Origin of the sequence: Antarctobacter albus, assembly GCF_900101505.1 — a bacterium.
Lineage (GTDB): Bacteria > Pseudomonadota > Alphaproteobacteria > Rhodobacterales > Rhodobacteraceae > Antarctobacter > Antarctobacter albus.
On record NZ_FMZI01000005.1, the window covers coordinates 1 to 55,932 of the forward strand.

Annotated in this window: 55 protein-coding genes (1 of these 55 only partly in view); 21 read left to right on the plus strand and 34 right to left on the minus strand. The window is 65.8% G+C overall.

Annotated elements, in window-relative coordinates; translation table 11 throughout:
• The first annotated feature begins 127 nt into the window (after window positions 1-127).
• Both BLQ71_RS09575 and BLQ71_RS09580 read left to right on the plus strand, forming a co-directional pair.
• Entirely contained in the window at window positions 128-538 is a 411-nt protein-coding gene (locus tag BLQ71_RS09575) for a hypothetical protein (protein WP_074621554.1), read from the plus strand.
• A gap of 88 nt (window positions 539-626) precedes the next feature.
• Window positions 627-1,022, plus strand: coding sequence for a hypothetical protein (locus BLQ71_RS09580; RefSeq protein WP_074621555.1), 396 nt, complete (start codon window positions 627-629; stop codon window positions 1,020-1,022).
• 6 nt (window positions 1,023-1,028) lie between these two features.
• Here BLQ71_RS09580 and BLQ71_RS09585 read toward each other — a convergent pair whose 3' ends face one another.
• Window positions 1,029-2,060 (minus strand): hypothetical protein, encoded by a 1,032-nt coding sequence (locus tag BLQ71_RS09585; RefSeq protein ID WP_074621556.1) that lies wholly within the window; start codon window positions 2,058-2,060, stop codon window positions 1,029-1,031.
• A gap of 121 nt (window positions 2,061-2,181) precedes the next feature.
• Here BLQ71_RS09585 and cobT point away from each other — a divergent pair, with 121 nt between their 5' ends.
• Window positions 2,182-4,059 (plus strand): cobaltochelatase subunit CobT, encoded by a 1,878-nt coding sequence (gene cobT / locus BLQ71_RS09590; RefSeq protein ID WP_074621557.1) that lies wholly within the window; start codon window positions 2,182-2,184, stop codon window positions 4,057-4,059.
• Here cobT and BLQ71_RS09595 read toward each other — a convergent pair.
• A complete protein-coding gene (locus tag BLQ71_RS09595; RefSeq protein ID WP_074621558.1) occupies window positions 4,043-4,513 on the minus strand; it encodes a hypothetical protein in 471 nt (156 codons plus the stop codon). The genes cobT and BLQ71_RS09595 overlap by 17 nt on opposite strands.
• A 140-nt stretch (window positions 4,514-4,653) precedes the next feature.
• On the opposite strand from BLQ71_RS09595, the gene BLQ71_RS09600 reads away from it, so the two are divergent.
• Both BLQ71_RS09600 and BLQ71_RS09605 read left to right on the plus strand, forming a co-directional pair.
• Complete coding sequence (locus BLQ71_RS09600; protein ID WP_074621559.1) at window positions 4,654-6,420, plus strand: aminopeptidase P family protein; 1,767 nt, start codon at window positions 4,654-4,656, stop codon at window positions 6,418-6,420.
• A 59-nt stretch (window positions 6,421-6,479) separates the two neighbouring features.
• Window positions 6,480-6,821 carry a DUF427 domain-containing protein gene (locus BLQ71_RS09605; protein ID WP_043137881.1) on the plus strand — a complete coding sequence of 114 codons (342 nt, stop codon included), beginning with the start codon at window positions 6,480-6,482 and terminating at the stop codon, window positions 6,819-6,821.
• A gap of 63 nt (window positions 6,822-6,884) precedes the next feature.
• On the opposite strand, the gene BLQ71_RS09610 is transcribed toward BLQ71_RS09605, so the two are convergent.
• Window positions 6,885-7,697, minus strand: coding sequence for a sulfotransferase (locus BLQ71_RS09610; protein ID WP_074621560.1), 813 nt, complete (start codon window positions 7,695-7,697; stop codon window positions 6,885-6,887).
• Between the two features lie 246 nt (window positions 7,698-7,943).
• On the opposite strand from BLQ71_RS09610, the gene BLQ71_RS09615 reads away from it, so the two are divergent.
• Complete coding sequence (locus BLQ71_RS09615; RefSeq protein ID WP_074621561.1) at window positions 7,944-8,927, plus strand: SH3 domain-containing protein; 984 nt, start codon at window positions 7,944-7,946, stop codon at window positions 8,925-8,927.
• Between the two features lie 145 nt (window positions 8,928-9,072).
• Window positions 9,073-10,446 carry a DUF2610 domain-containing protein gene (locus BLQ71_RS09620; protein ID WP_074621562.1) on the plus strand — a complete coding sequence of 458 codons (1,374 nt, stop codon included), beginning with the start codon at window positions 9,073-9,075 and terminating at the stop codon, window positions 10,444-10,446.
• A gap of 10 nt (window positions 10,447-10,456) precedes the next feature.
• On the opposite strand, the gene BLQ71_RS09625 is transcribed toward BLQ71_RS09620, so the two are convergent.
• Window positions 10,457-12,064 carry a chloride channel protein gene (locus BLQ71_RS09625; RefSeq protein WP_172430418.1) on the minus strand — a complete coding sequence of 536 codons (1,608 nt, stop codon included), beginning with the start codon at window positions 12,062-12,064 and terminating at the stop codon, window positions 10,457-10,459.
• Window positions 12,065-12,207: 143 nt separating this feature from the next.
• Here BLQ71_RS09625 and BLQ71_RS09630 point away from each other — a divergent pair, with 143 nt between their 5' ends.
• Both BLQ71_RS09630 and BLQ71_RS09635 read left to right on the plus strand, forming a co-directional pair.
• Entirely contained in the window at window positions 12,208-13,581 is a 1,374-nt protein-coding gene (locus BLQ71_RS09630) for an FAD-binding oxidoreductase (protein WP_074621563.1), read from the plus strand.
• A gap of 188 nt (window positions 13,582-13,769) precedes the next feature.
• The gene (locus BLQ71_RS09635) at window positions 13,770-14,243 is read left to right on the plus strand and encodes a GNAT family N-acetyltransferase (RefSeq protein WP_074621564.1); all 474 of its coding nucleotides are present in this window, start codon (window positions 13,770-13,772) and stop codon (window positions 14,241-14,243) included.
• Between the two features lie 3 nt (window positions 14,244-14,246).
• Here BLQ71_RS09635 and BLQ71_RS09640 read toward each other — a convergent pair whose 3' ends face one another.
• The gene (locus BLQ71_RS09640) at window positions 14,247-14,828 is read right to left on the minus strand and encodes a TetR/AcrR family transcriptional regulator (RefSeq protein ID WP_074621565.1); all 582 of its coding nucleotides are present in this window, start codon (window positions 14,826-14,828) and stop codon (window positions 14,247-14,249) included.
• Window positions 14,829-14,918: 90 nt separating this feature from the next.
• Between BLQ71_RS09640 and BLQ71_RS26375 the strand changes: the two genes are divergently transcribed.
• Both BLQ71_RS26375 and BLQ71_RS09645 read left to right on the plus strand, forming a co-directional pair.
• Window positions 14,919-15,077 carry a hypothetical protein gene (locus BLQ71_RS26375; protein WP_157923296.1) on the plus strand — a complete coding sequence of 53 codons (159 nt, stop codon included), beginning with the start codon at window positions 14,919-14,921 and terminating at the stop codon, window positions 15,075-15,077.
• 4 nt (window positions 15,078-15,081) lie between these two features.
• Window positions 15,082-15,450, plus strand: coding sequence for a hypothetical protein (locus BLQ71_RS09645; RefSeq protein WP_074621566.1), 369 nt, complete (start codon window positions 15,082-15,084; stop codon window positions 15,448-15,450).
• A 3-nt stretch (window positions 15,451-15,453) separates the two neighbouring features.
• Here the strand turns inward: BLQ71_RS09645 and recN are convergent, their stop codons facing one another.
• The 15 genes from recN to BLQ71_RS09720 all read right to left on the minus strand — a co-directional run bounded on the left by recN (window position 15,454) and on the right by BLQ71_RS09720 (window position 32,767).
• On the minus strand, window positions 15,454-17,106 hold the full coding sequence (recN, locus tag BLQ71_RS09650; protein ID WP_074621567.1) for a DNA repair protein RecN: 1,653 nt from the start codon (window positions 17,104-17,106) through the stop codon (window positions 15,454-15,456).
• A 36-nt stretch (window positions 17,107-17,142) separates the two neighbouring features.
• Complete coding sequence (locus BLQ71_RS09655; RefSeq protein ID WP_043137898.1) at window positions 17,143-17,997, minus strand: outer membrane protein assembly factor BamD; 855 nt, start codon at window positions 17,995-17,997, stop codon at window positions 17,143-17,145.
• 132 nt (window positions 17,998-18,129) lie between these two features.
• Window positions 18,130-19,059 carry a UDP-3-O-acyl-N-acetylglucosamine deacetylase gene (gene lpxC / locus BLQ71_RS09660; protein ID WP_043137900.1) on the minus strand — a complete coding sequence of 310 codons (930 nt, stop codon included), beginning with the start codon at window positions 19,057-19,059 and terminating at the stop codon, window positions 18,130-18,132.
• Window positions 19,060-19,444: 385 nt separating this feature from the next.
• On the minus strand, window positions 19,445-21,043 hold the full coding sequence (gene ftsZ, locus BLQ71_RS09665) for a cell division protein FtsZ (RefSeq protein WP_074621568.1): 1,599 nt from the start codon (window positions 21,041-21,043) through the stop codon (window positions 19,445-19,447).
• A 495-nt stretch (window positions 21,044-21,538) separates the two neighbouring features.
• Window positions 21,539-22,867 carry a cell division protein FtsA gene (gene ftsA / locus BLQ71_RS09670; RefSeq protein ID WP_043137904.1) on the minus strand — a complete coding sequence of 443 codons (1,329 nt, stop codon included), beginning with the start codon at window positions 22,865-22,867 and terminating at the stop codon, window positions 21,539-21,541.
• Window positions 22,864-23,865 carry a cell division protein FtsQ/DivIB gene (locus BLQ71_RS09675; protein WP_074621569.1) on the minus strand — a complete coding sequence of 334 codons (1,002 nt, stop codon included), beginning with the start codon at window positions 23,863-23,865 and terminating at the stop codon, window positions 22,864-22,866. Before BLQ71_RS09675 ends, ftsA begins: the two co-directional genes overlap by 4 nt.
• The gene (locus tag BLQ71_RS09680) at window positions 23,853-24,773 is read right to left on the minus strand and encodes a D-alanine--D-alanine ligase (protein ID WP_088702322.1); all 921 of its coding nucleotides are present in this window, start codon (window positions 24,771-24,773) and stop codon (window positions 23,853-23,855) included. The genes BLQ71_RS09675 and BLQ71_RS09680 overlap by 13 nt, the downstream gene beginning before the upstream one ends.
• 184 nt (window positions 24,774-24,957) lie before the next feature.
• On the minus strand, window positions 24,958-25,881 hold the full coding sequence (murB, locus tag BLQ71_RS09685) for a UDP-N-acetylmuramate dehydrogenase (protein WP_043137910.1): 924 nt from the start codon (window positions 25,879-25,881) through the stop codon (window positions 24,958-24,960).
• Between the two features lie 40 nt (window positions 25,882-25,921).
• Entirely contained in the window at window positions 25,922-26,209 is a 288-nt protein-coding gene (locus BLQ71_RS09690; protein WP_074621571.1) for a hypothetical protein, read from the minus strand.
• Window positions 26,210-26,275: 66 nt separating this feature from the next.
• Window positions 26,276-26,521 carry a DUF2484 family protein gene (locus BLQ71_RS09695; RefSeq protein WP_074621572.1) on the minus strand — a complete coding sequence of 82 codons (246 nt, stop codon included), beginning with the start codon at window positions 26,519-26,521 and terminating at the stop codon, window positions 26,276-26,278.
• Between the two features lie 121 nt (window positions 26,522-26,642).
• A complete protein-coding gene (locus BLQ71_RS09700) occupies window positions 26,643-28,199 on the minus strand; it encodes a hypothetical protein (RefSeq protein WP_133066135.1) in 1,557 nt (518 codons plus the stop codon).
• Between the two features lie 200 nt (window positions 28,200-28,399).
• Window positions 28,400-29,800 (minus strand): UDP-N-acetylmuramate--L-alanine ligase, encoded by a 1,401-nt coding sequence (gene murC, locus BLQ71_RS09705; RefSeq protein ID WP_069209489.1) that lies wholly within the window; start codon window positions 29,798-29,800, stop codon window positions 28,400-28,402.
• Between the two features lie 126 nt (window positions 29,801-29,926).
• On the minus strand, window positions 29,927-31,036 hold the full coding sequence (gene murG / locus BLQ71_RS09710; RefSeq protein WP_069209470.1) for an undecaprenyldiphospho-muramoylpentapeptide beta-N-acetylglucosaminyltransferase: 1,110 nt from the start codon (window positions 31,034-31,036) through the stop codon (window positions 29,927-29,929).
• Window positions 31,037-31,133: 97 nt separating this feature from the next.
• Window positions 31,134-32,303 (minus strand): peptidoglycan glycosyltransferase FtsW, encoded by a 1,170-nt coding sequence (locus BLQ71_RS09715; protein WP_043137917.1) that lies wholly within the window; start codon window positions 32,301-32,303, stop codon window positions 31,134-31,136.
• 155 nt (window positions 32,304-32,458) lie between these two features.
• Window positions 32,459-32,767 carry a hypothetical protein gene (locus BLQ71_RS09720; protein ID WP_074621574.1) on the minus strand — a complete coding sequence of 103 codons (309 nt, stop codon included), beginning with the start codon at window positions 32,765-32,767 and terminating at the stop codon, window positions 32,459-32,461.
• Window positions 32,768-32,904: 137 nt separating this feature from the next.
• Here BLQ71_RS09720 and BLQ71_RS09725 point away from each other — a divergent pair, with 137 nt between their 5' ends.
• The gene (locus BLQ71_RS09725; RefSeq protein ID WP_074621575.1) at window positions 32,905-34,077 is read left to right on the plus strand and encodes a BaiN/RdsA family NAD(P)/FAD-dependent oxidoreductase; all 1,173 of its coding nucleotides are present in this window, start codon (window positions 32,905-32,907) and stop codon (window positions 34,075-34,077) included.
• Between the two features lie 6 nt (window positions 34,078-34,083).
• On the opposite strand, the gene murD is transcribed toward BLQ71_RS09725, so the two are convergent.
• The 12 genes from murD to BLQ71_RS09785 form a co-directional block, all read right to left on the minus strand.
• Entirely contained in the window at window positions 34,084-35,487 is a 1,404-nt protein-coding gene (gene murD / locus BLQ71_RS09730) for a UDP-N-acetylmuramoyl-L-alanine--D-glutamate ligase (protein ID WP_043137924.1), read from the minus strand.
• A gap of 49 nt (window positions 35,488-35,536) precedes the next feature.
• Entirely contained in the window at window positions 35,537-36,619 is a 1,083-nt protein-coding gene (gene mraY / locus BLQ71_RS09735) for a phospho-N-acetylmuramoyl-pentapeptide-transferase (protein ID WP_043137927.1), read from the minus strand.
• An 11-nt stretch (window positions 36,620-36,630) separates the two neighbouring features.
• Window positions 36,631-38,073 (minus strand): UDP-N-acetylmuramoyl-tripeptide--D-alanyl-D-alanine ligase, encoded by a 1,443-nt coding sequence (locus BLQ71_RS09740; RefSeq protein WP_074621576.1) that lies wholly within the window; start codon window positions 38,071-38,073, stop codon window positions 36,631-36,633.
• Complete coding sequence (locus BLQ71_RS09745; protein WP_074621577.1) at window positions 38,070-39,563, minus strand: UDP-N-acetylmuramoyl-L-alanyl-D-glutamate--2,6-diaminopimelate ligase; 1,494 nt, start codon at window positions 39,561-39,563, stop codon at window positions 38,070-38,072. Before BLQ71_RS09745 ends, BLQ71_RS09740 begins: the two co-directional genes overlap by 4 nt.
• 68 nt (window positions 39,564-39,631) lie before the next feature.
• The gene (locus tag BLQ71_RS09750) at window positions 39,632-41,425 is read right to left on the minus strand and encodes a peptidoglycan D,D-transpeptidase FtsI family protein (RefSeq protein ID WP_043137933.1); all 1,794 of its coding nucleotides are present in this window, start codon (window positions 41,423-41,425) and stop codon (window positions 39,632-39,634) included.
• Complete coding sequence (ftsL, locus tag BLQ71_RS09755; RefSeq protein ID WP_043137935.1) at window positions 41,422-41,769, minus strand: cell division protein FtsL; 348 nt, start codon at window positions 41,767-41,769, stop codon at window positions 41,422-41,424. The genes BLQ71_RS09750 and ftsL overlap by 4 nt, the downstream gene beginning before the upstream one ends.
• Window position 41,770: 1 nt before the next feature.
• Window positions 41,771-42,766, minus strand: coding sequence for a 16S rRNA (cytosine(1402)-N(4))-methyltransferase RsmH (rsmH, locus tag BLQ71_RS09760; RefSeq protein ID WP_074621578.1), 996 nt, complete (start codon window positions 42,764-42,766; stop codon window positions 41,771-41,773).
• On the minus strand, window positions 42,767-43,279 hold the full coding sequence (locus BLQ71_RS09765) for a division/cell wall cluster transcriptional repressor MraZ (protein ID WP_074621579.1): 513 nt from the start codon (window positions 43,277-43,279) through the stop codon (window positions 42,767-42,769).
• 831 nt (window positions 43,280-44,110) lie between these two features.
• Window positions 44,111-44,659 carry a hypothetical protein gene (locus tag BLQ71_RS09770; RefSeq protein ID WP_074621580.1) on the minus strand — a complete coding sequence of 183 codons (549 nt, stop codon included), beginning with the start codon at window positions 44,657-44,659 and terminating at the stop codon, window positions 44,111-44,113.
• Window positions 44,656-45,609 (minus strand): hypothetical protein, encoded by a 954-nt coding sequence (locus BLQ71_RS09775; RefSeq protein ID WP_074621581.1) that lies wholly within the window; start codon window positions 45,607-45,609, stop codon window positions 44,656-44,658. Before BLQ71_RS09775 ends, BLQ71_RS09770 begins: the two co-directional genes overlap by 4 nt.
• A gap of 131 nt (window positions 45,610-45,740) precedes the next feature.
• Window positions 45,741-46,463, minus strand: coding sequence for a hypothetical protein (locus BLQ71_RS09780; RefSeq protein WP_074621582.1), 723 nt, complete (start codon window positions 46,461-46,463; stop codon window positions 45,741-45,743).
• 1 nt (window position 46,464) lies between these two features.
• On the minus strand, window positions 46,465-47,067 hold the full coding sequence (locus BLQ71_RS09785; RefSeq protein WP_074621583.1) for a hypothetical protein: 603 nt from the start codon (window positions 47,065-47,067) through the stop codon (window positions 46,465-46,467).
• Window positions 47,068-47,143: 76 nt separating this feature from the next.
• On the opposite strand from BLQ71_RS09785, the gene BLQ71_RS09790 reads away from it, so the two are divergent.
• From BLQ71_RS09790 to BLQ71_RS09825, 8 genes are all read left to right on the plus strand, one after another.
• Window positions 47,144-47,806, plus strand: coding sequence for a MotA/TolQ/ExbB proton channel family protein (locus BLQ71_RS09790; protein WP_229754769.1), 663 nt, complete (start codon window positions 47,144-47,146; stop codon window positions 47,804-47,806).
• Window positions 47,807-47,809: 3 nt separating this feature from the next.
• A complete protein-coding gene (locus BLQ71_RS09795) occupies window positions 47,810-48,187 on the plus strand; it encodes an ExbD/TolR family protein (RefSeq protein ID WP_074621584.1) in 378 nt (125 codons plus the stop codon).
• A 4-nt stretch (window positions 48,188-48,191) separates the two neighbouring features.
• Entirely contained in the window at window positions 48,192-48,593 is a 402-nt protein-coding gene (locus tag BLQ71_RS09800; protein ID WP_052244296.1) for a biopolymer transporter ExbD, read from the plus strand.
• The gene (locus BLQ71_RS09805; RefSeq protein WP_074621585.1) at window positions 48,590-49,438 is read left to right on the plus strand and encodes a hypothetical protein; all 849 of its coding nucleotides are present in this window, start codon (window positions 48,590-48,592) and stop codon (window positions 49,436-49,438) included. Before BLQ71_RS09800 ends, BLQ71_RS09805 begins: the two co-directional genes overlap by 4 nt.
• A gap of 64 nt (window positions 49,439-49,502) precedes the next feature.
• Window positions 49,503-50,306 carry a TatD family hydrolase gene (locus BLQ71_RS09810; RefSeq protein WP_074621586.1) on the plus strand — a complete coding sequence of 268 codons (804 nt, stop codon included), beginning with the start codon at window positions 49,503-49,505 and terminating at the stop codon, window positions 50,304-50,306.
• Window positions 50,303-51,103, plus strand: coding sequence for an MBL fold metallo-hydrolase (locus BLQ71_RS09815; protein WP_074621587.1), 801 nt, complete (start codon window positions 50,303-50,305; stop codon window positions 51,101-51,103). The genes BLQ71_RS09810 and BLQ71_RS09815 overlap by 4 nt, the downstream gene beginning before the upstream one ends.
• Window positions 51,104-51,282: 179 nt before the next feature.
• Window positions 51,283-52,218, plus strand: coding sequence for an AEC family transporter (locus BLQ71_RS09820; protein WP_074621588.1), 936 nt, complete (start codon window positions 51,283-51,285; stop codon window positions 52,216-52,218).
• Between the two features lie 106 nt (window positions 52,219-52,324).
• Window positions 52,325-53,260 (plus strand): DMT family transporter, encoded by a 936-nt coding sequence (locus BLQ71_RS09825; RefSeq protein WP_074621589.1) that lies wholly within the window; start codon window positions 52,325-52,327, stop codon window positions 53,258-53,260.
• Between the two features lie 4 nt (window positions 53,261-53,264).
• Here BLQ71_RS09825 and BLQ71_RS09830 read toward each other — a convergent pair whose 3' ends face one another.
• Both BLQ71_RS09830 and mgtE read right to left on the minus strand, forming a co-directional pair.
• Entirely contained in the window at window positions 53,265-53,828 is a 564-nt protein-coding gene (locus BLQ71_RS09830; protein WP_043137957.1) for a 5-formyltetrahydrofolate cyclo-ligase, read from the minus strand.
• Window positions 53,825-55,219 carry a magnesium transporter gene (gene mgtE / locus BLQ71_RS09835; protein WP_043137958.1) on the minus strand — a complete coding sequence of 465 codons (1,395 nt, stop codon included), beginning with the start codon at window positions 55,217-55,219 and terminating at the stop codon, window positions 53,825-53,827. Before mgtE ends, BLQ71_RS09830 begins: the two co-directional genes overlap by 4 nt.
• Window positions 55,220-55,326: 107 nt before the next feature.
• Here mgtE and guaD point away from each other — a divergent pair, with 107 nt between their 5' ends.
• On the plus strand, window positions 55,327-55,932 hold the beginning of the coding sequence (gene guaD, locus BLQ71_RS09840; protein WP_074621590.1) for a guanine deaminase. The gene runs 681 nt beyond the window's last position; only the first 606 of its 1,287 coding nucleotides appear in the window; its start codon is at window positions 55,327-55,329; its stop codon lies off the right edge, out of view.

Genomic DNA, 55,932 nt, shown 5'->3' on the forward strand with positions numbered 1-55,932 from the left:
CATGCCAGTCAGACCAAATCAATGGGTCCTGACCCTAGCCACCTGACAGCACCCGTTGCGCCGGTGACGCGCGGTCTCGAAAACTCTTCTTAAATCTCTGCTTGCTACCGTTCCCTGCATGAACGGTTTGCGAACATATCTCGCGGCGCTTCTCCTGGCTTTCGGATCGGCGCTGCACGCGGCGAACACCGCCTCCCCCTCGGAAGAGGCACTGACGCTGGCCGCTTGCCAGGCACGCTATACCGCCGTTCTGGAACATGCCTGGCTGATGCATGGCGACACCGAGGCTGCCGCCATGCGGCGCGATCTCTTTGCCGCAATGCTGGCGGCGGCGTTGCATGACGCGCCGGATCAAAATCAGATAAAGCGGCAATTGATCAGCTTTCGCATCGCCCGGAAACACGCCGCCAGCGGGCTGCTCGACACCGCGCGGTTCGGCACCGATCCGCGCCGCAGCCGGATCGCCCTGGGCGTGATCTCTCAACAACTCTCTGCCTGTGATCGCCTGGTGATCGGGCGGATACCGCTTGGTGCGTGACTGGCCCGGGTCGCCCGCGCCACGTCGGCACGAAAAGTTTTCATTTCGCCTTATTTTTGAGCGAAAATCCTGCTACGAATCTCAAATTATGGTCGCTTTGAAAACTTTTATCGGCCTCTTTGGCCTCCTCTCCCTCCTCGCCATGCCCCTGGCGGCACTGACTGACGCGCCGCGGGAAAGAACCCAGGTCTTTGCCGTCTGTCTCGGCCGCGCCTCGGCAGAGATGGAACACCGCTGGCTGATCGGTGGTGGCGCAGAGGCCGAACAGGACCGCCGCGCGATGTTCGAAATGCTGCTGGACACGGTCGCGCCCAATTCGGGCCTGGCGGGCCCGCAGATCCTGGACATGCGCATCCGTGCCAAGATGGCGCAGGCACAATTGCTGCAGATCGCGACGTTCCACACCGACCCCGACCGCAAGCGCCGCGCCGCTGCGGCGGCACGGCAGGCCATGCGGCCCTGCTCTGCCCTGCTGCTGAGCTGACCCCGGTCAGAAGAAATCAGGACAAAAACCGCCGGAGGCCTCCATCATCCGCGCGATGAAGGCGCGCCGGTCAGGATCGCTGAACTGGGCGACCCGCGCCTCGGCGGAGGCGCGCAGGACCTCCCGGAGCCGCTTGCGCTCGGCCTCGTCCGTGGCACTTCGCAACTGGCCGCTCAGCCGGTCAGTGACCATCGCATCGCCCACGGACGCACGCACGAAATGCTCAAGCGATGGCAAGCCGCCCTCTCCCAGCGCGTCGAACAGGGGCCCCTGCCCCTCGGTGATCTGGTGGGCGAGGCAATCCATGTAGCGGGCCTGCCTCAACTCGAAGGTCAGAACCGTGGCCAGCGCCAGCTCTGCCGCCTCCGGCGCGATGCGGGTATAGGTGCGTTTGTAGGCACCCGGATCACGCGTGGTTGGATCGCGCAGCGCACCTTCCAGCACCAGCACATCGCCTGACCTCCCCAGCGAAAACGGCAATTCGAAATGGTTGAGCTGCGCCTTCACCAGCAGGTCGTAGGATCGCGGATCCTCGAGGCGCAGCGTCCCGTAGCGAAGCGACTCACCGAAACCGGCCACCTTGAACCGGCCATCGCCATCACGTTCCAGCGTGGCCTCGGCGGCGACACCCGCATACTGCCCTTCATCGGACCAGAGCGGCGAATGTGGCAAGGTCAGCGCCCGCATCCAGTATTGCGTCACCCTGACCGTGTCCGGCTCGTCACCCGGGGCAAAGACAAGCACCTCTTGCCCTGGTACGGTGATGCCCAGCAGGTAAGGCAGCACCAGGTCACCCAGCCAGGCCCCGTGCAGCTGCGACAGGTCCGTCACCGGCGCCGCCTCGGCCACCGCCACCGTGTTCAGCACGAACATCTCCAGCGCCTTGCGACTGCAACCAAGCGGGCCGTCCGGGTCCTCGGACACGGCGCCCACGGGCTGCGGCACATGCAGCGCAGCCTGCATTTCGGCACAGGTGACATCGGCCCGCCCGGCGGCGGGCAACAGGCAGACCAGAAGGGCAAGAAACCAGCGCGGCATGATCAAAATCCTCTTGGGTCGGGAATGGGTCCGGGAATGCGTCGATCCTACCCCACGAAGCCGCCCGGACCAAGCCCGCGCCCCCTTGCGGGCGGCGCCCAAAGGACGGATAACAAGCGCCATGAACAAGCCCAGCGACAACCCCGCCGATCCGTTCAAGAAGGCCCTCGCCGAAGCCACCAAGGTGATGGCCGACGACCCGGATCTTTCGGTCAGCTACACTGTCGATCCCGCCGGTGTCTCCGGCGAGGCGATGCGCCTGCCGCAGGTCTCGCGCCGGATGACGCGGGACGAGGTGATGCTGGCGCGTGGCACCGCGGATGCTCTGGCGCTGTACCACCGTTACCACGATGCGGGCACCCATGCGCGCTACCTGCCGCAGGGCGACATGGCGCGTGAGCTCTACGAGGCGATGGAAACCGCCCGCTGCGAGGCGATGGGCGCGCGCGACATGCCCGGCACGGCCGGCAACATCGACGCCAAGATCGCCTCCGAGGCGACGCGGCGCGGCTATGGCCAGATCCGCGAGGCGGCCGAGGCGCCCCTGCCCCAGGCCGCCAACTACCTGATCCGCCACCTTGCCACCGGCCGCGACCTGCCGCCCGACGCCGCCAACGTCATGGAACTGTGGCGCGGTTTCATGGAGGATCACGCCGGCGAGACACTGGACCGACTCGACGAGACGCTGGCCGATCAGTCGGCTTTTGCCAGGTTCGCCCGCCAGATGATCACCGACCTGGGCTATGGCGACCAGCTGGGCGATGACCCCGACCTCGACGACCAGTCCGAGGAAGAGGGCGTCGACGACCAGCAGGACGATCAGCAGGAACCCGATTCGACCGGCGAAGACGACGAGGACGGCGAAGAATCCGAAGCCTCGCCCGAACAATCCCAGGAAGAGACGCAGGACCCCAGCCAGGCCCAGGTCACGATGGATGACATGGCCGACCAGGAGCTGGGTGAAGAGGCCGAGATGCCCGAGGGCGAGGCCCCGCTGGAGCCGCCCGCCCCGCAGCCCATCTCGGAGGCGGACCCGGACTACCGCGTCTATTCCACCGACCACGACGAGGAAATCTCGGCCGAGGAACTGGCCGAACCGATCGAGCTGGAGCGCCTGCGTGCCTATCTCGACCAGCAGCTTGAACCGCTCAAGGGCGCGGTGTCGCGGCTGGCCAACAAGTTGCAGCGCCGGCTTCAGGCCCAGCAGAACCGCAGCTGGGAATTCGACCGCGAGGAAGGCATCCTCGACGCCGGGCGGCTGGCCCGCGTGGTGGCCAACCCGACGACGCCGCTCTCGTTCAAGGTCGAAAAGGACATGGAGTTCCGCGACACGGTCGTGACGCTTCTGCTCGACAACTCCGGGTCGATGCGCGGGCGCCCAATCTCGATTGCGGCGATCTGCGCCGACGTCCTGGCCCGCACCTTGGAACGCTGCAGCGTCAAGGTCGAGATCCTGGGCTTTACCACCCGCGCCTGGAAAGGCGGGCTGGCGCGCGAGGACTGGCTGAACGCGGGCCGGGAACAGCAGCCCGGGCGCCTGAACGACCTGCGCCACATCATCTACAAGCACGCCGACGCGCCCTGGCGGCGCACCCGCGACAACCTTGGCCTGATGATGAAAGAGGGCCTGCTCAAGGAAAACATCGACGGCGAGGCGCTGGAATGGGCGCACCGCCGGATGTCGGGCCGGCCCGAGGCGCGCAAGATCCTGATGGTGATTTCTGACGGCGCGCCGGTGGACGACTCGACCCTTTCGGTGAACCCGGCCAACTACCTGGAAAAGCACCTGCGCGACGTGATCGCGATGGTCGAGCGCAAGCGCCAGGTGGAATTGCTGGCCATCGGCATCGGCCACGACGTGACGCGATACTACGAACGCGCCGTGACCATCACCGATGTCGAACAGCTGGCGGGCGCGATGACCGAACAGCTTGCCGCGCTCTTTGACAGCGACCCGCGTGCACGGGCCCGTTTTGCCGGGATCAAACGCGCCGGCTGATCGGACTGTCGCTGGACCCGGGCACCCGCTGGATCGCGCTATTCAACGGGTTTCGTCCCGCGACCGTGAACTGGGCATGGTGGACCTTCCAGCAGTCCGGGTAACGGTGCAGAATCGACAGGCCGACGTGCGGCGCTTCGGACAGGACCGTTCCGTGATGGATGTAGCGTGTCTCATGCGTGGCCCGGATCGTGTCCGCATCGCGAAACTCGGCATGGGTGACCTTGCGGATCATATGCGTGATGCTCAGCTCTCGCTGGCGCGCCATGATAGTACGGAACAGGTCCCGGGTTTCTTCCACCGTGCCCAGCACCCGGCGCCCCTCGAAACTTTCGACCGTGTTGGGGATCGTGAACCAGCGCAGAACACCCGCCATGTCCCCCGCCAGCATGGCCTCCCCACAGCGATCCAGCATGTCCTGAAAGATGCGCCGGGCTTCCGCGTCGTCCTGCACTGCTCGTTTCCCCCTGTCGTGTTTTCAGCGACTTAGCACATGAATTGCGCGGGCGGTGCGAAAAAGCCCGAACAGGGTCAATTCGCCGACCCTTGTCACCGCCGCCGCGCCCGCTAACCTGCGCCGCAAAGGAGTCACCCATGTTCCAGACCTTCACCGAGACGGCCTCGCCCGACCAGGGGCCGCCCCGCCTTGCGGCCCTGCGCGACAAGCTGGCCGAGGCAGGCCTAGACGGTTTTCTCGTGCCGCGTGCGGATGCCCACCAGGGCGAATACGTCGCCCCTCGGGACGACCGCCTGGCCTGGCTGACAGGCTTTACCGGTTCGGCGGGCTGGTGCGTGGCTCTGGGCGACCGCGCCGCCGTCTTTGTCGACAGCCGTTATCGCGTGCAGGTCAAGGCCCAGGTGGCAGCGGATTTCGAAAAGGTCGACTGGCCCGAGACCTCGCTGGCCGACTGGATCGGCGCGGCCCTGCCCAAGGGCAGGCTGGGGTTCGATCCCTGGTTGCTGAGCGTCGAGCAGCATCGCACCCTGTCGGCCAAGCTGCCCGATGTGACGCTGGCCCCGGTCGGAAACCTCGTCGATGCCATCTGGCCCGACCAGCCCGACCCGCCGCAGGGCGCGGTCTTTGCCCAACCGCTGGAACTGGCCGGCGAGGCGCATGAGGACAAGATCGCCCGCCTGGCCAAAGACCTGACCGCGGGCGCCGCCGTCATCACCCTGCCCGACAGCATCGCCTGGCTGCTGAACATTCGCGGCAGCGACATCCCCCGCAACCCGGTCCCGCATGGTTTTGCCGTGCTGCACGGTGACGGGCGTGTGACGCTCTACATGGATGCGGCCAAGCTGGCCGACCTGGGCGACCACCTGGGCGACAAGGTGACGCTGCGCGCGCCCGGCGACTTTCTTGGCGATCTGGCGGCCCTCGAAGGCAAGGTCCAGATCGACCCCGCCACCTGTCCCGTCGCCGTGGCCGAGGCGCTGAACGACCCGGAAGAGGCGCCGGATCCCTGCCTGTTGCCCAAGGCCCGCAAGAATGCCGCCGAGCTGGAAGGCACCCGCGCCGCCCACCTGCGCGACGCGCTGGCGATGGTGCGTTTCCTGGCCTGGCTCGACATGCAACCGCCGGGCAGCCTGACCGAAATCGCCGTCGTGCAAAAGCTGGAGGAGGAACGCCGCGCCACCAATGCCCTGCGCGACATCTCTTTCGAGACGATCTCGGGCGCCGGTCCCAATGGCGCCATCGTACACTACCGCGTCACCGAAAACACGAACCGCGAGGTAAAGGACGGGGAGCTGCTGCTGGTCGACAGCGGCGGGCAATATGTCGACGGCACCACCGACATCACCCGCACCATCGCCATCGGCGACCCCGGTGCCGAGGAAACAGAGGCCTTTACCCGCGTGCTAAAGGGCATGATCGCCGTTTCTCGCCTGCGATTCCCCAAGGGACTGGCGGGCCGCGACATAGATCCCTTTGCCCGCGTGGCGCTCTGGGAGGCGGGGCTGGATTACGGCCACGGCACCGGCCACGGCGTCGGTGCCTACCTGTCTGTCCACGAAGGCCCGCAGCGCATCGCCCGCACCGGCACCGTGCCGCTGGAACCGGGCATGATCCTGTCGAACGAGCCGGGGTTCTACCGCGAAGGCGCCTATGGCATCCGGATCGAGAACCTGATCGCGGTGGAGATGGCGCCCAAGCTCTATGGTCAGACCGTGGCAGAGATGCTGCAGTTCGAAACCCTCACCTGGGTGCCCATAGACAGGCGGCTGATCGACCCTAACCTGCTCACCGCGGATGAGCGAAACTGGCTCAACGACTACCACCGGCGCGTACATGAGCTGCTGACCCCGCACCTGGATGCGGCAACGGGGCAGTGGCTCTCGGACGCATGTTCTGTCATCTGACATGACAACGTTACAAAGCCCGTGTCTGTGATGCGGGGAAAAGACATGGGGGATAAGACATGAGCAACATCACCATCACGCCGGCCACCGGCACCTGGGTTGTCCGCGCTGGCGGTGCCGTGCTGGGTGAAACCGGCAATGCGCTGGAACTGCACGAGGACGGCCATGCTCCGGTCATCTACTTCCCGCGCGCGGACATCGCGATGGCCTTTCTCGACCGGACCGATCACAGCACGCATTGCCCGCACAAGGGCGATGCCAGCTATTTCTCGATCGTGTCCAAGTCGAAGACCTATGAAAACGCCGCCTGGTCCTACGAGGAGCCCAAGGGCGACGTCGCCCAGATCAAGGATCACCTGGCCTTCTACGGTCAGGACGGCGTGACGGTCGAACACGTCTGAAGACGCCGTTTCGGCAGATTTCCGGCCCCGTGCGCACCGGCGCGCGGGGCCTTTTTCATCGGATCAGGTGCGCCGTTTCAGCAGATCGTTGGAATAGACCAGCCGCCGGTTGGTGCGCATACAAAGCGCCGACAGCACAGCCGAGGCCAGCGGATAATCATCCGAGACCATCCAGCTGCCGTCATAGCGGATCGACGCCGCCAGACGGCGCGTCCGGATGCTGCTGTTGCCGGTGATGATATGGCTGCCGGTATTGCCAAAGGGGGTCAGCATCTCCTCGTCAAAGGGCACTCCCAGCCAGTCGCAGATCATCCCCAGAACCTCGCGCGGGCGCAGGGCCAGCTCTTCGTAGCCCAGCCGGAAGCGCGGCAAACCGCTGTCGGTCAGCGCCGAGTCGATCCCGACCACGTTGCGCAACCAGGTCACATGGGCCGAAACAAGGTTGTCCCCCTTGCGGCGCCGGCGCGAGGCCACCCAGGATCGCACGTCGCGGGTGATCTGCAGGACCCGCACGTCAAACGCCTCCAGCGCGTCGAGATAGTCCAGCGCGTTCGGTGAACTGTCGAGGACAAGACGCACCTCGGGCGACAATCCGCGCGCCGCGGCAGCGACCAGCGGAAAATGCGAGGCAACGCTGACACCCGATCCCAGGTGCGGCAAGACACCGGACCACAACGGGCAGTCCCCTGCCCGCGTCCCGCAGGTACAGATCCGTTCCGATGCGCCGCCGTCGAGATGCCCGGGGTTGGCCCCGGCGGTCAGACGCAACGCCTCGCCGACACCCACCACATGCGGCGAGACGCCCAGCGCGGCATCGAGAATCGTCGTGCCGCTGTGCGGAGGGCCGACGACCAGGACAAGCGGGCTTCGGGACACGGGCGGATCTTTCGGCTACACAGGGGGTCGATGCGGCATAGCCCAGTCGCCGCCCCTGGGCCAAGCCGGAATCCACGGTCACAGGGTGCCCCAAACGTCGAATAAGCGGAAATCGGCAAATCGGGGAGAATGCCGGAAGCCTCTGAAATCATTGCATGCTATCTACTAACAAGCGCCCGTAATTGCCTGATTGCAGCGAAATGGCCCAGGTGTGGGTCATCGCTTCCGGCAACAAAGGACGAACCCATGCTCAGATTGCTCACATTTCTTTCGGCCCTTTTCTTCGCCAGCGCGGCGGCGGCCACGACCCTCTGGGTCGATGCGCCTCGCGACGGCTTTCTCAACCTGCGCACCGGCCCCTCGACCCACTACCAGGTGATCGGCAAGATGCCCCACGCCAGCAAGGTGGAAGTGCTGCGCGCTCCTGGCAAATGGGTCAAGGTCCGACATGTCTCCGGCCGCGTCGGCTGGGCGCACAGCCGCTTTCTGTCCGATCACCGCCCGCGCGGCCACGGTCATGGCGGCCATTATGGCGGCAACGACCGCGGGCAGCCCTACTGGGTCGACGCGCCGCGCCACGGCCACCTCAACCTGCGCAGCGGCCCGTCGGGCAAGCACCACGTCATCGACAAGATGGCGCATGGCGACGCGCTCCGGGTGCTGGACAAGGACGGCAAGTGGTACAAGGTCTTCTATCGCGGCAAGGTCGGCTATGCGCACCGCCGGTTCCTGTCCGCTCACAAGGTCGACGCCGGACATGGCAAGGGTCCGGGCAAGGGCCACGGTCACTGGCATGACCGCGACCACGCCGGACAGACCTACTATGTCTACGCACCGGGCTACGCCGGGCTGAACCTCCGCAACGGCCCCGGCACCGACTACCCCGTGGTCATGACCATGCACCAGCGCGACCGCGTGACCGAGCTTGGCCGCCAGGGCAAGTGGATCCTCCTGCGCCATGCCTCCGGCAAGACCGGCTGGGCCCACGGCGACTACCTGGTCAACGGTGACCCGGGCTATGTGGCGCCGCCGAACGCCGGGCGCCATGACGGCCACAGGGACAACCACAAGGGCGGCGGCTGGGACCGCGACGACCGCTACGGCCACGGCGGCGGACGCAGGAACGGCAAGACCTATGACAACTTCGCCGATGCCGTCACCGCCTGCGTGGGCCGCAGCGGCCAGGACATGCAGCTCTGCGTCCTGAGAAACCTCGGCAAGATCGACTGATCCGCCCAGTCGATACCAGGACAGGCCGGCACGGCGGACCCTTCGGGGTCCGCCTTTGCGCTGTCCGACCGGAGGTTCCGGATTCACGGACCTTTCCCTCTGCCGAAGCTTGGCTAGGATTGCCCGCACACAGCCCGAGGACGACATGGATTCGACAGGACACCGCCTTTGCCTTGCCGCTGTCAGCGCGCTGGCGCTGGCCGCAACGGCCCTGCCCGCCACTGCCGGCGTGGAAGAGGCCTGTCACCGGCTTGCGGGCAGCAACCTGGACAGCGGCCTGCCCGCGGCCTTTCCGGGCGTCCCCTTCGAGGAGCTGGACGCGGCACGCGCCATCCCCGCCTGTCGCGCCGCCCTCGCCGCCGAACCGGGCAACCCGCGCCTCATCTACCAGCTGGCCCGCGCGCTGGACGCCTCGGACGACCAGTTTGCAGAGGCCGCCCGCCTCTACGACCGCGCCGCCCAGTCGGGGTTTCCTTTGGCGATCAACAATCTCGCCGCGCTCTATGCCGATGGCCGGGGTGTCGAAAAGGACATGCAGCGCGCCATAGACCTGTTCCGTGACGCGGCAGAGGCCGGGCTGCCGATGGCCATGACGAATCTCGCCTTCCTGCATTGGGACGGCGAGGGCCTGCCGCAGGACGACGCACGGGCCGTCGCGCTCTTTCGCCAGGCCGCCGAGGCCGGGGACGGCCAGGCTATGTTCTGGCTGGGCCGCGCGCGTGAAAATGGCCGTGGCGCCGCCCGCGACCTGGACAAGGCGCTGGAATGGTACCGGGCCGCCCTGCGCGCCGGTGACACGGTAGCGGGACTGGATGCTGCGCGTCTGCTGCTGCGGGACGGGGACGGGCACAGCCCCGACCACGAGGCCGCCGCCGTCGAATACCGCCTGGCCGCCGCCGGGGGCGATCCCCGCGCTGCAGGCTGGCTGGCCGGGGACATCCGCGCGGGACGTGTCGCCCCTGCCGATCCGGACGAGCTGCTGCGTCTCTTGACCCTGGCCGCCAGCACCGGCGATGCGCAGGCCCTGCTGGACCTCTGGCAAGCCCTTCATGACGCCGAAAACCACGCACAGGCGTTGACTGTTGCCTATCGGGCCTATGATCGCGCCGCAGAGGCCGCGCCGTCAGAGGACAGCGGCTGGCCCGTGCACCGACTGATGGCCGCCCGCGCCGTGCAACAGTCGCTGACCGCCTCGGGCCAGGCGCCCCGGTCGGAGGATGAGTTGCGCATGTTCCAGACCGATTACCCCGTCGCCACGATCCGCAGGTTCACGCTCGGCTTTGACTGTTCGGGCGAGACGGCCCAGTACGGAATCTACGTCTGGGACTGGTCGCGCGGCCACGGCATGGCCGATGCGCAATTCGACTGGATCGAACAGACCCGCGGCTGCACCGTGCCGCCGGAGGTGCGCCGCTCCTTTGCCGAGGTCTGGGACATGGCCCAGGCCGCCGGGGCCAGCTACACCGACCTGACCGGGCAGGAAATCGGCGACGACGGCCTGCGCTACATCCAGAAGTAGGGGCGCCGCCTCAACTGTGCTCTTCCTCGGCCGTGGCCGCCAAGGCCCGGTTGTAGGCCTTCAGCGCGTCGACGTGGAACAGCGCCCCCTGGAGAACCGGCTCGCCCGCGTCCATCGTCACCACCGGCAGGAAGGGTTCCCCGGTGCGGTCCAGCATCGGCAAGGCCGTCTTCAGCGTTGCCCCCGCCTGGACGTATAGCCCGTCCTCGATCATCTGCGCGCAGGTTGCCTCGTCCGCCGCACCCTCATCCGTGGGTTTGCGCATCACGCCCTGCACCCGGAACATCGCCAGCAGGTAGGCCTGCGGCCCCGCCGCCAGCTGCACGTTGCGCCGTTCCAGCTGTGTCAGGAAGAAGGACCGGTCCACCAGCCGTGACGCCACTGCCGTCGACATCGAGACCGAGACCATGACCGCCAGCCCCGTCTGCCAGTCCCCGGTCAGCTCAAAGACGATCAGCGTGGTCGAGATCGGCGCCCCCAGGACGGCGGCCGCCACCGCCCCCATCCCTGCCAGCGCATAAAGCGTGAAGGCCGAGGACACCTCGGGGAAAATGCCGGTCGCAATATGGCCGAAGGTCAGCCCGGTCAGTGCCCCCACCATCAGCGAGGGCGAAAAGATCCCCCCGCCCATGCGCCCCGCCATCGTGATCGAGACCGCGGCCACCTTGACCACCGCAAAGACCAGTGCCTCGTGCATCAAAAGACCGCCGGTCAGGGCGCGGCTCGTCGTCTCGTACCCGACCCCGATGATATGCGGGAAAAAGATCGCGATCCCGCCCAGCAACAACCCCGCCACTGCCGGGCGCAGCCAATAGGGAAGACCCAGCTTCTTCTGCAGTTGCGTTTCCATGTCATCGGCAAAGAACACCGACTGCATCATGATGACCGCCACCAGACCGCAGACGAGGCCTAGGATGAAGAAGGCCGGAAGCTCGAGGTAGAATTCCACCGTGGTCGTGCCCGGCAGCACGAATTCGGTCACGTCGCCATAAACCAGCCGGTTGATCACCGTGCCTGCCGCGCTGGCCACCACGATGGGAGCGAACGCGTGCAAGGCGAAATGACGCAGGATGACCTCCAGCGCGAAAAGCGCCCCGGCAATGGGCGCGTTGAAACTGGCCGAAACCGCCGCCGCCACGGCGCAGCCCAGGAGGTCGCGTCCGGTGATCCCGTCCACCTTCAGCGTGTTGGCGACCCAGCTGGAGCACATCGCCGCGATATGCACGACCGGCCCTTCCCGGCCCGTGCTGCCCCCGGTCGACAGGGTGATCCAGGAACACAGTGCCGAAGCGATGCCGGCCTTTTTCTCGACCCGCCCGTCGTTCAGCGCCGCGCCCTCGATCACGTCGGCCACGGCGCGCACCCGCCCGTCCGGCGTGGCAACATGCAGGATGATCCCCACCACGATGCCCCCGAAGACCGGGATCAGCAGCACCCAGACCCAGGGCAGGCCTTCGGCAAAGGAATGCAGAGTCTGCGTGTCCGGTGTGCCATAGACCAGCGTCTGCAGGCTCTCGATCGCGAAGCGAAAGGCGATCGCCGCCAGGCCAGAGGCCACGCCCAGCCCCAAGGCGATGAACCAGAACTGGATCTGGCCCGGCCCGCGATGGCGCAACATGTCCCAGCCTCGGCCAAAGCCGGAGCGGATCCTGTGCATTTGCTGTTGCAGCAGGCTCGGCAATCCGGCCTCCCTCAATCCGGTGACTTTCCCGCGCCGCAGGCACTGGTTAAGGTGACCCGAGCAGTTTTCCGGAGTCCCCCATGCCCATCGCCCAGGCGATCGATGATCTGACAACCCTCCTAGGCGAACGCGTGAGCCTGTCCAAGCCCGATCTCGAAGCGCATGGCGCCTCGGAATCCTATTTCCCCAACACGCCGCCCCAGGCCGTCACCTATCCGCGCACCAGCGAAGAGGTGCGCCGCATCGTCGAGATCTGCGCCCGCGAAAGCGTGCCCGTGATCGGCTGGGGCGCGGGCACTTCTCTCGAAGGCCACGGGCAGGCCCTGCAAGGCGGTGTCAGCGTCGATTTCCGCCTGATGAACAAGGTCCTGGAAATCCGCCCCGCCGACATGGACGTGACCGTGCAGCCCGGCGTCACGCGTGAGGCCCTGAACGAGGAACTGCGCGCCACGGGCCTCTTCTTTCCGGTCGATCCCGGCGCCAATGCCTCGCTCGGCGGCATGACGATGACGCGGGCCTCCGGCACCACCACCGTGCGCTATGGCTCCATGCGCGACAACGTGCTGGGGATGGAGGTGGTTCTGGCCGATGGCCGCATGATCCGCACCGGCACCCGCGCGCGCAAATCCGCCGCCGGCTATGACCTCACCGCGCTCATGGTGGGGTCCGAGGGTACGCTGGGTCTTGCCACCGAACTGACCCTGCGGCTGCACGGCGTGCCAGAGGCGATCAGCGCCGGCATCTGTGCCTTTCCCGACATGGGGGCCGCCACAGCCTGCGTCATGGAGACGATCCAGATGGGCATCCCGATGGCCCGGATCGAATTTGCCTGCGACCAGACCGCGCGCGCCTTCAACGCCTATGCCGGGACCGACATGGCGGAGGCACCGCATCTCATGGTCGAATTCCACGGCAGCCCCGAAAGCACCGCACAGGACGCCGAACGCTTTGCCGAGATCGTGGCCGATCACGGCGGCAGTGCCTTCCGCTGGTCGGGCCGCGAAGAGGAACGCCGCGCGCTCTGGGCCATGCGCCACAACGGCTATTACGCCATCCTCGCCTCGCGTCCCGGCGCGCGCGGCGTCGTCACCGACATCTGCGTGCCGATCTCGCGCCTGGCCGAGGCCGTCGAAGCCACCCAGGCCGACATCGCCACCAGCGGCATTCCCGGTCCGATCCTGGGCCATGTCGGGGACGGCAACTTTCACGCCATCCTGCTGGTCGACCCCGACCAGCCCGCCGAACTGCAAACCGCCAAGGACCTTGCCGCACGCATGGCGAAACGCGCCCTGCAACTGGGCGGCACCTGCACCGGGGAACATGGCGTGGGCTATGGCAAGCTGCCCTTCATGGCTGCGGAACACGGCCAGGGCTGGCAGGTCATGGGCGCGATCAAGCGCGCGCTCGATCCTCAGAACATCATGAACCCCGGCAAGCTGGTGCCGGGAAACTGACGGCAGAGACCAGAAAAACGGGCCGTGGCCGGAGGGTGGGCCGCTGACGGGCGCAGGCCCGGCAGCCGGGGCGCCCGAAGGACCGGCCACACAGGGCATCACTCCCCCGTGACAGCCCCCGCGGCGGCCTTGCCCCGGGGCGCCAAACCGGCTTTCCCTGCGGCAGCAACCGCCAAGAGACCGCCCCCATGCCCCCGACCATCCGCTTTGTCCGCCTGCCCCAGATCGACCCCGGCCTGATCCAGGCCCATATGTCCGACCCGCGCGTCGCGGAACACATGCCGTTGCTCACCGGCGCATGGGATGCCGATACGGTGGCGCAATTCGTCGCCACCAAGGAAGCCTGCTGGCAGCGCGACGGCCTTGGCCACTGGGCCATCCTTGCCGATGGGGACTATGTCGGCTGGGGCGGCTTCCAGAAGGAAGGCGAGGACTGGGATTTCGGCCTCGTGCTGCACCCGGACCGGTTCGGCCTCGGTCTCCGGATCGCACGGCAGGCGCTGGAAATCGCGCGGGATGACCCGCGCATTCCCTATGTGACCTTCCTCTTGCCGCCTTCGCGCAAGAACCTCGGCGCCCTGCGGCGCATGGGCGCCGACTACATCGGTGACACGAGCTATGGTCCGGAAACCTTCCGCAAGTACCGGCTCGACACCGCCTGAGCCTCAGATCAGCACCCCGTCCGCCGCCCGCCGCACCCGCGCCGCGCGGGCATCGGCATCGGGCATCCGCATCGCCCCGGTGACAAGCCGCACCTGCCAGTCCCCGACCAGCAGATCGACCCAAAGCGCCGCCGTCTCCTCGGGCGGCCCGCCCACCTCGCCGGCGGCGCAAAGCCGCTCGAAAACCGCCAGCAGGCGGGGAAAGACCGTCCCACGGCCGGCCTCTGCCAGCACCACGCCCAGCGTATCGCTGGCATCCGCCGCCGCCGCGCGGTTCAGCGCCACGGCGCGTTCGCTCAACAGCATGTCCAGCAACGCCGCCCCCAGCGCCTCCAGCGCCGCGCGCCCCGCGCCCCCGTCCGGCAGCGCCTCCAGCCGCCTTGTCACCTGCTCGGCATTGCGCAGGATCAGCGCACGGAACAGCCCGGTCTTGTCACCGTACCAGCGGTACAGCGTTTCGTTCGACGCCTTGGCGCGCTTCGCGACCGCCAGCATCGACAACCCGGCAAAGCCCTTTTCCGCAAGGACCGCATAGGCCGCCTCGGCGATCTGCGCCTCTCGTTCCGCCTTGTTCTCTGGTCGCATGGCATCTCTCCCTTGACGCAATCCGTACCCGTGTGTACGGATATTGACAAGGCGTACACATTAGTACGCTTTTAATCCTGGAGACCGCCAATGACCCATCCCTATTTCGACTATTGCGACGATCACGATCGCCGCAAACTGGACTTGCAGACCCGGCAACAGCCCCGGCGCGTCTCGATCCTCTCTGCAATCGCGTTTCACCTGCGCCAGACCATTGCCCGCATCGCGGCGCGCAGACTGCCGGTGTGATGTGATGCCCGATCAATCCGCTCGCCGCGCCGCCCTGGCCACGCTCTTTATCCTGCAAGCCGTCATGCTGGGTGCGCTCTACGCCGGGGTGCCGCCGCACCCGCCACAGGCGATCCCCCTCTTCGCGATGGCGCCATTCCTGGGCGCGGCCCTGGGACTATGCGCGGCCGCCTACCTGCTGGCCGACCAGTCCCGCACGGGAGGCGTGCTGGCGGCTCTGGCCGCGCTCGCGGCGCTGGTCTCCTTTGGGCCGCAAAAATACGTCGACCCGGCATTTCCGATGATCTGGCCCGCCGTGGTCACGGCGCAGGCCGCCTGCGCCGTGCTGCTGACCGGGATCCTGCGGCGCGCCCGGCCCCTGCCCGTGAGCTGAGGCCTAGGCCTTCAGCAGGGCTCGCGCCGCCGCGCGGGCCTCTTTCGTGACGGTGTCACCCGACAGCATCCGCGCGATCTCGTCCTCGCGCTCGTCCTCGGCCAGCGGCACGACCTCGGACAGGGTCACCTCCCCGTCCACCCGCTTGGCCACGCGCCAGTGATGCCTGCCAAGCGCCGCAACCTGCGGCGAATGGGTAACGACCAGAACCTGACCGCCTTCCGACAGCGCCTTGAGCCGCCGCCCCACCGCATCCGCCGTGGCGCCGCCGACGCCCCGGTCGATCTCGTCAAAGATCATCGTGGCCCCGCGCCCCTGCGCCTCGGTCAGGCAGACCTTCAGCGCCAGCAGGAACCGCGACAGTTCGCCGCCAGAGGCGATCTTGTTCAGCGGCCCCGCCGGGGCGCCCGGGTTGGTCGCCACGGTAAAGGCCACCATGTCGCGCCCCTCCGGCCCGGCGGCCGCCTCGGTCACGGCGGTCTGGAACACCGCGCGCTCCATCTTGAGCGGCGCCAGTTCCCCCGCAACTGCCTTGTCGAGTGCCCCGGCCGCCGTCCGGCGCATCTCGGTCAGTGCCGAGGCCACCGCGTCATATTCCGCCTCGGCCTTGTCCACCGCCTTGCGCAGGTCGCCGATGCGCGCCTCACCCGCGTCCAGCGCGGCCAGCTTTTCCGACAGGTCCGCAGCCAGCCCGGGCAGGTCGTCCGGCATCACCTGGTGCTTGCGCGCAAGGCCCCGGATCGCGAACAGGCGTTCCTCGGCTTCTTCCAGCTCCAGTGGATTGAACTCCAGTGCTTCAAGGCAATCGGCCACGCCGGTCGCGGCCTCGTCCAGTTCCGCCATCGCGCGGGCCAGCGCCGCGATCGGTGCCTCGAGGCGGCCCTCAGCCTTGTCCGCGGCCCCTTCGAGCCAGCGCAACGCATTGGCCATCGCCCCCTCTGCCCCGTCATATCCCAGCGCGCTGGAGGCCTGGGCGATGTCGTCGCGGATCTTCTCGGCCGATTGCATCATCCGGCGGCGGGCATCCAGCTCGGTTTCCTCGCCCGGCTGCGGGTCCAGCTTGTCCAGTTCATCGACCGCGTGGCGCAGGAATTCCTCTTCGGCCTGCACGGCCTCCAGCGCCGCCTGCGCCGTCTCCAGTTCCTTGCGGGCCGTGCCCACGGCGCGCCAGCGGCGGCGCACCTCGGCCTGCGCCTCACCCGCACCCGCGTAAAGATCCAGGATCGAACGGTGCCCCCTGGGGTCCAGCAACCCCCGGTCGTCGTGCTGGCCATGCAGTTCGACCAGCGTCTCGGACAGGCGCCGCAGCACCTCGCCCGACACCCGCCGGTCGTTGACCCAGCCGGTCTTGCGGCCGTCCCTGGTGTTCACCCGCCGCAGGATCAGCTCATCCGAGGCCGGCAGACCAGCCTCTTCGAGAACCGCCCAGGCCGCATGGCCCTCCGGCAACTCGAACTCGGCCACGACCTCGCCCTGCTCGGCACCGGTTCGCACCAACTCTGCCCGTCCGCGCCAGCCCAGCACGAACCCCAGCGAATCCAGCAGGATGGATTTCCCGGCACCGGTTTCCCCGGTCAACACGTTGAGACCCGGCTGGAACTCGAGCTCCAGCCGTTCGATGATCAACATGTCCCTGATTTCAAGCGCGCGCAGCATGGTCAGCCATTGGTCCGGGCACGGGCCCGATGCTTCTTACAACCACTCGCCCTTGATCATCTGGCGATAGATGGCCGACAGCCAGTTGTCGCCAAGAGCCGTGGGCTTCAGCCCCTGCTTCTGCAACAGCTTGTAACCATCCTCGTACCACTCGGTCGACTGGTAGTTGTAGCCGAGGATCGCCCCGGCGGTCTGCGCCTCGTTCAACAGGCCCAGCGACAGGTAGCTTTCGATCAGACGGAACAGCGCTTCGGGCGTATGCGTCGTGGTCTGGAAATCCTCAACCACCACGCGGAACCGGCTGATCGCCGCGCCATAATGCTGACGTTTGAGGTAGTACCGGCCGACCTCCATTTCCTTCGCCGCGAGATGGTCGAAGGCAAGGTCGAATTTCAGGATCGAAGACCGCGCGTATTCGCTGTCGGGATAGCGTTCGATCACCGTCCGCAGCGCCTGCAAGGCCTGAAAGGTCAGCCCCTGGTCGCGGCCCACCAGTTCGATCTGGTCATAGTAGGACAGCGCCAGCAGGTACTGCGCATAGGCCGCATCGTCATCGGCGGGGTAAAAGTCGATGAACCGCTGCGCCGCAGAGCGCGCGTTCTCGTAATCCTTGTTCTCGTGGTAGGCATAGGCCTGCATGATCAGCGCGCGCTTGGCCCAGTCCGAATAGGGATACAGCCGCTCGACCTCGCCAAAGTAGAAGGCAGCGTCCTTCGCGTCTTTGCGCGACAGTTCGTATTCACCACGCTCGAAGATCTGCTTGGCGGTATAGGTCTCAAGCGGGACATTCCCCGGCCCGACCTCGCGCCGCCGCAGCGAATCGCACCCGGGCAGGGCCAGAGCCACCGCCAATGCCACGATCACCAGTTTTCGCGATCTGCCCCCAGACATGCCCGAACACCCTCTACCTCGTTCGACGTCCCCTTGACGGGCCGTCCATTGCGAGGGGTCTAGCACAGAAAATTCCGGTGCAAAATGTCTTACGGCCCGATTAATGCGCGCCTTGCTGCCCATGCGTGCGGCTCAGGCCACAGCCGGAATTTCGTGGCGCCCGACGCCGGCACCCGGAAGACGCGCCGCCTGCCCGCTGTCGCACAGCACGACACGGTAGGCATCCGGCGCAGCAAAGAGCGCGCGCAGCAGTGCGTTGGTCATGGCATGGCCTGCCTTGTGACCCTCGTAATGGCCCAGGATCGGCGCACCGGCCAGGGCCAGGTCACCCAGCGCGTCCAGCATCTTGTGGCGCACGGCCTCGTCGGAATGGCGCAATCCGCCCGGGCTCAGCACCCGGTCTCCATCTACCACGACGGCGTTTTCATAGGTCCCGCCCAGGGCCTTGCCCGCGGCGCGCATCGCTTCGACATCGGAGGCACGGCAGAAGGTGCGGCTGTCACACAGCTCGCGCACGAAGGCGCCGTTGGCCAGGTTCATCGTCTTGGTCTGTTCCCCGATGGCCGCATCCGCGAAGGCGATGTGGAACTGCATCGACAGCCCCTGCCCCGGGTGGCCCGGCGACAGGCGGGCCCAGCCCATGTCCGTCTTGACCTCGACCGGGGCCAGCACCTCGATGGCGCGCACCGGGGCCGCCAGTTCGCGCAGGCCGCGGGCAAGGATACCGCGCACAAAAGGCACCGAGGACCCGTCGAGAATGGGGGCCTCGGGTCCGTCGATTTCGATCAGGGCATTGTGCACACCGCAGCCGGCCAGTGCCGCCATGACATGTTCCACCGTGGACACCGAGGTGCCCGCACGGTTGACGATCTGCGTGCAGAGCGGAGAGGCCTCGACCGCATCCCACCGGGCGGCAATCATCGTGTCGCCCAGACGGATGTCCGTGCGTTTGAACCAGATACCGTAGTCGGCACTGGCCGGCCGGATTGTCAGTCGCGCAGGTTGGCCAGAGTGAAGGCCGACACCTGCGAATGTGATCGAAGACCGAAGCGTTGTTTGCACGAAGCTGCCCCTGTGTTGCGCACGTCCCCCCAACCTGGACGCGGCTTTGGTGATGGGGGTAACCAAGCTGTCGCGGTGCCTCAAATCAAAGATTGTAACCGTGTGAAACATGGTGCGGATACGGTCGGCAAAACCCCGCCAAGAGCATGAAATATCCATTACAAGATACTGTCTTTAAATCAAAAAAATGCCCGAACATCCGACGCGAAATCGCCCGCGAATCCCCCCGGAAAACCCGGTTTCTTGCGAGAGTGTTGCCGATTGTGAACACATTGAAACACGCCTCCCGACATGAAACCGCCCCCTGCAGAGGCAGAGGGCGATCTCACGAGGTGTGGAAATTTCAGCAGGCAGACGGACGTCCTGCTGAAATTCCGGGCTTGGTTCAGTTGGCCTGGCGGCGCAGGAAAGCCGGGATTTCGATCCGGTCGTCCTCGGCCTCGGGCTCGTGATCGTGGACCGGAGCCGGACGATGCGCCTGCACCGGCGGCTGGGCGCGGCGCGGCTGCTGCGGCGCGGCGTGCTCGCCGTGGCCAGTCATGCGCCCGATCAGCGAGTTGACGCTGAAGCGCGACTTTTCCTCGGCCGGGGCGGGGGCCGGCTGCGGCGCGGGCGCCTGTTGCACCTCTTCGCGGGTCCGGGCGGCGGCGGCCTTGAGCCGGTCAAGCGTTGCCGGGCTGGGCGTGCCGGGAGCTGCGGGACGCGGTGCCACGAAATCCTGCGGGTCGGCCTCGATCGTATCGGGCGCCGGGCGGAACTCGGCCACTTGCGGACGGTAGGCCGGCGGCGGCAGACCATCGTCGGCGGCCTGCTCCTCGATCACCTCGTCATAGTCGCGCGACTGCACGGGCTCCGCCTGGTCATGGCTGTCCATCTGACCGAACAGCGAGGGTTCCGGCTCGGGCGCACGCTCGGCGGCCACGGGCTGCGGTTCCTGCTGCGGTGCGGGTTCGGGCGTTGCATTGCCCAGCGGCTGCGACAGCTTGCGGCGCGGCACCGGGACATCGTGCACGTTCTCGGTGGCGTCGATGCCGGTGGCAACGACCGACACGCGCATCTGGCCGGCCATGCTGTCGTCCAGCGTCGAACCGACGATGATGTTGGCGTCCGCGTCCACTTCCTCGCGGATGCGGTTGGCCGCCTCGTCCAGTTCGAACAGGGTCAGGTCGTGGCCGCCGGTGATGTTGATCAGCACGCCCTTGGCGCCTTTGAGGCTGATCTCGTCCAGCAGCGGGTTCGCTATCGCCTTCTCGGCCGCCTGGACCGCGCGATCCTCGCCCTCGCCTTCGCCGGTGCCCATCATGGCCTTGCCCATCTCGTCCATCACCGCGCGGACGTCGGCAAAGTCGAGGTTGATGAGGCCCGGACGGACCATCAGGTCGGTCACACCCTTCACGCCCTGGTACAGGACGTCATCGGCCATCGAGAAGGCCTCGGTAAAGGTCGTCTTCTCGTTCGCCAGGCGGAACAGGTTCTGGTTCGGAATGATGATCAGCGTGTCGACGACCTTCTGCAGGCTATCGACGCCCGCCTCGGCCTGTTTCATCCGCTTGGCGCCTTCGAACTGGAAGGGTTTGGTCACGACGCCGACGGTCAGCACGCCCAGTTCACGCGCCGCCTGCGCGATGATCGGCGCGGCGCCCGTCCCGGTGCCGCCGCCCATGCCGGCGGTGATGAAACACATATGCGCGCCGGCCAGGTGGTCGACGATCTGCTCGATGCTCTCCTCGGCGGCGGCTGCACCGACGCTGGCGCGCGCCCCGGCGCCCAGCCCCTCGGTCACCTTCACACCCAACTGCACGCGGCTTTGCGACATACTCTGCGCAAGCGCCTGGGCATCGGTGTTCGCGACGACGAAATCGACGCCTTCGAGCTGTTTCTCGATCATGTTGTTGACGGCATTGCCGCCTGCCCCGCCGACGCCAAAGACCGTAATACGGGGCTTCAGCTCGTCATGCCCGGGCATCGAAAGGTTCAGTGCCATGATATGTCCGCCTGTCTTTTTATTCCGGTTTCAGGCCTGTGCACGGCCTGTTCCCTTGAATCCTACCTTTTGAGGTTCCGCCCGTCACGCGAAAAACGCAAAAAAGCCACAAAATATGGCCAATTTTACGGCTCAATTCCGCCGATATCGGAGATATCCACATATCTGGTGTGGCCCACCAACTCCGGCGCAAAATACGACACCGGGCACAGGGGCAACCCCTGCGCGGATTCACGTCTCTACAATGTCCGGAGTGCCTGCCCGACCCTCCTGGCGCCTCTTATCCACGGGCACCTGTGCATAACCTAACGCGCCCCGAAAGCACTGTCACCCGCGAAAACGCGCCCGGCCCGGAGAAATCCTGCCCCCCGAACCGTCGCTCAGCCTGCTCCTGGCGACCACGCAAGAAAACGACGGGCACAGCCTGTCAAAAGGGTCGGCGGGCGGGCGTCTTTGCGGCGCCAGCCGCAAACAGTCCCGCCCCGCCGACCGAATTCACCAGTTGTCGCGGAACCACTGCACCGCCCGCTTGAGCGAGCGCGCCGGCAGCCGGTCCACCGGGATCTCGAAATCCCACCATTCGTCCTGCGGATGCGCCGCGAACAGGCACAGGCCTACCGCCGTCGCAAAGCCCGGCCCGGTTGCCGCCTGTGGCAAGCCGTGCACGCGCAGGGGCCGCCCCAGCCGCACCTGCTGCCCCAGGATCTTCGAGGCCAGCCCGTCCAGCCCCGGGATCTGGCTTGCCCCGCCAGTCAGCACGATCTGCTGCGACGGCAGATGATCGAACCCCGCAGCGTCCAGCTGCACCCGCACCTCTTCCAGGATCTCCTCGACCCTTGGCCGCATGATGCCGATCAGCTCGGCGCGGCTCACCGTCCGCCGGTCGTGTTCCCAGTCGCCGGTGTCGCCACCGATCTCGATCATCTCGCGGTCGTCCATGCCGGTTGCCACCAGCCCGCCGTAAAAGGTCTTGATCCGCTCCGCTGTCGCCATCGAGACCTTCAGCCCCTGGCTGATGTCGCGGGTGACGTGGTCGCCGCCCATACGGACGGAATCCGCGTAGATCATGTGTTTCTTGATGAAGATCGACACGCCAGTCGCGCCGCCGCCCATGTCGATGCAGGCCGCGCCCAGCTCCTGTTCGTCCTCGACCAGCGCCGAGATGCCCGAGACGTAGGCAGAGGAGGCGAGCCCCGCCAGTTCCAGGTCGCAGCGTTTCACGCAATGGGCCAGGTTCTGGATCGCCTGCGCCTCGACCGTCAGCATGTGCATGTCGCAGCCCAGCTCGTTGCCGATCTGTCCGCGCGGGTCGATCAGGCCCGAGCGGTGATCCAGCACGAAGTTCACCGGCTGCGCGTGCAGCACCTCGCGCCCCGGTCCGAAATCCGGCACATCGCAGGCCGACAGCACCCGCGCCACGTCCTGTTCGTCCACCGTGGTGCCCAGCACGTCCGACTTGCCCGCAAGACCATAAGAGCGCGGCTCGGCGCCCGAGAAGGCGGCGATGACGTGATCCACCCGGATGCCGGCCATCTTCTGCGCCGCCTGCACGGCGGTGCGAATGGCGCGCTCGGTGGCGCCCATGTCCTGCACCTCGCCGAAACAGACACCGCGCGACCGTGTCGTCGCCGCGCCGATCACGCGAAAGCCAGACTGCCCCGCCAACGAGCCGATGCCATCGTCCGAGGGATCGGTTCCGTCAAAGCGCAACACGAGGCAGGCCACCTTGGACGACCCCACGTCCAGGATGGCCACCACGCCGCGCTGCATCGCCGCGCGCCGCATGTTCCGCATTGCCCTCTGGGACTCGTACAGCTCGATCATTGTTTGACTTCCCTACCCGCCTCGATCGCCTTGATGCGCCGCATCTCCTGCGTGGCTGCATCGGTCATTCGTATCGTCGGCCGCCTTGGCAGCCGCAGGTCCACCGCCACCAGGTCGCGCGCCAGAAGGTCGACGCCCTCCGTCACCGCCATCGCGATCACCTGTTCCAGAACCCGTTCCGCCCCCTGTTCGGGCAGCATGATGCGCTGGCCACGGTCCAGCACCACGTCCCAGCGCCGCGCGCCGATCCGTTCGAACCCGCGCAGCCGGTCGCGGATCGGTCCGGTCAGCGCGTCCATGCGCAGGGCCTCCTCGACGACCAGCGCCATGCGCGCCTGCGCCGCCTCGGCCAGCTTGGCCTCTGCCTCGGAGCGGTCCGCCGCGGGCTTTTTCAGCGCCGCCGCCGCCTCGGGCCGCAGGATGTCTCCCGCAATCACCGGCAAGTCGGCGAAATCGGCGCGATGCTCGGCCTGCGCGACAAAGATCCCGCCCTCGTCCAGCAGGTCCACCCCGGCCGAGGTCCGCCACAGGACCACCGGCTGACGCTGCACCACGTCCACCTGCAGCACCCCGCCCTGGCGCACGCGCAGCTCGGCGGATTTCACCTCGTCCAGCGCGACCACCCGGCGTTGCAGCCGGTCCAGGTCCATGTCGAACGAGCTGATCGGAAAATCGATCGGCAATTCGGCCCGGATCATGTCGATCAGTGCCTCGTCAGCCCCATCGACCACCATCATGCGCACCTGGAACTCGGGGCGGTTCTCGACCGCGGCCCGCACCTCCGAGATCATCAGGTTGAAATCCTCGCGGTTCTCCTCGACCGAGAACCAGGCCGCCCCGGCACCCAGGCACAGGGCGAACGGCAGCAGCACCCGCAGCGAAAAGCGAAAGAACGGCGTCAGCATCAGCCGTTCGATGCGGTATTTCAGCCGCGATGCCCCCGGGTCCAGCCGCGCCATCTGCGGATCGTCGCCCTCGCGGAACTCTAGCGATCGCATGAGGCATCCTCCACCATCCAGGCGCAGAACTGGCCGAAGGTCAGGCCGATCAGCCCGGCGTGCTCGGGCGACAGAGAGGTCGGCGTCATGCCCGGCTGCGTGTTGGTTTCCAGCAGGATCAACCCATCGAGGCCCCGCGCCTCGTCCCAGCGGAAATCGGTCCGCGTCACGCCCCGGCAGCCCAGCGCCCGGTGCGCGCGCAGCGCGTAGTCCAGGCAGGCCTCGGTGATCTCCTGCGGGATCTCCGCCGGACAGACATGGCGCGATCCGCCCGCCTTGTATTTCGCGTCGTAATCGTACCAGCCGTCGGTCACGATATCGGTCACGCCCAGCGCCCGGTCGCCCATGACGCTGGTCGTCAGCTCGCGCCCGGGCACAAAGGCCTCGACCATGACCACCTCGGGCATGGACGCGTCCAGCACCGGCGGGCCGTTGGCCTCTTCGTGAACAAGGTAGACCCCGACCGAAGAGCCCTCGTTGTAGGGTTTGACGACATAGGGCGGTGGCATGACGTGGCGCGCCTGCACTTCGTCCCGGCCCGCCAGCAGGCTGTCCGCCACCGGCAGCCCGGCGCTGCGGTAGACCTCCTTGGTCTTTTCCTTGTCCATCGCCAGCGCCGAGGCCAGCACGCCGGAATGCGTGTAGGGGATGCGCAACCATTCCAGCAGACCCTGGACACAGCCGTCCTCGCCCCAACGCCCGTGCAGGGCGTTGAACACCACGTCCGGCGCGGTCTCCTGCAAGCGCGCGGCCACGTCCGGCCCCGCGTCCAGTTCGATCACCTGATAGCCTTCGCCCCTCAAAGCGGCGGCGCATTCCCGTCCGGAAACCAGCGAAACCTCGCGCTCTGCCGAGGGTCCGCCCTTTAGCACCACCACTTTCGGGAGTGTCCTGCTCGACATCCCCAAAACGCCTCAACTGCCCTGGGGGCCTTGCCCCCAAATTATGAACGAGGGGCATTGCCCACGTTCCACCGCGCGGGGTTCACCCCCGTCGCCTTTTTCTGCCGCGGGTCATCCCGCAAAAACTGGTGCAACCTGCCTGTGGTCGCCGGGCCCTGCTCTTGATCTTGTCGTTTAACGGAGGCCCAAATCAGCGCGCCGGCTCACCGACCCGCATGATTTCCCAGTGTAACTCTATTCCAGAGTGTTGGAAAACCTTTTTTCGCACTTCCTCCCCCAGCCCTTCCAGCTCTGCCGCCGTGGCGCCGCCAGTGTTGACGAGGAAGTTGGAATGCTTGGGCGACATCTGCGCCCCGCCCATCGTGGCCCCGCGCATCCCGGCCTCGTCGATCACCTTCCAGGCCTTCAGGTCATGGGTATCGTCCGCTCGGCCCGTCGAGGAAAACCCCGCCGGGTTTCGAAAGGTGCTGCCGGCGGTGCGGTCCTTGGTGGGCTGGGTCTCATCACGCTTTTTCAACTGCGCGTCCATGCGCGCGGCCAATTCCTCGGGATCGCCCTGCGCCCCCTCGAACACCGCCTCGACCAGCACCCAGCCCTCGGGCAATTCGCTCTGCCGGTAGGCCAGGTTCAACTCGCCCGCCGGGATCGTCACCAGTTCGCCCGCGCGCGTGACCGCCCGCACCTCGACCAGGTGATCGGCGACATAGGTCCCATAGCAACCCGCGTTCATCCTGACCGCGCCGCCGATGCTGCCGGGGATCGTGCGCAGAAAGGTCAGGTCCACCCCCGCCTCTGCCGCGCGCCGCGCCACATGCGCATCCAGCGCCGCCGTCCCCGCCGTCACGCGGGTGCCATCGACCGAAATCCCGTTGAACCCGCGCCCCAGCCGGATCACCACCGCCCGCAGCCCGCCATCCCGGACGATCAGGTTGGACCCCACGCCCATCGGAAAGACCGGCACCTCTGCCGGAAGATCCGCCAGGAAGGCCTGCAGGTCGTCCAGGTCGGCGGGTTGAAACAGCCAGTCCGCCGGGCCGCCCACGCGCAGCCAGGTCAGTTCACTCAAGGGGCGGCCCGGGGTCAGCCGTCCGCGCGGTTCGGGAAGCTCTGTCATGGCAAAGGTGCTAGGCCGCGCCGCGCCGTTCCGCAAGGGGTCAGCTGCGCTCGGCCGCCGCCTCGGCCTTGTGCCGCCGGGCCAGACCGATCAGCGCACCAACCCCCAGCCCCACGAGGGCCGGCAGGACCCCCAGCATCAGCCCGATGCCATAGCCCAGCGCGTCCCAGCCCTCGCTCGCCATCTGCATGCGGTAGATCTGCCAGCCGCCAGCACCGGTCAGGGCCAAGGCCAGCACCGCCGCCGCGGCCCCCATCCCGAACCGCAAAAGCGCCCAGCCAAGGCCAAGCGCACCCAGCGCCACGAGGGCGGGTATCAGGTAGATCATCGGTCAGCTCCTCCGGTATGGCGACAGTCTCGCCGTACGCGGCCCCGCAGACCAGTCAGAAGCGCCCTACCTTGCGGTCTGCCGCACCCAGCGGAACAGGTAGCGCAGCGGCCAGCGCAGAATGCTCATGCCCGCGAAGAGGACAAAGAGCCCGACCCAGGGTCCGTTCTGGTAGGTGACATAGCCGACCAGCGGGATCCCCAGCGCGATCAGCACATAAGCGCGCGTCCAGTGATTGTCGCGCGACGGTATCATCGCAAGCACATTGGCCAGCACGGCCCAGGCACAGGCGAGGATCAGCGATAATGACATTGTCTGCCCTCCGTGCCCCCCAGAGGTGCCTATAGAATGCGCCAGCCGCACGATCCGCACAACCCCTGCGATAGATGCAATTGCAGAAAAAGGGGGGCAAAAGGCCTCGTCCACAGTCGGGTCAACTCCATAAACTCGACAACCAATCAACGATCTCGACCAGTTTCTTCCAGCGCCCGTGGTTCTTGATCGCGCCATCCACCGCCTTGGTGGTGCCCTGCGCCACCGGCGCCATGCGTTCCGTCAGCCGTTTGACCGTCGCCGCACTGGCCGCATAGTTCCGCGCAAATCGCCGTCTCAGGTAGGACCGCCGCTCTTCCGATTGCGCCTCGGTCAGTTGCGATTTCAGGTCTTCCAATCCTTCGACCAGCTCCCGCAGTGCCGTCTCGGCGTCAGGCGACAGGGGTTTCAGTCCCTGCACCTGCGCCGTGGCAAGAGCATTGACGGTCCCGCTCAGGACCTTCACGAGTTCCACGGGATCACTGTCTCCCAGTTCGAACCGATCCAGCGGATCCAACCGTCGCAGGACCGGCCCCAGATGCTTGCGACAGACTGAACGAAACGTCTCCAAGGCATCGTCCAGCATCCGCGCGTTGGTCTCACCGACAACGCTGCGGTCCACCTCCACCGCTGCATGCAGTTCCGCATATTGCCCCAATTGAACGAACCGCCGCGCGCGCAGCCTTTCCGCCCCCTCCGCACGTTGGACCTCTTTCAACAGCTTGTCGGCAGACCGCACCATTGGCACAGGGCGGTTGCGGCCTTCTGCCATGTCCCCCGCAAAATCGATGAAGTCCTGCAACTGGTCCCGCAGGTCCTCACAATCTTCGTGAAACGCCCGGATAACCTCGGGATCTCGCAGGTGCGACAGGTCGTCGTCGAAATCCGCCAGCACCATCCACTGGTGCACCGTGTCGAAACGGAAATCGCTGAAGGCCGCGTCTGACAATGGAGGCACGAACGCCATTTCGATCTTGGCAATCGCCTCAGCCACCTTGTCCGGGTCTTTCCAGGTCTCCTCGTCGATCCCCTTGACGATGGTCAGCTGCAGGCCCGGGTCCAGGGGCTGTCCACGCTTGGCGCCTTCCCACCAGCGCCGCCAGAATTCCCAGCGTTCGGGGGGGTCCTCATCCCAGATCGCCAACGTCACCCTCTCTTTGGCAAGGAAACGCTCCGGGGGATGGTTTGGCCAAAGGTCCAGGTTGATTGGATCGCCCCCATCCTCGAGCAGCGTGACATCCGAGATGTTGGTGGAGGCATCGTAAACAAGGTTGGCTTGATCGGCAGCTCGGACCGCGCCAGAGACTGCAATGGATGCGTAAGTGGTAATCGCTGCATTAGCGGCTGCAATAGCGGCCGCGTCTGCATTTGCTGCGGTCATAGAAATCGCCCCATCGGCGTTGGCGCCGGCTGCGTCCGCGGCGAGCGCGGCAGCGCGAGCTTCCTTGTTGATTTCTACAGACGACCTTGCAGCTACGACCGCCGATATCAAACCACAGCGCAGAAGCGGCAAGGCTGTCAAACCACTTTCCCGCGCCCAATCCTCCCCCATCGCCGCGCCCCAGACCGGCAGCACCCGCAGCGCCGCGCGATGCGCGACCACGATAGAATCCCGCCGCGGCCTTCCCCTTAGCCAAGCCTCCAGCGTTTCCCGGTCCTTGATGTCCTCGGCCTTCATGCCACCAGCTTCATCACCCCGGCGCTGAACCGCAACGGCAAATCCCCACCCCCAGCTTCTTTGGGCAGAAAATACCTCTGGGGGAGTCTCGCCTCGCGAGACGGGGGCATGCTCAAAGCATGCCTCTGGCATGAGGCCTCCCCCAAAAAACAAAAACAGCCCCCGAAAGGGGCCATTTTCAATACCGCGTAGGGCGGGGATTACCCCGCCGCCAACCGCTTCGGCAACCCGTTCGCCCAGGCAGAAATCGTGCCCGCGCCGAGGCAGACCACCATGTCGCCCGGCATCGCCTGTTCGCGCACCAGGCGTTCGAGGTCGTCCTCGTCGCGGATCGCGCGGGCGTGGCGGTGGCCGTGGCGCACCAGACCGGCGACAAGATCGTCGCGCGTAGCGCCCTCGATGGGGTCCTCACCGGCGGCAAAGACCTCGGCGATGGCCACCACGTCCGCCTCGTTGAAACACGAACAGAACTCCTCGAAGTGATGGTGCAGGCGGGTGTAGCGGTGCGGCTGGTGCACGGCGATCACCCGGCCCTCGCAGGCCTGCCGCGCGGCCTTCAGCACGGCGGCGATTTCCACTGGGTGATGGCCGTAGTCGTCGATGATGGTCACGCCGTTCACCTCGCCCACGCGGGTAAAGCGGCGGTTCACGCCGCCGAAACCGGCCAGCGCCTCGCGGATCTCGTCCCCGCTCATCCCGAGGTGCCGCGCCACGGCCACCGCCGAGAGGGCATTCGACACGTTGTGATCGCCCGGCATCGGCAGGGTGCAGCCCTCGATCTTGTCACCGGTCTGCTGAAAGACCACGTCGAAATGCGCCACGCCGGCCTTGTAGGTCAGCCCCACGGCGCGCACGTCCGCCTGCGCGTTGAACCCGTAGGTCATCACGCGGCGGTCGGTCACGCGACCAACCAGCGCCTGCACCTCCGGGTGATCGGTGCAGCAGACCGCCAACCCGTAGAAGGGAATGTTCGACACGAAGTCGTAAAAGCCCTGCCGCAGGTTCTCTATCGTGCCCCAGTGTTCCATGTGCTCGGGGTCGATGTTGGTCACGATGGCGATGGTCGCGGGCAGGCGGTTGAAAGTGCCGTCGCTCTCGTCGGCCTCGACCACCATCCATTCGCCCTGCCCCATGCGCGCGTTGGACCCATAGGCATGGATGATCCCGCCGTTGACCACGGTCGGGTCGAACTTGCCCGCGTCCAGCAGCGTGGCGACCATGGTGGTCGTCGTCGTCTTGCCATGCGTCCCGGCCACGGCGACGTTGGATTTCAGCCGCATCAGCTCGGCCAGCATCTCGGCCCGGCGCACGACGGGCAGGCCCCGGCGGCGCGCCTCGTCCAGTTCGGGGTTGCCCGGCTTGATCGCCGAGGAAATCACCACCACCTCGGCCTTGTCCAGGTTCTCGGCGCGCTGGCCTTCAAAGACATGCGCGCCCAGCTCTTCCAGCCGCCTGGTGATCTTGGAGGCCTTCAGGTCGGACCCCTGCACCTTGTAGCCGTGGTTCAGCAGCACCTCGGCGATGCCCGACATGCCGATGCCGCCGATGCCCACGAAGTGAATCGCACCCACGTCTCCGGGCAGTTTCGTCGCACCCGTCATGCAGGCCCCCCGCTCAAGCTCCAGATCCTTCATGTCCCGCCTCTCCTTTTTCGAGGTTATTCTTGTCTTGTCCCCGTAGCGCTGCCGCCATCGTTCTTGTCACCCGGCCTGTCGTGCCGGCCCCGCTCATTCTGTCGTCATCCGTCCCGCGGCCAGTTCCTCGACCAGCCAGGCCAGGTGCTCCGCCGCTTCGGGTTTCGCCACTGACAGTGCCCCGCGCACCATCTGGATCGCCCCGGATTCATTCGACAGGATCGCGTGGATCGACTCCGTCAGGCTTTCGATGGTCAGCTTGCTTTCCGGGATCCGGATCGCCGCGCCCGCATCCACCAGCGCCTGCGCATTGGCCACCTGATGATCGCCCGTCGCATGCGGATAGGGGATCAGGATCGAGGGCCGCCCGATCACCGCGATGTCTGCCACACTCGACGCCCCCGAGCGCGAGATCACAAGCTGCGCCTCGCTCATCCGGGCGGGAACGTCGTGAAAGAAGGGCTGCACATCCGCCGTGAGCCCGTGTTCGGCATAGTAGGTCGCCACGCGCTCCTCGTCCTCGTCGCGGGCCTGGTGGCTGACGCGCAGGTTGCCCACCATGTCCAACGGCAGCGCGGCAATCGCCGGCGGCACTACGTCAGACAGCGTTCGCGCCCCCTGCGATCCGCCGATCACCAGGATCGACATCGGATAGGGCCCGGGCGCGATGTATCCCGCCCCGGCCCGTTCGGCCACGGCGCGGCGCACCGGGTTGCCTGTGTGGATGCCCTCGACGCCCTCGGGCAGATCCGTGGGCCAGGTGCCGCAGGCCATGACGTTGACGCGCGTCGCAAACCAGGTGTTCACCTTGCCCAGCACGCCGTTCTGTTCGTGGATCATGCGCGGCAGCTTCAGCAGCCAGGCAGCGGTCAGGGCCGGCACGCTGGGATACCCGCCAAAGCCCACGACCACGTCGGGCCGGTCGCGCCGCATTCCGAATATCGCCGACACCACGCCAGAGGCCAGGCGGAAGGGCACCGCCAGCTTGGCCAGCGGCCCGCCCCGGTCGAAGGTCGCGGCCGAGACCTGCTCGATCTCGACCCCCTCGGGGAAGGCGCCCGTATACCGGGCGCCGCGCGCGTCGGTCGACAGCTTGACCCGCCACCCGCGCGCCAGCATGATTTCCGCCAGCGCCTGGGCGGGGAACATATGGCCTCCGGTCCCGCCGGCGGCCATCACCAGCAAAGGCTTGCGCTCGCCCATATTCCTGTCTCCGTCATCGATCCACGCGCCGATATAGCATCCGCGCGCGATCGTCCATGACAAGGGGAATACCGGCAGTTTCCTGCCAATGCCGCCCTCATCCGCGCGCCCGTCCCCGCAGGATGTCGCGGATCTCGCCTTGGGGGCGCGTCCGGGTAAAGGCCAGCAGCATCCCCACCGCGATGCCCCCCGCGATCAGCGACGAGCCGCCGTAGCTGACGAAAGGCAGCGTCATCCCCTTGGCCGGCAACAGGCGCACCGCCACGCCCATGTTGATCATCGCCTGCACGCCGAACATGGCTGCAAGGCCGGTGCCCGCCAGCCGGATAAAGGGATCGCGTTCCCGCATCAGCCGGATCAGGCTGCGCATGACGATGGCGGAATAAAGCGTCAGGATCGCCAGTACCAGGATCAGCCCGTATTCCTCCGCCGCCACTGCGATGATGAAATCCGTATGCGCGTCCGGCAGGCTCCATTTCACCTGGCCCTCGCCGACACCGACACCAAAGAAACCGCCCTCGCGGATCGCGTTCTCGGCATAGCCCAGCTGCGAGGTCGGATCGACCTCGGGGTTCAGGAACCCGTCAAAGCGGCGCTGAAAGTGCTCGGAGTAATTGTAGGACACCATGCCCGCCAGCACCACCAACCCGGCCAGCCCGACCAGCAGCAGCATCGGCGCGCCGCCGACGAACCACATCACGCCCCAGCCAAAGAGGATCAGGGCCGCCTGGCCGAAATCCGGCTGCATCGCCAGCATCAGCACGATGCTGACCATGATGACAAAGGAATAGCTCCGCCCCGGGGGACCGCCCAGCTCCTGCCCCGCGGCCATCAGCCAGGCGGTGACGATCACGAACAGGGGTTTCAGGAATTCGGAGGGCTGGAGACTGGCAAAGCCAAGGCTGTACCAGCGCACCGCCCCCTTGCCGAAATCCGTCCCCAGGAGCGGCAGAAAGGCCAGCGCGATGAAGGCCGCGAAGAACCCCAGCACCGCAAAACGCCGCACCATGACCGGCCCCATCATCGAGACCAGAACCATGGCCACCAGGGCAAGACCGCCGAAAAAAGCCTGTCGCTGCACGTAGTAGAAAGGCGGCAGCCCGATCCGTTCGGCCAGCGGCGGCGAGGCCGCAAGCCCCAGCAAAAGGCCGATCCCGAACAGCATGAAAATGCAGGACAAGGTCCACTTGTCCACAGTGCGCCACCACTTCGGCAACACAGGCTCGCCACCCTTCACGGGCACCGTGCCGTAAACCATCTCTGTCATCTGAACACCGCTACTGCCTCGAACCGCCCGGTTTGTCCCGGGTCTGACGGCCAGTATAGCGCAGATTTTCCGATCAGGCCAAAGGAATCCGGCGGCTCCTAGGACGATGTGCCCCGGTCGCCACGCGTAGGGCGGGGTTTACCCCGCCGTCCCGCTCAGAACCGCGGGCGCCATTCCACGTCCTCGCCGCGCCGCGCCTTTTCGCGGGCCTCTTCCAGCCAGGTCAGGTGGTTGCTGCGTTCGCGCAAGCGGCGCTCGCGCTCTTCCCGGTCGCGCTGGTCGATTTCTTCCAGCGCCTGCACGTCCCAAGGAGAAACCAGCCCCGCCACCACCTGCCCGCTGCGGGTGATCAGGAAACGGTCGCCTATCATCTCCAGCTTGCGCAGGTAGAGCGCCATCTCGGCGCGGAACACCCCGGCGGGCAATTCGGTGGCCCGGAACATCATGATCGGTTTGCGTGTCATGCCGTGACCCTGCCCCGAAGGTGATTAACGCGCCCCTTTCTCACCGCGCGCTGCTCGGTTAAGAGCGCGTTACCGCTTTGTACAAAATGCGGAAATCGACGTACAAAACGTACAAAACGTACAAACTCCGGACCCCCATGCACGTCACCACTTTGATCCTTGGCGCCGGCGCCGCCGGCATGATGGCCGCCGCCTTTGCCGGGCCGGATGTGCTGGTCGTGGACCATGCGAAAAACCCCGGCGAAAAGATCCGCATCTCCGGCGGCGGGCGTTGCAATTTCACGAATATGTATTGTGATTCCAATGCCTTCCTTTCGGAGAACCCTCATTTCTGCAAATCCGCCCTGGCCCGCTACACGCAGTGGGATTTCCTCGACCTCGTCGGGCAGTATGACATCGCCTGGCACGAAAAGACGCTGGGACAACTCTTTTGCGACGGAAAATCCACGCAGATCGTGGACATGCTATTGAAAGAAATGGAGAAATCCGGCGCACAGCTCTGGCTTCGGACCCAGATCAAGGACGTCCGCCATGCCGACGGCCGCTTTGTCACCTCGCTTGAGCGCGACGGAAAACCCATTGAAATCACGTCAAAAAACCTGATCCTGGCCACGGGCGGCAAGTCCATCCCCAAGATGGGCGCCACGGGGATTGCCTATGACATCGCCCGCCAGTTCGGCCACGCCATCACCGAAACCCGCCCCGCACTGGTCCCCCTGACCTTCGGAGACCGCTTTGCACCGCTTTCTGGCGTTTCCACCAATGCCTTGGTTTCAAATAATAAAACCAGCTTCGAAGAGGCGCTTCTTTTCACCCATCGCGGGTTGTCCGGCCCCGCCATCCTGCAAATTTCAAGCTATTGGCACGAGGGCGAAGAGATCACCGTCAACCTCTTGCCCGGTCGGGATTTTCCCGAAATCCTGAAGGCCTGCCGCCAGACCGAGGGCCGCCGCGCCGTGACGACGGAGCTGGCCACGCATCTGCCTGCACGCCTCGTCGAGTTTCTGGGTCAGGACATTGATCTGAAAGGGAATATCGCCGATCTCTCCGACGCCCGCATCGACGCGCTTTCCGACAGTCTCACCGCATGGCGCCTGAAACCCACCGGCTCCGAAGGCTATCGCACCGCCGAGGTCACGCTGGGCGGGGTCTCGACCGAGGGGGTCGACTCCAAGTCCATGATGTCAAAGCATCTTCCCGGCCTCTACGTGATCGGAGAGGCAATCGACGTGACCGGCTGGCTGGGCGGCTACAACTTCCAGTGGGCCTGGGCCTCCGGCGTGGCGGCAGGCCGCCACATTGCCGCATAAGCCCCTTTATTCCTTGGCCAATTCCGCTTCTACACAGGCGATGAAATCCTCGCCGCGCTTCTCGAAATTGTCGTACTGATCGAAACTCGCGGCAGCCGGCGCCAGAAGCACCACCTCGCCCGGTTCTGCATCCGCCGCTGCACGGGCCACGGCCGTCGCCATGTCACCGCAGATTTCGACATCCGTATCAACCAGTTGCAACGCAAAGCTCTCGGGCTCGCGCCCGATCACATAGGCCCGGGACACATGCGCCAGCCCCGGCTGCAATGCCTCCAACCCGCCTTCCTTCATCAACCCGCCACAGACCCAGCGTACCTTTGGGAAGGCCAGCAGCGCTTTCAGGGCAGAGTCCACGTTTGTGGCTTTGGAATCATTGACATAGGTGACGCCCTTCGCCTCGCCCACCCGCTGAGAACGGTGCGGCAACCCGGTGAAGGTACGCAAAGCCGCCTCGATTTCGCGCGGGCCAAGACCCAGGCTCCGGCAAGCGGCAAAGGCAGCGCAGGCGTTCTGGTGATTGTGCGCCCCAGGCAAACCGGCGATGTCACGCAGGTCGATCGAAGCCACCTGCCGCCCTTTCCGCCATTCGGACAGAAATCCTTTGCGCGCAAAGACATACCAGCCCGGACCCGAGAGTTTCTGACCGCTGGCCACCCGGATCACCCGGTCATCTGCGCGCCCCTCGGAGAGCTGCCCTGCCAGGTAGGCACCTTCGATCTCGTCAACACCGATCACGGCCCGGTCCGGCCCGCCCTCGGCAAAGAGCCGGCGCTTAGCCGCGAAATAGCCGCCCAGCCCCGCGTGACGATCCAGGTGATCGGCGGAAAAATTCGTGAAAACAGCGACATCCGGCGTCAGGCTGCGGGCAAGATCGGTCTGGTAACTGCTGAGTTCCAGCACCACGACTCCGCCATCCCCCGGCGGGTCGATGTCCAGCACGCCCCGCCCGATGTTGCCCGCCAACTGGCTGTCCCGCCCGGAGGCGCTCAGGATATGGTGGATAAGCGCCGAGGTCGTCGATTTTCCGTTCGACCCGGTGACCGCCACCACCTTTGGCGGCTGGTCATAGCTGTCCCAGCCATGCCCCAGGCTCCTGAAAAACAACCCGATATCGTTGTCGACCGGCACACCGGCCCGCAGCGCCGCAGCAATCGCCGTGTTGGGCTGTGGGTACAGATGCGGGATACCAGGCGAAGTCACCAGGCAGGCCACGTCGTCAAAGGCCTCCTCGCGGTCCAGCCGCCGCGCCTCGAATCCTTCGGCCTCTGCCCGCTCTCGAGCCGCCGTCGTGTCATCCCAGACCACCACGCGCGCGCCACCTTCGCGCAACGCCCGCGCTGCAGACAGGCCGGATCGGCCCAGTCCGAGCACCGCGACAATAGCACCGTCAAACCCGCGTACCGGGATCATGCGACCACTCCCGTCACTTCAATTGAACCAGCCAAATAGCTGGAGTCCCTCAACGAACCTTTAGCGTCGCCAGGCCGATGATGGCCAGGATCAGCGAGATGATCCAAAAGCGGATCACGATGGTCGGCTCGGCCCAGCCCTTCTTCTCGTAGTGGTGATGGATCGGCGCCATGAGGAAGACACGCTTGCCCGTGCGCTTGAAGTAAAGCACCTGGATGATCACCGACAGCGCCTCGACCACGAAAAGCCCGCCCACGATGGCCAGCACAACCTCGTGCTTCGTCGCCACGGCAATGGCCCCCAGAGCCCCTCCCAAAGCCAGCGAACCGGTGTCGCCCATGAAGACAGCCGCCGGTGGCGCGTTATACCACAGGAATCCCAGCCCCCCGCCGACAACTCCCGCAGCGAACACGAGAATTTCCCCGGTCCCGGGCACATAGTGTACATCCAGATATTCGGTGAAATCGACCCGGCCCACCGCGTAGGCGATCACGCCCAGGGTCGAGGCAGCGATCATCACCGGCATGATGGCCAGCCCGTCAAGACCGTCGGTCAGGTTGACCGCGTTGGCCGCACCCACGATCACGATCATGGCGAAAGGGATAAACATGTAGCTGAGATACAGCAGCGTGTCCTTGAAGATCGGGAAGGCGACGCTGTAGGTCAGTTCCTGGGGATGATAAGCCGAGGCCCAGAAGCCCGCGATCCCCGCGATGATAAAGCCCAGCAAAAGGCGCAACTTGCCCGACAGGCCGGCTGTGTTCTGCTTGCTGACCTTGGCGTAGTCATCTGCGAACCCAATGGCCGCATAGGCCACGGTCACGAAAAGAACCATCCAGACAAATGCATTGTCCAGCCGCGCCCAAAGCAGGGTCGAGGTCACCAGTGCGCCGATGATCAGCAACCCGCCCATCGTCGGGGTGCCCGCCTTGACGATATGCCCCTCGGGACCGTCATCGCGGATCGGCTGGCCTTTGCCCTGCCGCTTGCGCAGCACGTTGATCAAGGGGCGCCCAAAGAGAAAGCCAAAGATCAGCGCGGTCAGAAAAGCCCCGCCGGCGCGAAAGGTGATATAGCGGAAAAGGTTGAAGGCGTCCCCGCCGTCACTGAACTCTGTCAGCCAGAAAAGCATGGCCTGTCCCCTTACCCGTCCAAGTCCGGTGTCGCTTGGCGCAATTTGCGAATGGCGTCAACTACGCGCCCCACCCCCATCGAGAGCGAGCCCTTTGCCAGAACCACGTCCCCGGCATCCAGATCGCGCGCGACCCGTTCCGCCATCTTGTCGCTGGTCTCGGTCCAGTGGCCACGCTTGTCCGCCGGCAGTTCACGCCAGAGGTGCTGCATCAGCGGCCCGATGCAATGCACCAAGTCGATCCGTTGCAACGCCGGGTTGCCGGCAACGGCGCGATGCAACTCTACCTCGCCGGAGCCCAGCTCCTTCATGTCGCCCAGATAGGCGATGCGGCGCCCTCTTGCGACACGCCCGACATCATGACGTGGCTGGGCCGCTGCCAGCACCTCGAGCGAGGCCGCAAGCGAAGCCGGGTTCGCATTATAGGCATCGTCGATCAACTCGACACTGATCCGCGCATCGACCGGATCCAGCATGATCTTTTCGCGCTGGCCGCGTCCCGCCCCGGGATGCCATTGCCCCAGCCCCATGACCGTCACCGCCGGGTCCAGACCCAGCGCATCGGCCACGGCCAAAACGCCCAGGGCGTTGACCGCAAAGTGCCGCCCAGGGGCCATGACCTTGAAAAGACGCGGTTCCGTACCCGCACGCCCGATGGCCACGGTACAGGCGTCGCGCACAGTGACGCGGTACAGACGGTACTGGTTGCAGGCGCGCTCACCAAAGCTCACCGACCAGCGGCGCCCCTCCTCGGCCTTTGCCCGCAGGATCGGGCTGACCGGCAGATCGCCGTTGAAGATCGCGGTTCCGTAGGGCTCCAACCCGTCGAAGATCGAGGCCTTTTCATGCGCGATGCCCTCGATGTTCTCGAAGGCGGCCAGGTGCGCGGGGGCGACCGTGGTGATCAGCGCCACGTGCGGGCGCGCCATCCGCGCCAGGGGGGCAATCTCGCCCGGGTGGTTCATGCCGATCTCGATCACGGCAAAATCCGCGTCACGCGGCATCCGTGCCAGCGTCAGTGGCACGCCCCAATGGTTGTTATAGCTCTTCTCGGCCGCGTGGACGCTGCCATGCGCATCCAGCGTGGCGCGCAACATCTCCTTGGTCGAGGTCTTGCCCACGGACCCGGTGACCGCCACGACCTGCGCCCTTGTCCGTGCACGGGAGGCTTTGCCCAAAGCTTCAAGTCCTGCCTGCACGTCATTGACAAGCAAGAGTGGCGCGGAACTGTCCACACCCTCGGGAACGCGGCTGACCAGGGCCGCCGCCGCACCCTTGTCCAGCGCCTGTTGCACGAAGTCATGCCCGTCCCGGGCGGCCTTGAGCGCCACAAAGAGGTCGCCGGGTTGCAGCGTTCGCGTGTCGATGGACACGCCCGTCGCCGTCCAGTCACAGGGCGTGTCCCCCCCCGTCGCGGCAACCGCCTCGGCAGAGGTCCAGAGGGCTTCGCTCACAGGCCCCTCCCGTCCAGCGCAGCCACCGCGACACTGGCCTGTTCGACATCGTCAAAGGGATAAACCGTATCGCCGATCGTCTGGCCGGTCTCATGCCCCTTGCCACAGATCAGCAGCGCGTCGCCCGGTCCGAGGCCGTCGACACCGCGCAGGATTGCTTCGGCCCGGTCGGGCACCTCGAAAGCGTCGGGCGCACCGGCCAGAACCTCGGAACGGATCGTCGCCGGGTCCTCGGTGCGCGGGTTGTCGTCGGTCACGATCACCGTGTCGGCGTGTTCCGTGGCCGCCATGCCCATCAGCGGGCGCTTGCCCTTGTCGCGGTCGCCCCCGGCGCCGACGATGGCCACCAGTCGCCCCATGACATGCGGGCGCAGGGCCTGGCAGGCGGTCGCCACCGCGTCGGGCGTGTGCGCGTAGTCGACAAAGATCGCCGCGCCGTTGTCGCGCTTGGCCGCCAGTTGCATCCGGCCACGCACGGTGCCGAGCAGGGGCAGCACGTCAAAGACATCCTCGGGATCACCGCCACAGGCAATCACAAGCCCCGCCGCCACAAGGATATTCTCTGCCTGGAAACCACCGATCAGCGACAGCCTCTCCTGGCGGACGGTTCCTTCAAAGCTGAGCCGGATTTCCTGTCCAGTCGCATCGAAACGCTGCGCCTCCAGGCAGAGGTCGGCGGCCTCACGGCCCACGGTGATGACCTCCTGCCCGCGCGCCCGCGCAATCGCCAGCATGTCGACGCCGCGCGGGTCGTCGATGTTGATGACGGCCACGCCGTCCTCTGGCAGGACGCGGGCAAAAAGCCCCGCCTTTGCGGCAAAGTACTCGTCAAAGCTCGCGTGGTAATCCAGATGGTCCTGGGTGAAATTCGTGAACCCGGCGGCAGCCAGGGTCACGCCGTCCAGCCGCCGCTGCGCCAGTCCGTGCGATGAAGCCTCCATCGCGGCATGCGTAACACCGGATTGCGCCGCCCCCGCCAAAACGCGGTGCAGGGTGATCGGCTCTGGCGTCGTGTGTTTCAGCGGCGTCTGCCAGTCCCCCTCGACGCCGGTTGTGCCCACGTTGACAGCGCGCAGCCCCAATTCCTGCCAGATCTGGCGGGTAAAGCTGGCCACGCTCGTCTTGCCGTTGGTCCCGGTGACGGCAACCATCGTGGCGGGCTGCGCGCCGAACCACAGGGCCGAGGTATAGGCCAAGGCCTGACGCGGGTCCTCTGCGATGACCAGCGCTGCGTCCGAGGCGGCCAGTTCCGCGGCGGCAATCCTTGCACCCTCGGCATCGGTCAGAATCGCGCTGGCCCCCATGCGCAGGGCATACTGGATGAATTCGCCCCCGTGCACCCGCGTGCCGGGCAGCGCCGCAAACAGGAAACCTTCCTGCACTTCGCGGCTGTCCACGGCCAGCCCCGTCACGGTAACGTCACGCCCGCCACGGGCATGAAGCCCAAGTTCCGACAGGCTTTTTGACAGGATCTTGCGTTCCGACGCCATCTCTCGTTTGCCCCCAAGGTCGTTTGCTTGCCCGCCGGCCCCGGCCTGGCGGCACGCGGCGGACGACCTCAGTCCGAGGCCGTCGTCAACGTCTTCACTTGCCCCTTATCATACTCTGGAGGCAAGCCAAGAAGCGGCGCGATCCGCGCGATCATTTCGGCGGCCACCGGCACGGCGGTCCAGCCCGCGGTGCGCCGCGGCTTGGAGCCGGTGGTTTCCACCGGCTCGTCCAGCATCACCACAAGGGCATAACGCGGCGCGTCGGTGGGGAAAAGGGCCGCGAAGGTGGCGATGACCTTGTCCTTGTGATAACCGCCTGTCTTCTTGGGCTTTTCCGCTGTCCCCGTCTTGCCGCCGACACGGTATCCGGGCACCTCGGCAAAGGTGGCCGTGCCCTTTTCGCCGATCACCACCTTGCGCAGCATCCTCAGCGAGGCCTCTGCCACGTCGTCCCGCAGCAGTTTGTCCCCCACACGCGGGCGGTCGCGTTTCAGCAGAGTCGGTTCCACGATGTGCCCGCCATTGCCGATCATCGCGTAGGCCGCCGCCAGGTGCAGCGGCGAGACAGAGATTCCGTGGCCATAGGAAATCGTCACCGCCGACAGATCCGTCCAGCGCGATGGCACCAGCGGCTTGGCGCCCTTGGCCTCGACGATTTCAAGTTGAGGCGGTTCGAACATGCCAAGATTGCGATAGAACTCCTGCTGACGCCCGCGCCCGATCATCATGACGATCTTGGCCGTGCCCCGGTTAGAGCTTTGCGCAATCACGTCCGTCACCGAAATCGTGCCGTAGTTCTTGCCGTTGAACTCGCCCACCTTGAAGCCCAGCACCTCGTATGGCGGCGACGTGTCGATCATGGTTTCGGGGTGGACCAGTCCCATCTGCAGCGCCTGAGCCACCGTCAGGATCTTGAAGGTCGAGCCAAGTTCGTACAGGCCCTGCACCGCGCGGTTGAAAAGCGGGCTGTCGTCCGGCTGCCCCTCGACCGGCGGGCGGGGCCGGTCGTTGGGATCGAAATCAGGCAGAGAGGCGATGGCGATCACCTCGCCCGTGTGCACATCCATCAGCACACTGGCCGCGCCACGCGCGTTGAGCATCTTCATGCCCGCGTCCAGCACCTCTTCGGTCGCTGCCTGAACCGACAGGTCGATCGACAGCGCCAGGGGGGCGCCCTCACGCGCGGGATCCCGCAGTTCCTCGTCCAGGTATTTCTCGATCCCCGCGGTGCCAACGACCTCGGCCGAGGCAACCCCCTGCCGACCGAAACGCGCACCGCCAAGCACATGGGACGCGATGGCACCGTTGGGGTACAGGCGCATCTCGCGCGGGCCAAACAACAGCCCCGGTTCGCCGATGTCGTGCACGGCCTGCATCTGCTCGGGGCTGAGTTTCTGTTTCACCCACAGGAACTTGCGCTTGGGGTCGGTGAACCGGCGCGCAAGGGCCTCGGCCTCCATCTCGGGGAAGATCCTGGCCAGTTCCTCGGCAGCCCGCAGCGGGTCGATCATCTGCTGCGGATGCGCATAAAGGCTATGGGTCGACATGTTGGTGGCCAACACGCGGCCGTGCCGGTCGACGATGTCCGCCCTGCTGGCAATGATCGAGGCACCGCTGGCCTGGGCGCGCGGCTCTTCGGGCTCCGAGGCCGACAACATCCCCATCCGGGCCCCCACCACGCCGTAGGCGCAGAGGAACATCATCGCCAGCACCAGCAGGCGGCCTTCGGCGCGCAGGCGCATCCGGTCTCGCATTTCCTCGTGGCGCAACCGGCGATTCTCGCGCTCGATGGCATCGGGGTTTTCGCCGTTCTGGCGGGCCTCGAGGATACGGGCAAGCGGGCGAAGCGGGATACGGGTCATGGGTTCGTCGCCCCGGCAGAGGTCACGTCGATGGGCTGCGTCAGGTCAAGGATCTGAAGCTGGGGAAAGGCGACTTGGTCGACCTTGGCGAAATGGTTCGGCGTCAACGGCAGCAGGCCCAGCCTGTCAAAGTTCAGCTCGGCAAGGTCGCGCAGACGGTCGGGCCGGTTCAGGTAAGCCCATTCCGCCCGCAAGATCGCCAACCGCTCGCGCGCGGCCCCGATATCGCGTCGGAGGTCGTCGACATGGTCCAATTCCGCCTTGGTGCGGTAGTTCTCATGATAAGCCCAATAGCCGGAGGCGATGACGGCCGCGGCCGCGAGCAGGAACAGAAGGCTGCGCATTTCATCTTCTCCTTGTGGTGGTCGGTTTCATCTGCGGCATGGACAATTCCGCCGCCTCGACGGGCCGCGCGGGGACAGTCGTTCGCCGCCCCACCCGCAGCTTGGCGGATCGGGCACGCGGATTAGTTGCAAGCTCTTCCGCGTCCGGGCCGATGGCCTTGCGGGTCAGCACCTCGAAAGGCTCCGTGGCTTCGGGCACCTCCGTGGCATAGCGGTTCACATGTTCCTTCTTGCCGCCGTGCAGTTGGAAAAAGCGTTTGACCATCCGGTCCTCGACCGAATGAAACGTCACGACCGCCAGCCGCCCGCCCGGTTTCAGCACCCGCTCGGCGGCCATCAACCCCTGCCACAAGGCATCGTATTCGCCGTTCACCGCGATCCGAAGAGCCTGGAAACTGCGGGTGGCCGCATGGGCCTGGCCCGGCTTGGTACGGCCAATAACGCGCTCGATCAGCTCGGCCAGCGGCAAGGTCCGGTCAAAGGGACGGTCCTGCACGATGGCGCGCGCGATGCGGCGCGATTGCCGCTCTTCACCGTAGATATAGAGGATGTCGGCGATGTCCGCCTCGTCCGCCGTGTTGACGATGTCCGCGGCAGTGCGGCCCGCCTGCCCCATGCGCATGTCCAGCGGCCCGTCCTTCATGAAGGAGAAACCGCGTTCGGCCCGGTCAAGCTGCATCGACGAGACGCCCAGATCCAGCACCACGCCGTCCACGGCCTCTGCCGCCTCGTCCATCTGCGCGAAATTGCTTTCGACCAGTTCCAGCCGGTCGCCATAGGCCGCGCCCCAGTCACGCGCCATTTCATGCGCCAGCGGGTCACGGTCAATCCCGATCACCTTGTCGGCGCCAGCCTCCAGCAGGCCACGGGTGTATCCGCCAGCGCCAAGCGTGCCGTCGATCCAGATACCCTCGACCGGCGCAACCGCCTCCAGCAAGGGGCGCAGCAGCACCGGAACATGAGGTGCGCCGCCGTTATGCGCCGCGGGATCACTCACTCAGACCTCCTCGACCTCGTCCAGCCACTCCATCGGATCCTCGGGCAGATCTTCCATCAGGTCGTCTTCTTCGATCGCATCTGTCGGCTGATAGCGGTCCGCCGCCCAGATCTGGAACTTGTTCAGGCTGGCCACCGCGTAGGTTTCGCCATCGATGTCATAGCGCGCCCGCAGCTTGGCCGGGATCACGATGCGCCCGGTGTCGTCGACCGAGGCATTCACCGACCCCGAGGAATAGATCTTGGACAGCACCCGCTTGCGTTCGCCCGATTTCATCGCATCGATCCGATCCTCGATGCGCTCCATCTCTTCGACCGTATAGCATTCCAGGTAGGGCAGACGCGGATTGCCATAGACCATGACAAAGCCCGGGTTGCCGTTGTCCTTGGAATCCTTCTCCCAATCGGGGTCACCGGCCTCGAGGACACGACGAAAGGAGGCGGGAATGCTCATCCGCCCCTTGCCATCGACCTTCAGTCGATGCTCGCCTCTGAACCTCAGCCTGCGGCTCACTGCCCTCGGCCCCTCAATTCCCCCGTTTGAAACGAAATACGGCGGGTTGATCAGCTGCCATTGATCAACCCGCCGCTTGACCCGCTAAGCGGGTGTCTCCGACTGCGCGCGCCACCTGGGGGGATGTCTGCTCGCCCGCGCGCCGGATCCTTGTTGTCACGATGAGAGCGGATGCCTGTATGAAACCTGCTCTTGTTGTTTTTGTGAGTTCGGTGCCGGGCCTTGGGTGCCCTTGCTTCCGTGTCCCATCGTGTGAGTTAGTGATGCCATGCCACTTCATGGTAATCAATCCCTTTTTGGGGGAAATCGCGGAATGCGAGTGTAGTCAGAGCCTTGAAAATAGGGCGCCACCGATCACACAGGACACAATCTGCGCAAACCTAGCGAACCACAACACACCCAACACAAGATATAGACAAACCTGATGGCGAGAAAAATTTCCCCTGCGGTCCCACGAAATCCACGTCAATCGGGCTTTCCGCACCGAGTGACCGCAGGAAGCAAGCGCTTGATGCCTTATTCCCAACGGCGAATCACCCTGAATCGCACCGTAACCATGAATTTCGGCAGGGTCTTGCCCGCCTGGGCCAGGTTTTCCCATGCCGAGTGCCATCAATTCCCAAACCGGGGTCCAATACGGTTTCTTGCAGGATGCCTGTAGCGTGACTGTAGCGTGACGCTTGTAGCGTGACTGTAGCGTGACGCTAACATTTGCAGTGAATTACACTAGGATTTACAGCAACGGCGCTTCAGCCCGATGCACCTAGCTTGCAGCGCGGCAAGCTTCGAGGCGTACCACGTCTCCGACCAAGAATACTCTTCGTCCAGAGGTCACTTCCCCACCGGATCATCGCCAGGATGCGATTTCTCTTTGAGCCGTCGCACATACTCAGGCGAGCGGTCATCAAGCGCTGCGTCATATTTGGCCATCTGCAACTGAGACAGAGAGTTGGGCAAGGTGAAGGATGCGAGGAAAACAAAAATAGCCACACCCACGAAGGCGCGCTCAAACCAGACGATCAACGTCACATAGGTTGAAGGGATCAAGAACATGGCTAACGCAAGGCCCAGTGTGACCAGATACAAATAGAACAACCAACGGTGCCGGCGAAGCTTGGCCTTTACCTCACGTCGTCCCAGTTGGAGATCCCTCCACTCACTGGGGCCCGGGTCGCCGATGAAGGTTATCACCGCGATTAAGAACCCCGCCAGGATCGAGAATACTGTCACGACAGTGTTCACGGCATCCTTGTTGCCAGAGATGAGTGGTTGCAGGAAGTATGCGCCTAACGCGGAGGCGCCAAGCAGCACGACACCACCCAGTAGACGCGACCACGCATATTTGGATGTACCCTTTTCTGCCTGGCGTTGCTTGGTCATTCTAAGAGACCACCTTCGCGGAGCTCCTCAGCATAGACCAGCATGTGGTCTTCGGCTTGGTTCACATCCACAGAATTTGCAAAGCGATCCAAGCGAACGCGTTTTTTCAGCGAAATTTCGCTCGGTTTAATGGTGTCGCCGTTCCTGAGCTTGATGACATAATCATCTGCATCCTCGTCTTCGACTAGAAGCTGAGCGGTGCCGTCCATACCGTTGCGCGCCAAGATTGCATCGCCCGCCGGAACCGATATTTCAAGTTTTACAGTTCCTTTAGTGCTGCTCGCGAGACCACTTGCAGGCTCGTAATTTTTGATAAGGTCGCCTATGGCCTCGCTGACCGGTGCCAGTAGCTGCCGAACCCCCCAGCCCAAAGAAGGGTTGGCGGGCTCGGGCACGTGGTCGGTAAGCGCTATGTGGACGGCCTCGTCTATTGCAAGATCGAGTTTCAAGGATGAAACACCACCAGAACTCCGGATCTTGGCCAACTTGTTCACATCGGCGATGCGAACCAGATCGAACTTCGTACAGTCTTCGTTCATCTCGGCCAAACCGAACAAACCTCGAAGGTAGTTCCCTAGTGAAGCGCCGTTAATGCCCGCGTTCAAAGTGATGACGTGGTTCCCGAAGAGCAGGCCTAAGAAATCTGAGTTCAGGAAGTTCTCAGCATTACCTGGTCGCCGTGAATTGACTTGTGTTTGCCGCTGTTCATTCATCGGAATGACCCCAGTGGCTTGATCATCCACATACCGTCCACAGTGCACGAACACTCCGCGCTGCCCCACGTCTCGCATCCGAAGACCCATGACGTTGGTTCCGTCGGCGCGCGTCACGACCCGTTCGGTGGTTAGCGGCAGCGAGTTGAACGCTTGTCGACATTGGTCCTCCAGCGACAGAGGGCCTCCTTCCAACCAGATAACTCGCCGATACTCCAAAAACCGATAGACGGGCATTAGAAAATCCTTCTCGCAAACACGGAGAGGTTTTCATTTGGCAACTGATTCTTCCAGTCTTTCGAAGCACTGGTGGCCTGTAGCTGGAAAGACTAGAAGAACTCGTTGCCAATTCGCTGATGCCCCCCCCTTCACCCCCCGATGGTGATGCCCTTCACGCCGGCGGCGAAGGCGGCGAGCCCTGCGGCGTAGTTGGCGAGGTCCGCGTCGCTGAGCGCGACGTTGTGGGCCGAGAGGAAGGCGAACTCGCCATAGGGCGAGAAGGTTTCGCTGTTGCGCCCGAAGATCGTGACGTTGGTCGTGGCGGGCGTGGCCGCGTAGTCGGCCCAGTTGACCGCCTGGATGGCGCCGCCGTTGTGCACCAGGCGCAGCCCGGTATCGTCCTCGGTCACGATCACGCTGTTCCAAACATTGGCTGTGACCGAACCGACGTCCACGTTCTGGTTGGCGCCGTCGTTGAAGTTCAGCGTCAGGCTGTCGCTCGACAACAGGTTGAACCCGTTCGAGACCCCGAAGAGGGTCTGCGACCGGCTGGTGTCCGGCACCCGGTAGATCACCGCCAGCGTGCGGTTCAGCGAGGCATAGTCGTTGGTCATCTGGAACCGGTGGTACTCACCCGTGCCGGAGAGATCCGGCAGCGTGGCGATGCCGTCGGCCCAGGTCGCGACGTTGCCGCCGGTGGCGGTGGACTGGTCGGTCATGGCAGCGCCGCCCGCGACGCTGTTCGCGGTGATGTCGGCCGTCATCTTGATGCTGTCGATCAGGCCGGTCTGCGGCTGACTGCCGTAGTCGGCCAGGCTCGGCAGGGTCTCGTTGTCGGTGGTGACGCCGGAAAGGCGGATCAGGGTGGCCATGTCAGGCTCCTTTCTCGTAGGGGATCGGCTTGTTGAAGATCACGCCCCAGTTCCACAGCCTCGCGCCGTTGGGGCCTGTGGTGGGGTCGCTGTCGCGCAGGTTGCCGCGACAGCCCGTGGCGGGGCCGCCGCCGTTGCCGGCGGGGCCGTAGTAGGCATAGGAAAGGCGCGGGTTGGCGCCGATGTCGGCCGAGGTGGTGATCACCACCGTGTCGCGCAGGATGCGCAGCTCCGAGATCGCCACCGTGCCGCTGTCGTCCTCGACCACGAAGCCGTAGTCGCCCGGGTCGGTGACGGTCGCGGTGTCGAAGACCAGGGGCGGCTCGGGAACGTGGAACCGGCACGAAACGACCCGCGCGCTGTGCTGCGTGATCCGGCGCGGCTCCACCGGGTGCCAGTCCTCGCCGCGCCAGAGCCGCTTGAACATGACCTTGCCGAACTGCAGGCCGAAGTCGCGCCCGCCGGCCCCGTCCAGGTGGACCGCGTCCGCGTGGGGCACCGGGTAGGTCGGCCCGGCGATCACGATGTCCGGGTCGGTCTCGGCCGCCTCATTCGCCCCTATTCCGCCTTCACTGTAAGAATGAATGTCATCCAACAGGGGCACAGCAACACTCGCCCCAGGCGCTATTTCATGAGAACACTGTCACAGGCCCCGATCGTCGCTCCAGAAAGACCCGACCATGATGAACAGCCTGAACACATTCACCCAGGTCCTCGACCGCGGCGGCCCGGCGCTCTGGGCCATTGCGGTCCTCTCGGTGCTGACGCTGACGCTCATCCTTTGGAAACTGTGGCAACTCCTGCGCCTGGGCACCTGGAAACGCGCCGGGGCCGAAACCGCCCTGCGCTTCTGGGGCCAGGGGCAGACCACGCTGGCGATGAGCCATATCTCCTTTGATCCGGCGCCGCGGTCCCGCGTGGCACAGGCCGCGATGCAGGCGCGCCTTTCGATCCCCGAGGAAGACGCCCGCGAAGAGGCGGCCCGCCAGGCCCGAGCCGTGCTGACCGAAACGCGTCTTGGCCTGCGGATGCTCGACCTCGTGGTGACAATCGCGCCGCTGATCGGCTTGCTGGGAACGGTGCTGGGCATGATCGACGCCTTCCAGGCGCTGCAGGACAGCGGACAGCAGGCCGACCCGGCGGCATTGGCCGGCGGCATCTGGGAGGCTCTTCTGACCACCGCCGCCGGCATGGCCGTCGCCATCCCCGCCAGCGTCATGCTCTCGGTCTTCGACGGCATGGCGGATCGACTGGCCCATGATCTCGAGGACATCGTGACCCGCGTCTTTACCACCCCCTGGGCCTATGCCGGGGAAGAAGAGGACACCCCGGAGACCGCCTGACCCATGTTGAACCTTCCCACCTCCCCGCGCCGCCGCCGCCCCAGCCTGACGCCGATGATCGACGTGGTCTTCCTGCTGCTGGTCTTCTTCATGCTGGTGGCGCGGTTCGGCGGGACGGAGGGGCTGTCGTTGCTATTGTCCAGCACAGAGGGCGGCAGCGCCTACAGCGGCCCGCCCCGGCTGATCAGCGTGTTGCCACAAGGCGTCACGCTCAACGGACAGCCGGTCACAGACCTGCCCGGCGCGCTGGCCCCGTTGATGGCCTCACCACAGGATATCGTCGTGGTCCGCCCAGCCCCCGGCACCGGCGTCGCGCGCCTGATCGAGGTGCTGGAGACCTTGCGCAAGGCCGGGCTGACCGGGCTGACCGTGGTAGAATAGATCTATGTTCCGATCCCGTCTCAGCACCTCCCGCCGGTTCTGGCCCGGCACGGCCAGGCCCAGCCGCGAACCGGTGGTGCCGATGATCAACGTGGTCTTCCTGCTGCTGATCTTCTTTCTGTTGGCGGCGCATTTTGCCGATCCCGGCAGTGCCAGGCGCAGCCAGTTGGCGGTCGACAGACCCGCAGAGATGCAGCGCGTTCTGATCCTCGCGCCGTCGGGCATGGTCACCTTCGGCACGTTGCGCGGGGAAGAGGCAATTCGCTCGGCCGCCTCTGGCGGTTTGGTGCGCCTGCAGACCGGGCAAGAGACCCAGGCCGCCTTGCTGGCCCGCCTCCTGTCCCGCCTCGCCGAGGCCGGGGCGGGCCGTGTCGATCTGGTAACGATCGGGGAGGCCAAGGAATGACGGGGCGGCGCATATTCGAGGGCCTGGTCTGCCTGGGTCTGGCGCTGGTCATCCATGCCGTAGCACTCGCGCTGATCGCGCTGCCGGACGAAGAGTCTTCTGATCCGGCCCTGAAGCTGATTCCGGTCTCTGCGGAACTGGGCGAGCTTGTCGCCGCCTGGGATCGACCGCCGGAAACGGACGTTCCGGAAACGCCCGATGCCCCACCTGACGAGACCGCCCCGGTTGCGCCCGCAAAGGGGCCGCTGACACCGACGCGCACGCCGGTGCCCCGGTCCCCCGGCATGCCGGCCGTGCCCACCGCACCGCCCGAGGCCGACCCGATACCGCGTCCGCGGCCTGTGTCCAGCGGCCCGGCCCCAGAGGCACCGCGATTGCCCGCCCCCTTTTCCGCCACCGAGTTGCAAACCTCGCGCGCGGCCCTGCGAAGCTCGCCCGCCGCCCCGCGCGCGCCCGGTATCGGGATCGTGGCGCCAAAGACCGGCGCCCTGCCCCGGATCGACACTCAACCTGCGGCTCCACCTCCGGCAGGGCCGGTCCGCGAGGCGACGCCTGCCGTCACGCCCGATCCGCAACCCGCGCCAGAGCCGACGCCCGATCCGGTCACGCCGCCTTCGCCAGGGCTGGAACCGGAACGACGCCCCGAGCCGCGACCAGATCCGGTGCCTGAACCGCCTGCGCCACCCCTCAGCCGCCCGGAGCCGGACGTGCCGGACCCTGAACTTGGCCCACCCACGGCACAGGCGCCCGTGACCACCCTACGCCCGATTGCACGCCCCTTCGTGCGGCCCACCCCCTTCCTGCCGCGCCCGGTCGCGCGGCCCTCGGGATTGGCCGCCCCCTGACCGGCGCCCCCACCTTGACCCTCCCGGCGGCATCCTAGATACCACCGTCAACCAAGGAGCCGTCATGACCGTTCCCGCCATTACCGACAGCCATTGCCACCTCGATTTCCCCGACTTCGACCAGGAGCGCCCCGAGGTGATCGACCGCGCCCTGCGCGCGGGCGTGCATCGCATGGTCACCATCTGCACCCGCCTGCGCAACGAACCCCAGGTCCGGGCCATCGCCGAGGCGCATGCGCCGGTTTTCTATGCCGCCGGAACCCACCCGATGTCCGCCGCCGAAGAGCCCCTGGCCACGGTGGACGAATTGGTGGCGCTTGCGAAACATCCGAAATTCGTCGGTATCGGCGAAACCGGGCTGGACTATCACTACACCGCCGAAAGCGCCGAGGTGCAGAAGACCAGCCTGCGCATCCACATCGAGGCGGCGCAGGAAACCGGCCTGCCGCTGATCATCCATGCCCGCGACGCGGACGACGACATGGCCCGTATCCTGACAGAGGGGTACAAGGCGCAGGAGTACACCTGTGTCATGCATTGTTTCTCGTCCAGTGCCGCGCTCGGCAAGGCCGCGCTGGACCTGGGGTTCTACCTGTCCATGTCCGGCATCGCCGCCTTTCCCAAGTCGCAGGACCTGCGCGACATCTTTGCCAGTGCGCCGCTGGATCGGATCCTGGTGGAAACCGACAGTCCGTATCTTGCGCCACCGCCCCATCGCGGCAAGCGCAACGAACCGGCCTATGTCGCCCATACCGCGCAGAAGGGCGCCGAGGTCTTTGGCCTGCCCTACGAGGAATTCGCCCGCCGGACAGAGGCGAATTTCGACACGCTCTTTGCCAAGGCCGCCCTCTGGGAGCGCGCTGCATGACAGGAGAACTGCGTTTCACGATCCTTGGCTGCGGGTCTTCCGGCGGCGTGCCCCGGCTGGGCGGAAACTGGGGGGCCTGCGATCCACAGAACCCCAAGAACCGCCGTCGGCGCTGTTCCATGCTGGTCGAGCGCGAAACTCCGGACGGCACGACCTCCGTTCTGATCGACACCACGCCCGACATGCGCGACCAGCTGCTGGACGCCGGCATCGGAAGGCTGGATGCCGTGGTCTACACCCATGCCCATGCGGACCACACCCACGGCCTCGACGATCTGCGCCAGATCGTCTTCAACACCCGCGAACGGCTGAACGTCTGGGCCGATGGCGACACGCAGGACGACCTGCTGTCCCGGTTCGCCTATGCCTTTGTCCAGCCCGAGGGTTCGCCCTATCCGCCGATCCTGAACCTGCACACGATCAACGGCCCCGTCACGATCGAGGGCGCCGGTGGCCCCGTCACCCTGACCCCCTTCGAGGTCAACCACGGCAGCATCGACGCGCTTGGCTTTCGCATCGGCGACCTAGCCTACCTGCCGGACGTGGCGACGATACCGGACGCGGCCTGGCCGCATCTGGAAAACCTGGACTGCTGGGTGCTGGACGCGCTGCGCCGCACGCCGCACCCGACACATGCGCATCTTGACCTGGCCTTGGAGTGGATCGCCCGTGCGGCCCCCCGCCGCGCGGTTCTGACCAACATGCACATCGACCTCGACTATGCCGAGGTGGAGGCCGAGACCCCGGACCACATCACCCCGGCCTATGACGGCAAGGTGATCCGCTACGCGCTGTAGCCTCTTCCTGCTGCTCGGCGGTCTCGACGGGCAAGCCCCGGACAATGAGCCGCTGTCCTGTTCAGAACCCACGCAGCGGCGCGTCCCGCGACCGGCAGTTGCACCTCGGGGCAAGCTATGTGAGGTTGCCCACGCGCATTCCGCGCCTCTGACGCATTCATTCCCCAAGGCTTCCCGACATGCAGGCGCTGCTCGACGTGATCCTGCCGGTCTTTCTGGTGATCGGCGCCGGCTATGCCGCGGTCTGGAAAGGCTGGTTTTCCGACAGCGGCGTCGACGGGTTGATGAGCTTTACCCAGACCATCGCCATCCCCTGCCTGTTGTTCCGCGCCATCTGGACGCTGGAACTGGGCCCGGACTTCAATCCCTGGCTGCTGGTCAGTTTCTACACCGGGTCGGCCACGGGATTTGTCGCGGGGCTGCTGGGTGCGCGCTATTTCTTCAAGCGCGACTGGGAAGATGCGGTGGCCATCGGGTTCTGCTGTCTCTTCGCCAATTCGCTGATGATGGGTCTTGCGATCACCGAACGCGCCTATGGCAGCGATGCCCTGCAGGCCAACTATGTCATCGTCGCGATGCACTCGCCCTTTTGCTACGGCATAGGCATCACCGCGATGGAGATCGCCCGTGCAAGGGCAGCCGGGATTTCGAACCGCGCCCTTCCGGCCAAGGTGGGCCGGGCGATGTTCCGCAACGCGCTGGTGATCGGCATCGGTCTGGGGCTCATCGCGAACCTCCTGAACCTCTCGCTGCCCACAGTGGCCACCGATGCGCTGGACATGCTGATCCGCACTGCCCTTCCCGCAGCCCTCTTCGGCATGGGCGGCGTGCTTTGCCGTTACAAGCCGCAGGGCGACGGACGGGTGATCGCCTATATCTGCGCGATCTCGCTGGTGCTGCATCCGGCGATCACCTGGACCTTGGGCACGCTCACCGGCCTGTCGACCCCGGCCTTCCGGTCCGCCGTTCTGACCGCGGCGATGGCGCCGGGGATCAACTCATACGTCTTCGCAAACCTCTACGGGCGCGCACGGCGCGTGGCGGCCTCGGCAGTCCTGATCGCCACCACCCTGTCCGTGCTGACCGCGTGGATCTGGCTGTCGATCCTGCCATGACCGTGCACCACACACCTTGCCCGGCCGCAATCGCCCGCCCCCGTCGCATTTCGACAAGACCCGATTACAAGGCGCGCCGATCCTTGCGCCGGTTCAGCGAGGCCCCATGACCACCCAAGCCCAACAAAGCGTCGACCGGACCACAATCGGCATTCTCTTCATGCTGGCCTTCTGCACCTTTGCGCCGATGATGGACGCATTGGCCAAGGCGACACCGGCAGAGGTGCCCGTACCGCAGATCCTGGCCTTTCGCTTTGCGATCCAGGTGGCGATCCTGATGCCGCTGGCCGCCATTCTCGGCCACAGCCAAAGGGTCACCCTGGGCGATCTTGTCCGCCATGTCGCCCGCGCCGCCGCGCTGCTGGCGGCCACGGGCTGTTTCTTTACCGCGCTGCGCTACATGCCCATCGCCGACGCGATCTCGATCTTCTTCGTCGAGCCTTTCGTGCTGATCCTCATGGGCGCTATCTTCCTCGGGGAACCGGTTGGCTGGCGGCGGCTGAGCGCCTGTGCCGTGGGCTTTGGCGGCGCGTTGCTGGTGATCCGGCCCAGCTTTTCCGACCTGGGACTGGTGGCCTTTCTGCCGCTGGTGACGGCGGCACTGTTCGCAATCTACATGCTGATGACCCGCGCGATGGCGCGGCGCCTGCATCCACTTGTCCTGCAAGGGCACACCGCACTGGCCGCGACCGTTCTGATCGTACCGCCCCTGCTGCTGATGGAGGGGACGGGCAACGCGCTTTTCGATCCCATCCGGCCGCAGGGCCTTGCGATCTGGACGCTAGTCGGGGTCGGCGTGGTCGCGACGATCTCGCACCTGTTCCTGACCTATGCGCTGCGACTGGCCCCCGCCGGGACCATCGCACCGCTGCAATACCTGGAAATCGTTGGCGCCACGGTGATCGGCTATTTCGCCTTTGGCGATTTCCCGACACCGCTGACCTGGGTCGGCATCGCGGTGATCGTCGCCTCCGGGCTTTATGTCTTTGAAAGGGAACGGCGGCTGGAACTGCGTGCCAAGACACCGCCGCCGCCGGTCTGAGGGCCTAGCGCGCCGGGGTGATGACCTCGGCCTCGGTCACGATCAGGTCCAACGGCTGGTCGGTTTCCTCCAGCGGCAGATCCACGTCCTCCTGCGCGCCAAAGGCGAACCCGATTGCCAGCGTCGGCCGCCGCGACCGCAACAGTTCCAGCGTGCGATCGTAGAACCCGCCCCCATAGCCCAACCGCCCGCCATCGCGGGAAAAGGCGACCAGCGGCACGATCAGCACCTCCGGTTCGAAATAGACCTGGTGTTCCGGGATCTGTGCCCCGAACGGCCCGTCGACCAGGGTGCAATCCGGCTCCCACCGGGCGAATTTCAGTGGCTGCCCCTTGGCCTCGATCACCGGCACGCCGACGGGGCCGTGCGCCGAAGCTTCGGCCATGGCGGGCACCGGGTCGATTTCCGTGCGGATCGGCAGAAATCCGGACAGAGGCGCCCCGCGATACCCCGCAAGCACCTCGCTCAACTTGCCGGCGGCGCCGGGCGCCTGGGTTTCAAACGCCGGTTTCCGGCGGGCAAAGGCCGCCTTGCGCGCTGCCGCCTTGCGGTCTTCCAAAGTCGTCATAGCAACACCACCACTGCCAGTCCCAGAAAGGCGAAAAAGCCGACCACATCCGTCACCGTGGTCACGAAGGCGCCCGAGGCCAGGGCCGGGTCCACCCCTGCCTTGTCCAAGATAACCGGGATCACGATCCCCGCCAGTCCGGCAATCACCAGGTTGATCACCATCGCGGTGGCAATCACCCCGCCAAGCTGGAACGAGCCGAACCAGAGGATGCCCACGATTCCCATTATGACGGCAAAGGCCAGCCCGTTGATGAGCCCCACCGCCACCTCGCGACGGATCACCCGCCAGATGTTGGCGCCGGTAAGGTCCTTGGTGGCCAGCGCGCGCACCGCCACCGTCAGCGACTGCGTGCCGGCGTTGCCGCCCATCGAGGCCACGATGGGCATCAGCACCGCCAGCGCCACCACCTGCGCGATGGCCGCCTCGAACTGGGCAATCACCAGCGAGGCCAGCACCGCCGTGACAAGATTGACCGCCAGCCAGGGGAAGCGCCGCTTCGTCGTTTCGATCACCCGGTCGGACAGCCGGCTTTCACCGTCGACGCCCGCAAGGCGCAGGATGTCTTCCTCGTTTTCCTCATCCAGAACCGCCATCGCGTCGTCAATCGTGATGACACCGACCAGTCGTTCGTTGTCGTCCACGACCGGCGCCGAGATCAGGTGGTACTGGTTGAAGGCATAGGCCACCTCGCCCTCGTCCCGCGTGACGGGGATGGTGTGAAAGGTCTCTTCGACGATGGATTTCAGCAACACGTCGCGGCGCGACGACATGATCTTGCCCAGCGTCACGTTGCCCACGGGCCGCAACCGGGGGTCCACCAGCACGACATGGTAGAACTGTTCCGGCAGCCGGTCGGAACTGCGCATGTAGTCGATGGCGTCGCCCACGCTCCAGTGTTCGGGCGCCATGACGACCTCGCGCTGCATCAGGCGCCCGGCAGAGAATTCGGGATAGCTCAGCGACTGGCGGACCGCAGCCGCGTCGCCGGCTTCCAGCGCATCCAGAATCGCGTCCTGCTGATCGCTTTCCAGGTCCTCGACCAGGTCGACGACGTCGTCGGTGTCCAACTCGCGCACCGCGTCCGCCAGAACCGAGGGCGTCAGCGCGGCAAAGACCTCTTCGCGCAGCGCCTCGTCCAGTTCCGACAGGATCTCGCCGTCGAACTCCTTGTCGTAGAGCCGGATCAGCCGGCCGCGATCATAGGCGTTGATCTGTTCCAGAAGGTCGGCGATGTCGGCCGCGTGCAGCGGCTCCATCAGCTCGACCAGCTGTTCCCTGTCCTCGACATCCACCGCATAGAGAATCGCCGCAACGGCCTTGCGGTCGAGCGCATAGGCGTCGTCGCGCTCTGCTGTCTCGGTGGTTTCTGCCTCCAGCTCTTCGGCCATGCCCTGCCCTCCACCTGTCGTCGCCCGACACTATGACAAGCTGTCGGCGGGCGACAGGGGGACTATGGCGATTTACCTTTCTTCGCGACCTGCCTAGGATTTTCTGCATGAGCAAACGCCACCTGCACCTGGGACAGACCCTGACCTTCACCGCCGATCCCCTTGTCGAGGGGCCGGGCGCGGCCCGGCACGACAGGCATGGCGCACTGGTGATCGAGGATGGCGTGATCACTGAGGTCGGCGGCGCCGAGGCGCTGCGGCGGGGTGACTTTTCCAGCACCACGGACCACGGGCAGGCCCTGCTGCTGCCCGGGTTCATCGACTCCCATGCGCACTACCCGCAGACGGCCATGATCGCCAGCTGGGGCAAGCGGCTGATCGACTGGCTGAACACCTATACCTTCCCCGAGGAAATGCGCTTTGGCGACCCGGGCTATGCCGCGGAAATCGCGGGCCGTTACCTCGATCTGCTGCTGGAACAAGGCACGACCACGGTTTGCAGTTACTGCACGATCCATCCGGCCTCTGTGGATGCCTTCTTTGAGGCCGCCGCGGCGCGCGGCATGCGGGTACTGGCAGGCAAGACCTGCATGGATCGCAACGCCCCCGAGGGCCTGCGGGACACCGCGCAATCCGCCTATGACGACAGCAAGGCGTTGCTGACGCACTGGCACGGGAAAGGCCGCGCCTCTTATGTCATCACGCCCCGCTTT

What these genes read in the sequence shown, in the direction of transcription:
- BLQ71_RS09820 (WP_074621588.1), top strand. Translation starts at nt 51,283, where the DNA reads ATGCAGGCGCTGCTCGACGTGATCCTGCCGGTCTTTCTGGTGATCGGC.
- BLQ71_RS09620 (WP_074621562.1), top strand. Translation starts at nt 9,073, where the DNA reads ATGGATTCGACAGGACACCGCCTTTGCCTTGCCGCTGTCAGCGCGCTG.
- BLQ71_RS09715 (WP_043137917.1), bottom strand. Translation starts at nt 32,303, where the DNA reads ATGACAGAGATGGTTTACGGCACGGTGCCCGTGAAGGGTGGCGAGCCT.
- BLQ71_RS26375 (WP_157923296.1), top strand. Translation starts at nt 14,919, where the DNA reads ATGACCCATCCCTATTTCGACTATTGCGACGATCACGATCGCCGCAAA.
- cobT (WP_074621557.1), top strand. Translation starts at nt 2,182, where the DNA reads ATGAACAAGCCCAGCGACAACCCCGCCGATCCGTTCAAGAAGGCCCTC.
- BLQ71_RS09725 (WP_074621575.1), top strand. Translation starts at nt 32,905, where the DNA reads ATGCACGTCACCACTTTGATCCTTGGCGCCGGCGCCGCCGGCATGATG.
- BLQ71_RS09635 (WP_074621564.1), top strand. Translation starts at nt 13,770, where the DNA reads ATGCCCCCGACCATCCGCTTTGTCCGCCTGCCCCAGATCGACCCCGGC.
- BLQ71_RS09700 (WP_133066135.1), bottom strand. Translation starts at nt 28,199, where the DNA reads ATGAAGGCCGAGGACATCAAGGACCGGGAAACGCTGGAGGCTTGGCTA.
- mraY (WP_043137927.1), bottom strand. Translation starts at nt 36,619, where the DNA reads ATGCTTTTCTGGCTGACAGAGTTCAGTGACGGCGGGGACGCCTTCAAC.
- BLQ71_RS09770 (WP_074621580.1), bottom strand. Translation starts at nt 44,659, where the DNA reads ATGACCAAGCAACGCCAGGCAGAAAAGGGTACATCCAAATATGCGTGG.
- BLQ71_RS09605 (WP_043137881.1), top strand. Translation starts at nt 6,480, where the DNA reads ATGAGCAACATCACCATCACGCCGGCCACCGGCACCTGGGTTGTCCGC.
- BLQ71_RS09690 (WP_074621571.1), bottom strand. Translation starts at nt 26,209, where the DNA reads ATGATCTACCTGATACCCGCCCTCGTGGCGCTGGGTGCGCTTGGCCTT.
- BLQ71_RS09630 (WP_074621563.1), top strand. Translation starts at nt 12,208, where the DNA reads ATGCCCATCGCCCAGGCGATCGATGATCTGACAACCCTCCTAGGCGAA.
- BLQ71_RS09585 (WP_074621556.1), bottom strand. Translation starts at nt 2,060, where the DNA reads ATGCCGCGCTGGTTTCTTGCCCTTCTGGTCTGCCTGTTGCCCGCCGCC.
- BLQ71_RS09625 (WP_172430418.1), bottom strand. Translation starts at nt 12,064, where the DNA reads ATGTTGCGCCATCGCGGGCCGGGCCAGATCCAGTTCTGGTTCATCGCC.
- BLQ71_RS09780 (WP_074621582.1), bottom strand. Translation starts at nt 46,463, where the DNA reads ATGGCCACCCTGATCCGCCTTTCCGGCGTCACCACCGACAACGAGACC.
- murG (WP_069209470.1), bottom strand. Translation starts at nt 31,036, where the DNA reads ATGGGCGAGCGCAAGCCTTTGCTGGTGATGGCCGCCGGCGGGACCGGA.
- BLQ71_RS09775 (WP_074621581.1), bottom strand. Translation starts at nt 45,609, where the DNA reads ATGCCCGTCTATCGGTTTTTGGAGTATCGGCGAGTTATCTGGTTGGAA.
- BLQ71_RS09750 (WP_043137933.1), bottom strand. Translation starts at nt 41,425, where the DNA reads ATGACCCGTATCCCGCTTCGCCCGCTTGCCCGTATCCTCGAGGCCCGC.
- BLQ71_RS09790 (WP_229754769.1), top strand. Translation starts at nt 47,144, where the DNA reads ATGATGAACAGCCTGAACACATTCACCCAGGTCCTCGACCGCGGCGGC.
- BLQ71_RS09645 (WP_074621566.1), top strand. Translation starts at nt 15,082, where the DNA reads ATGCCCGATCAATCCGCTCGCCGCGCCGCCCTGGCCACGCTCTTTATC.
- BLQ71_RS09720 (WP_074621574.1), bottom strand. Translation starts at nt 32,767, where the DNA reads ATGACACGCAAACCGATCATGATGTTCCGGGCCACCGAATTGCCCGCC.
- ftsZ (WP_074621568.1), bottom strand. Translation starts at nt 21,043, where the DNA reads ATGGCACTGAACCTTTCGATGCCCGGGCATGACGAGCTGAAGCCCCGT.
- murC (WP_069209489.1), bottom strand. Translation starts at nt 29,800, where the DNA reads ATGACGGGTGCGACGAAACTGCCCGGAGACGTGGGTGCGATTCACTTC.
- BLQ71_RS09810 (WP_074621586.1), top strand. Translation starts at nt 49,503, where the DNA reads ATGACCGTTCCCGCCATTACCGACAGCCATTGCCACCTCGATTTCCCC.
- BLQ71_RS09830 (WP_043137957.1), bottom strand. Translation starts at nt 53,828, where the DNA reads ATGACGACTTTGGAAGACCGCAAGGCGGCAGCGCGCAAGGCGGCCTTT.
- BLQ71_RS09825 (WP_074621589.1), top strand. Translation starts at nt 52,325, where the DNA reads ATGACCACCCAAGCCCAACAAAGCGTCGACCGGACCACAATCGGCATT.
- BLQ71_RS09640 (WP_074621565.1), bottom strand. Translation starts at nt 14,828, where the DNA reads ATGCGACCAGAGAACAAGGCGGAACGAGAGGCGCAGATCGCCGAGGCG.
- BLQ71_RS09805 (WP_074621585.1), top strand. Translation starts at nt 48,590, where the DNA reads ATGACGGGGCGGCGCATATTCGAGGGCCTGGTCTGCCTGGGTCTGGCG.
- murD (WP_043137924.1), bottom strand. Translation starts at nt 35,487, where the DNA reads ATGATCCCGGTACGCGGGTTTGACGGTGCTATTGTCGCGGTGCTCGGA.
- BLQ71_RS09695 (WP_074621572.1), bottom strand. Translation starts at nt 26,521, where the DNA reads ATGTCATTATCGCTGATCCTCGCCTGTGCCTGGGCCGTGCTGGCCAAT.
- BLQ71_RS09745 (WP_074621577.1), bottom strand. Translation starts at nt 39,563, where the DNA reads ATGGCGTCGGAACGCAAGATCCTGTCAAAAAGCCTGTCGGAACTTGGG.
- BLQ71_RS09580 (WP_074621555.1), top strand. Translation starts at nt 627, where the DNA reads ATGGTCGCTTTGAAAACTTTTATCGGCCTCTTTGGCCTCCTCTCCCTC.
- ftsL (WP_043137935.1), bottom strand. Translation starts at nt 41,769, where the DNA reads ATGCGCAGCCTTCTGTTCCTGCTCGCGGCCGCGGCCGTCATCGCCTCC.
- BLQ71_RS09795 (WP_074621584.1), top strand. Translation starts at nt 47,810, where the DNA reads ATGTTGAACCTTCCCACCTCCCCGCGCCGCCGCCGCCCCAGCCTGACG.
- BLQ71_RS09655 (WP_043137898.1), bottom strand. Translation starts at nt 17,997, where the DNA reads ATGTCTGGGGGCAGATCGCGAAAACTGGTGATCGTGGCATTGGCGGTG.
- mgtE (WP_043137958.1), bottom strand. Translation starts at nt 55,219, where the DNA reads ATGGCCGAAGAGCTGGAGGCAGAAACCACCGAGACAGCAGAGCGCGAC.
- BLQ71_RS09815 (WP_074621587.1), top strand. Translation starts at nt 50,303, where the DNA reads ATGACAGGAGAACTGCGTTTCACGATCCTTGGCTGCGGGTCTTCCGGC.
- ftsA (WP_043137904.1), bottom strand. Translation starts at nt 22,867, where the DNA reads ATGATCGAGCTGTACGAGTCCCAGAGGGCAATGCGGAACATGCGGCGC.
- BLQ71_RS09615 (WP_074621561.1), top strand. Translation starts at nt 7,944, where the DNA reads ATGCTCAGATTGCTCACATTTCTTTCGGCCCTTTTCTTCGCCAGCGCG.
- recN (WP_074621567.1), bottom strand. Translation starts at nt 17,106, where the DNA reads ATGCTGCGCGCGCTTGAAATCAGGGACATGTTGATCATCGAACGGCTG.
- BLQ71_RS09800 (WP_052244296.1), top strand. Translation starts at nt 48,192, where the DNA reads ATGTTCCGATCCCGTCTCAGCACCTCCCGCCGGTTCTGGCCCGGCACG.
- BLQ71_RS09600 (WP_074621559.1), top strand. Translation starts at nt 4,654, where the DNA reads ATGTTCCAGACCTTCACCGAGACGGCCTCGCCCGACCAGGGGCCGCCC.
- BLQ71_RS09675 (WP_074621569.1), bottom strand. Translation starts at nt 23,865, where the DNA reads ATGCGATCGCTAGAGTTCCGCGAGGGCGACGATCCGCAGATGGCGCGG.
- murB (WP_043137910.1), bottom strand. Translation starts at nt 25,881, where the DNA reads ATGACAGAGCTTCCCGAACCGCGCGGACGGCTGACCCCGGGCCGCCCC.